Genomic DNA, 56,325 nt, shown 5'->3' with positions numbered 1-56,325 from the left:
GTGCGATGAGCATCGTCATCGCCCCCGTGGCGCTGGCCGGTCTGGCCGCCGGCATGCTGCTGGTGACGCTGGCGGGCCTGCTGCTGGCCTGGCTGGTGGCCCTGCCGCGGCGCCACGTGCCGCCGCGCCGGGTCCTGGCCGGGCTGGCGGCGCTGCTGGCCGTGCTGCAACTGGCCTCCGTGGTGTTCGGCCTGCGGGGCGATTGATCGGTGCCCACGGCTTGGAGAGCGCGGGCGCTGCGGGCAGGATGCAGGCCAGGGCCCGGCGAGGCCCCCACAGCCAGTCCAATTCGGGAATTGCCATGAGCCGCACGGTCTTCGTTCTGAACGGTCCCAACCTCAACCTGCTGGGCAAGCGCCAGCCCGAGATCTATGGCCACGAAACCCTGGCCGATGTGGAAGCCGATTGCCGGGCGACCGCGGCCGGGCTGGGATTCGACATTCGCTTCCACCAGAGCAACCGCGAATACGAGATCATCGACTGGGTGCATGAGGCGCGGGAGGTCGGCGCGGCGATCGTCATCAACCCCGCCGCCTTCACGCACACTTCAGTCGCCATCCTGGATGCGCTGAAGACGTTCGAGGGGCCGATCATCGAGATCCACATCAGCAACGTGCATGCGCGGGAAGCCTTCCGGCACCATTCCTACGTCTCCGCCGTTGCCTCCGGCGTCATCGCCGGCTTCGGCACTCAGGGCTACACGCTGGCGCTGCAGCGCGTCGCGAAGCTGCTGCAGGCCGGCTGACGCAACGGCGCCAGCGCTGCGCCGACGGATAGGGGCGGCTTCGGCCGCCCTTTGACTTTGGGGCACCGGCTGCGGCAGACTGTGCGCCTGACGCATGAACATGCGCACTGCGTACAAAGGACGAACCGCATGGCCGGAAGCACCGACATCGACGCCGAGGTCCTGGTCTGCGGCGGCGGCATGGCCGGCACCGTGGCCGCCATCGCCGCCGCGCGGGCAGGCGCCGATACCTTGCTGGTCGAGCGCTGGGGCTTCCTGGGCGGCAGCGCCACGGCGGCGGCGGTCGGCCAGTTCGTTGGCTGGGAGACCGAGGCCGGGCGCCAGGTGATCCAGGGCACGGCGGAGGAAGTGGTGCGGCGGCTGGAACGGCATGGCGCTTCCGGCGGCCATACCCGCTTCACCATGTCCACCGGCCACGCCATGGACCAGGTTTCCTACGACCCGGAAGCGCTGAAGCTGGTGCTGGACGAGATGGCGGCCGAAGCCGGCGTGCGCGTGCTGTTCCACGCCACCATCGCCGACGTGCGCGCCAGCGGCCAGCGTATCGAGGCAGTGTCCGTGCAGACCAAGGCCGGCGTGCTGACCATCCATCCCCGCGTGGTCATCGATGCATCCGGCGACCTGGACGTGCTGGAGCGGGCTGGCGCCACCTTCCTGCCGCTGGCGGCGGACGAGGCGCCGCAGCCAGCCACCATGATGTTCCGCTTCGGCCCGATCGACTTCCCCCGCTTCGATGCGCTGAGCACCGCCGAGCGGCAGGAGCTGGCCCGGCAGGGCGTGGAGAGCGGCGCCCTGGCCCGTGCCGCCCTGCACCAGAGCCGCATCCCCGGCACCCATGACGGCTGGTTCAACATCAGCCGCGTCAGCCTGGATGCCACCGACCCTTTCGCCCTCAGCGCCGGGGAGATGGAGGGGCGCCGCCAGGCCTTTTCCGCCGCCACCTTCCTGCGCGCCCATGTGCCGGGTTGCGAGGATGGGCGGCTGGTCACGCTGGCCGCGCAGCTCGGCATCCGTGAATCGCGCCGCGTGCAGGGCGACTACCTGCTGACGGCGGATGATCTGCGGGCGCAGCGCCGCTTTCCCGACGCCATCGCCGTCGCCGCCTACCCGATGGACATCCACCCCGCGAAGGGTGCCGGGCTGAGCTTCGAGACGCTGGGCGGGGATCGCGCCTACGAGATCCCGTTCCGCTGCCTGATCCCGAAAGGGTTCGACAACGTTCTGGTGGCCGGGCGCGGCATCTCCGCCACCCATGGCGCCCATGCCTCCGTGCGGGTGATGCCGACCACCATGGCCATCGGGCAGGCCGCCGGCACCGCCGCGGCGATGGTGGTGGCCGGCAATGCCGGCACCCGCGCCGTCTCGCCCGGCCTGCTGCGGGAGAGGCTGCGCGCGGCCGATGCCTTCCTGACCGCCTGATACCGACGCCTACGCAACGACGAAGCGACAACAACAGGAAACGACCATCATGACGAGTCCCGCACCCGGCCGCCGCGCCGTCCTGGCCACCGCCCTGGCCCTGCCGTGGATCAGCCATGCCCGCGCCGCCGAGGCGTGGCCGAACCGTCCGCTGCGCGTCATCGTCCCCTTCGCCGCCGGTGGCCCAGCCGATGGGCTGGCGCGCATGCTGGCGGAACGGGTGCTGGGCCCGAAGCTGGGCCAGCCCGTGGTGGTCGAGAACCGGGGCGGCGCCGGCGGCGTCATCGGCACCGCCGCGGCGGCGCAGGCCAGCGATGGCCACACCCTGCTGTTCGGCAGCATCAGCATGACCATCGTGCCGCATTTGCAGGCGCAGCCGGTCGGCTACGATGTGCTGAAGGACTTCACGCCGCTGGCGCAGATCGCCTCCACGCCGTTCCTGCTGGTCGTGCCTGCGGCCTCGCCGTTCAAGGACGTCGCCGGGCTGCTGGCGGCGGCGAAGGCGAAGCCGCGCACTGTGACCTCCGCCAATAGCGGCTACGGCACGCTGTCCCACATGACGACCGAGTTGCTGAACCGCCAGGCGGGCGTGGAGATCGAGCCGGTGGTGTATCGGGGGGAGGGCGTGCTGATGCCGGACCTGCTGGGCGGGCAGGTGCAGATGGGCTTCCTGACGCTGTCCTCCATGCTGCCGCATCTGCGCGCCGGCACGGTGCGCGCGCTGGCGGTGGCCGGGGCGCAGCGCTTGCCGGAACTGCCCGAGGTGCCGACGCTGACCGAGGCCGGCGTGCCGGGCATCGAGGTCGATGGCTGGCAGGCGATGTTCGCCCCGCGCACTGTGCCGGCCGAGGGCGCCGCCCGCGTCGCCGCCATCCTGGCCGAGGCGATGGCGCAGCCGGCGACGCGCGAGCAGATCACCACCTTCGGCGCCGTGCCGGCGAGCCGCTCCAACGCCGATTTCGCCGCCATGGTGCCGGCGGAATTCCAGCGCTGGGGCGCCCTGGTGAAGGAGCGTAATATCCACGTCGAATGACCGGAGCGCCCCGCATGGATGACGAGACCGGCGCCAGCCCGCGCAGCCGCACCTTCGTGACGGCCTTCGCCCGTGGCCTGGACGTCATCCAGGCCTTCGGCGAGGGCGCGCGGCGGCTGACGCTGTCCGACGTCGCCGCCCGGGCGGGGGTGGACCGCGCGGTGGCACGGCGGCTGTTGCTGACCTTGGTGGAACAGGGCTTCGCCAGCACGGATGGCAAGTATTTCGAACTGACAGGGCAGGTGCTGCGCCTGGGCTTTTCCTACCTGGCGGCGGCGGGGCTGGACCGCCGCGTGCAGCCGGCGCTGGAAGCGCTCTCTCACCGCATCGGGGAAAGCACGTCCCTGACCGTGCTGGATTACCCGCATATTGTGAACGTCGCGCGGGCGGAGGCACCGGACCGGCATGTCCGCTACGCGCTGAAGACCGCCACCCGCATGCCGGCCACCGCCACGGCTTCCGGCCGCGTGCTGCTGGCGGGGCTGGAGGATGCGCGGGCGGAAGCCCTGCTGGCCAGTGCGCCGATCCCCGGCTTTACCCCGCATACGCTGCGGGCGGTGCCGGAACTGCTGGATGCCATCCGCGCCTGCCGCGCCGAGGGCTATGCGGTGGTGGACGGGGAATTGGAGGAAGGCTTTGCCTCCGCCGCCGTGCCGTTGCGGGACCGTGGCGGCCGGCTGGTGGCGGCGCTGGCCACCAGCAGCCATGCCGGCCGCATGACGGCGGCGCGGATGCGGCAGGAGGTCGTGCCGCTGATGCGCGCGGCGGCGCGCGAGATGGGCAGCCTGTTGCTGTGAGGCCGGGCAGGCGCCACGCGTGATGCATCGTCCCTTCAGGATAAACCCATGCCGCCCGGCACGCGTTCTGCGCCGGTAGGCTGGCGGGGAGGGGAATGATGCAACATTCAGGCGGCGACCACGCGCCCGGCTATGCCGATATCCTGCTGGGCATCACCACCTTCAACCGCCCCGGTATCGTCGCCGCCACCTCACGCTCCCTGGCCCGCGCGCGGGGCGTGGAGGAAGCGGGTATCCTCGTGCTCGACGACGCCAGCACCGAATATGGGGCGGAGGACCTGCGCCGCTGGTACCCGCCGCATGCCGGGATCCAGCGGCGGGAATACAATTCCGGCCGCGCCGACTATGCCGCCTTCAACCTGATGCGCCAGTTCATCGAAGGCACCGACAAGCGCCTGCTGCTGGTGCTGGATTCCGACCTGCTGGTGGCACCGGATGTCCTGGACCGGGCGCTGGAGGCCTTCCCGCGCTGCCAGGGTCTGCTCTCCCTGTTCAACACGCCATCCCACCCCGGCACCCTGCGGCCGGACGGGCTGCTGCTGAAGCCGCATGTCGGCTTCGCCGGCACGATGTGGTCGCGGGAGGCGGTGGCGGATGTGCTGGCGCATGTCACGCCCTCCCGCCGTTTCGACTGGGAGATCTGCGAGCGCTTCGTGGCGGAGGGGCGGGCCATCGTCTGCCTGCCGGACTCCGCCGTGCAGCATCTGGGGCTGTCGGATGGGCAGAACTCCTCCATCCTGCGCTCGGATTACGGCCTCTCCTTCACCGATGCGTCCTGGCAGAACACCTCCCCCTTGCTGGAGGCCATTCTGTTCGGGATGCGGGAGGAACTGAAGGCGCAGCGCCTGGCCATGCGCGCCGCCAAGGTGGAACACGACCACGTGGTGGCCGAGCTGCGCGCCGAGATCGCCGGGCTGCACCGCCTGCTGGAAGCGGTAGCCGGCGGCAGGCTGCCACCACCGGCGAGGCTGGTGGGGCGGCTGGTGCGGGCCCTGCGGCGCTAGAGCGTGCCGCGTTCGCACGCCCTGCTCTGATCGCGCGATTCAGGCGTTTCGGTCATCCCACGTCATGCCCTTGGCCCACCAGCGCCGACATGGCTGGCGGATGACGTTTTGGCTGTGACATTCGGCCGGCGTTGGAAGCGGCGGCGATGCCGGCTACAGCCACCGGGCACGCCAATGCGGCCGCGCGCATCCCGGCCGTGCCAGAGAAGCCCGCCCGATGGACAGCCAGCAGCGCCATATCCTCGACCTCTCCCGCCGTGGGCTGCTGCGCGGCGCGCTGGGCATGGCGGCGCTGGCCGCCACCCAGGGCACGGCACCGCGGGCGCTGGGCGCGCCGGCCCTGGCGGGGAACCCGTTCACCCTCGGCGTGGCCTCCGGCGATCCGTGGCCGGATGGCGTGGTGCTGTGGACGCGGCTGGCGCCGGAGCCCCTGGCCGGCGGCGGCATGCCACGCCTTGCACTGCCGGTGGCGTGGGACATCGCGCACGACCCGGAGTTCCGCGCCATCGCCGCGACGGGCGAGGCACTGGCGCGGCCGGAACTGGCGCATGCGGTGCACGCCGAGGTCTCCGGCCTGCAGCCGGGGCGCATTTACTGGTACCGCTTCCGCTACGGCGCGTGGCTCTCCCGCACCGGGCGCACCCGCACGGCACCGGCGGCGGATGCCGCGCCGGCGCGGCTGCGCTTCGTCAATGCCGGCTGCCAGAACTACCAGCAGGGCTACTTCACCGCCTGGAAGCACGTGGCCGAGGAGGAGGAGCTCGACTTCGTCTTCCACTATGGCGACTACATCTACGAATCCGGCCGCAACGCCAGCGCCATCCGCTTCCATGAGGGGCCGGAGCCGGTGTCGCTGGACGAGTACCGGGCCCGCTACGCCCTGTACAAGCTGGACCCTGATCTGGCGGCGGCACAGGCGGCACACCCGTTCCTGCCCTCCTTCGACGACCACGAGGTGCAGAACAACTGGGCCGGCCCGTTCAGCCAGGATGACGGCAGTCGCCCGAACCGCCCCGCCGTGCCGCCGGAGGTCTTCGCCCTGCGCAAGCAGGCCGCCTTCCAGGCCTGGTACGAGCACATGCCGCTGCGCCGCGCCCAGTTGCCGCACGGGCCGGAGATCGAGGCCTACCGGGCGCTGCGCTACGGCCGGCTGCTGGATATCGCGGTGCTGGACACACGCAGCTTCCGCACCGACCAGCCCTGTGGCGACGGGGTGAAGCCCGTCTGCGCCGCGCAGCAGGACCCGGCGGCGCAGATGATCGGCCCGGCGCAGGAGGCCTGGCTGGCACGCGGCCTGGGCCGCAGCCAGGCCAGCTGGCGCCTGCTGGCGCAACAGGTGCCGATGTTGCGGGTGGATGCGGGCACGGACGCCACCCAGCGCCTGCACATGGACAAGTGGGATGGCTACCCCGCCGCCCGCCGCCGCGTGTTCGGGGCGTTGCAGGCGCCGCGCAACCTCGTCGTCGTCTCGGGTGACGTGCATGTGGCGTTGGCCGGCACGCTGAAGCTGGATTACGACCGGGAGGACAGTCCTGCCATTGGTACCGAGTTCACCGCCACCTCCATCAGTTCCGGTGGCGATGGGTCCGAGGCAAAGCGCGGCACGCCGGCGGAGATGGCGCGCAACCCGCATCTGGCATTCTTCAATGCCCGGCGCGGCTACACGCTGCATGAGGTGAACAGCACCACCTTCTCCGCCACCTACCGGGCCGTCTCCCACGTCACCACCCCCGGCGCGGCGCGGGAGGACCGGGCGCGCTTCGTCGTCGAGGCCGGGCGGCCAGGGCCGGTGCGGGCCTGAAGGGTTCCCGCCCCGCGCTGCGTGGGTTACTGAGGAAGCGAGGAAAACGGCAGGATCGCTGTCCAGAACCGTCCGCCGCCGCGCGATGCGGCGGCCGTGCGCTGGGCCTTTGTCTGGTTGCGCGATCCGCGTCCCTGATCCGGGCGATCGCGCTCTCACCACCGCCTGTGCCGGAGGTCCCCGATGAGCCATGCCCAATGCCTGCCCGCCGAGGCGCCGGCCACGCCCGATACGTCCCGCGCCTCCCTCCGCATCGGCATCCTGGCGGCGCTGATGACGGTGGCGATGTGGACGACCTGGACCGTCGGTTCCCGCTTCGCCATGCAGGGGGCGCAGCCGCTCAGCCCGGCCCTGCTGGCGGTCATCCGCTTCGGCACCTCGGCACTGCTGCTGGCCCCATGGTGGTGGCGCTGTGGCCTCATCCCGCGCGGCGTGCCGAAGCTGGCGCTGCTCGGGCTGATGTTCGGCGGGCTGCCCTACCAGTTCCTGGTGCTGTGGGGCCTGCGCTACGCCCCGGCATCGGAAGCCGGGCCGCTGCTGGCCGGTACGCTGCCGTTGTTCATCGGCCTGCTCTCCCTGCTGGTTCAGGGCGAGAAGCTGAGTGGTGTGCGTATCGCCGGCATCGTGTTGATCACCCTCGGTGCCCTGGCCATCACCGGCACCGGGTTGCTGCGGTTCGCGGACGGGCACTGGCGCGGCCATCTGCTGGTGCTGGCGGCGGCCTTCTCCTGGTCCATCTACACGGTCGCGTTCCGGCGCAGCGGGTTGAGCGGGGTGCAGGCGGCGGCGTTCGTCGGGCTGTGGTCGGTGCTGCTGCTGGCGCCCTTCGCCCTGCTGCCGGCGCTGGAGGGCATGGCGCAGATGCCGGCCGGCGTGTTGCTGAAGCACGTGCTGATCCAGGGCATCATGGCCGGCGTCGTGGCGCTGATCACCTTCACCACCGCTGTGCGCTACCTCGGCCCCTCCCGCACCTCCGCCATCACGGCGCTGACGCCTGTGGCGGTGACGCTGGTGGCCATGCTGCTGCTGGGCGAGGCCCCGGGCCTGCCGGAACTGGCCGGCTGCCTGCTGATCACCTCCGGCGTTGTGTTGGCCAGCGGCGTGCTGCGCCGCCGGGCCCGCCTGGCCTGAGAGCGACCGCCATCGGCCCCTGGCGCGCCGCGCCCGGGCTTGATAGCCTCCGCCTGGCGCAACCGGCATGCAGGAGGGCTGGACATGACATCCTACGACCAGCACCACCCGCGCGGACCCTGCCTTGCCCCGTGGCACGATGCCGCGGGGCGGGCCTGATGCCGGGCATGGCCCCGGATTTCCACAGACCGCTCTGAACGGCGCCTGTGCCCGCCTGGCGTTTCGCCGGCCGGGCATTCCTGCGGCCTGCCGCGCCGGCGGGCCGTGACGAGAGCGTGATCGCCTGAGGTGGAAGCACTCAAAGGCGTGAATCGCGCGGTCAAACAAAGATCTGGCGCGTGATACGGCCATGGCGGCAAGGCCCGCCCGCCATCACGCTGTGTGAGAGATATCCATGGGCTCCCTCAATCTGCGCGGCGTCGGCATCCTGACGCCCGAGTCGCTGTTCCAGGACCTGACCCTGACCTTGCAGGATGGCGACCGGCTGGGGCTGGTCGCCGGCAACGGCGCCGGCAAGTCCACCCTGCTGCGCTGCCTGGCCGGGCAGGCCGAGCCGGGCGCCGGCGAGATCACCCGCTCCCGCGGCCTTCGCGTCGGGCTGGTGGAGCAGGACATGCCACCCAACCTGCTGGACCTGCCTTTGTACGAGGCCATCCGCCGCGCTATCCCCGCCGCCGAGCGGGATGGGCAGGCCTGGCGTGTCGATGTGGTGCTGGATGAGTTCGCGGCGCCGCTGGCGTTGCATGAGCGGCCGGTGCGCCAGCTCAGCGGCGGTTGGCAGCGGCTCGCGCTGATCGCCCGCGCCTGGGTGGCGGAGCCGGACGCGCTGCTGCTGGACGAGCCGACCAACCACCTGGACCTGGAAAAGATCGAGTTGCTGGAAGGCTGGATCAACGACCCGGCACGGCAGATGCCGATCGTCATCGCCAGCCACGACCGCCGCTTCCTCGACCGCTGCACCAACCGCACGCTGTTTCTGCGCCCGGGTGTCAGCGCCTACTACGCCCACCCCTATACCCGCGCCCGGCACCTGCTGGCGGAGGATGACGCCGCCCGCCAGACGCAGCTGGAACGCGATGGCAAGGAAGCCACCCGCCTGCGCCGCAGCGCCGGCGAGCTGAAGAATATCGGCATCAACCGAAGCAGCGACGCCGCGCAGAAAAAGGCGGCGCAGATGGCCCGGCGTGCCGAGGCGCTGGAGGACCGCCTGCAACCCGTGCACAGCGAGCGCGCGGGCGAGATCCGCCTGGCCAATCGCGGCACCCATGCGAAGGTGATGCTGACGCTGGAGGATATCACCGTCACCGCGCCGGATGGCACGAAGCTGTTCCGCACCGGCAAGCTCTCCATCGCGCAGGGGGAGCGGGTCGTGCTGCTGGGCGCCAACGGCGCCGGCAAGTCCCGCCTCGTCGGGCTGCTGCGGCAGGCGATGGAGGGGGCGGACATCCCCGGCATCCGCGCCAGTGCCACGGCGGTGATGGGCTACATGGACCAGCAGATGTCGCAATTGCCGCAGAAGGCAACGCCGCACGCCTTCATTGCCGGACGGTTCGACCTGGGGGACCAGAAGGTGCGGTCCCTGCTGGCCTCGGCCGGCATTGCCATGGACCGGCAGGGGCGGGCCATCGCGCAGCTCTCGCCCGGGCAGAAAGCGCGGCTGGGCCTGCTGGCGCTGCGGCTGGCCGAGCCGAATTTCTACCTGCTGGATGAGCCGACCAACCATATCGACATCGCCGGCCAGGAACGGCTGGAGGAGGAGATCATTGCCCAGGGCGCGACCTGCGTGCTGGTCTCGCACGACCGCGCCTTCGTGCAGGCGGTGGCGACGCGACGGCTGGTGGTGCGCGGCGGCATGTTGCGAGAGGAAGGCTGAAGGCGAGGGGAGGTGGCAGCCTCCCCAATTCAGCATGGAGAATCGTTCTGGAGTTTCTTGTGCGGTAAAAATTAGTGCATTAAGAAAAGGCGCATCGAATAGATGAGAATGGATGCCCTTTCCGATGCAGCGACGCAGCTTCCTGGCCGCATTCGGCGCGGCCGCCGCCCTGCCGTTGGCCCGCCCCGCCCTGGCGGCTGACAGCAAGGTCTTGCGCTTCGTCCCGCAATCCAACCTCAGCTCGATCGACCCGATCTGGACCACCGCCAATGTCAGCCGCAACCACGGCTACATGGTTTACGACACGCTGTACGGCGCCGACCGCGCCTACGCGCCGCACCCACAGCTCGCCGCCGGCCACAGCGTGGAGGAGGACGGCAAGCGCTGGATCATCACGCTGCGGGAGGGCATCCGCTTCCATGATGGGGAGCCGATCCGGGCACGGGACGCGGTGGCCAGCATCCGCCGCTGGGGCCTGCGCAACGCCTTCGGCCAGAAGCTGCTGGCGGCGACGGAGGAACTCTCGGCGCTGGATGACCGGCGGCTGCAGTTCCGGCTGAAGAAGCCGTTCCCGCTGCTGATCCACGCCCTGTCCTTCGCCGGCCAGCCCGCCTTCATCATGCCGGAACGGGTCGCGCAGACCGATGCGTTCAAGCAGATCGAGGACGCCACCGGCTCCGGCCCCTATCGCTTCCTGAAGGACGAGTACAACAACGGCTCGCTCGCCGCCTATGCGCGCTTCGATGGCTACAATCCGGTGCAGGCCGGTACGCCGAGCCTGACGGCGGGGCCGAAGATCGCGCATTTCGAGCGGATCGAGTGGCGAATCATCAGCGATGGCGGCACCGCCTCCGCCGCCCTGCAGGCCGGCGAGATCGACTGGTTCGAGATGCCGGAGTACGAGTTGCTGGAGTTGTTCCAGCGCGACCGCAACCTCTCGGTCGAGGTGCTGGATACCGGCGGCAATAACGGCCTGCTGCGGCTGAACCACCTGCACGCGCCGTTCGACAACAAGGCGGTGCGCCAGGCGCTGCGCTACGCCATCTCCCAGTCCGATTTCATGACCGCCAATGCGGGGCCGGAGCGGGCCAACTGGCGCGACGATACCGGCGTGTTCACCCCCGGCTCCCCCTACGCCAGCGATGTCGGACTGGAATCGCTGCGGGAGCCGCGCAGCCTGGACAAGGCCCGCGGCCTGTTGAAGGAGGCCGGCTATACCGACCAGTTGACCCGCATCCTGGGCCCGACGGACATTCCCGCCGCTTCCGCCTGGAGCCAGGTGGCGGCGGACCTGTTCCGCCGGCTGGGCCTCAACCTGGATTACGCGACCTCCGACTGGGGCACGGTGCTGCAGCGCCGGGCTAGCCAGGAGCCGGTGGAGAAGGGCGGCTGGTCCGCCATCACCACTGGCTTCTCCAGCTTCGACTTCGCCAGCCCGGCCTCCCACCCGCTGGTGCGCGGCAATGGCCGGCAGGGTTGGTTCGGCTGGGCCGACATCCCGCAGCTGGAGACGTTGCGGGACAGCTGGTTCGATGCGCCGGACGAAGCACAGCGCAAGGCCATTGCCGGCGAGATCCAGCGCACCGTGATCGACGAGGTCGCCTATATCCCGACCGGCACCTACTACTTCCGCACCGCCCTGCGGAAGAGCCTGACCGGGCGGGTGGAGGGGCTGCCGATCTTCTGGAATCTGCGCCGGGCCTGAGGCCGGGCGGCGTGCGGGGGGCTGCCTTGCACGCAGCCGGTAGCCCTTTCGCCCGGCCTCGGTCTATCGTGCAGGGGTACTATACGCTCCAACGAGGAAACTGAGTGTCATGACGGTGAACGGGTGGCAGCCCGGAAGCTGGCGCGAAATGCCGATCAGGCAGGTGCCAGACTATCCGGACGCGGCAAAGCTGAAGGCGATGGAGGCGAAGCTCGCCGGCTTTCCGCCTTTGGTTTTTGCAGGCGAGGCCCGGCGCCTCCGGAAGGCCCTGGCGGATGCCGGGCAAGGCTGCGCCTTCATCCTGCAGGGCGGCGATTGTGCCGAGGGTTTCCCCGACTTCAACGCCAACACCATCCGTGACACCTTCCGGGTGCTGCTGCAGATGGCGGTGGTGCTGACCTTCGGCGGCGGGTTGCCGGTGGTGAAGCTGGGCCGCATGGCCGGGCAGTTCGCCAAGCCTCGCTCCTCGGATACCGAGACGGTCGAAGGGGTCACGCTGCCCTCCTATCGTGGTGACATCATCAACGGGCCGGACTTCACCGCCGAGGCACGGTTGCCGGACCCGGCGCGGATGGAATTCGCCTACATGCAGTCGGCGGGCACGCTGAACCTGCTGCGCGCCTTCGCGACGGGCGGCTATGCCGACCTGCACGAAGTGCACCGCTGGAACCTGGATTTCGTCTCCCGCTCCCCCCTGGTGGACCGGTACCGGGACCTGGCCAGCCGCATTGACGAGACGCTGCGCTTCATGGGCGCCTGCGGCATGTCCGAAGCCCCGCAGGTGCGAGAGACCGACTTCTACACCAGCCACGAATCCCTGCTGCTGCCCTACGAGGAAGCGCTGACCCGCGTGGATTCCACCACGGGCGACTGGTACGCGTGCTCCGCCCACTTCCTGTGGATCGGGGACCGGACCCGCCAGCCGGATGGCGCGCATGTGGAGTTCCTGCGCGGCGTGAAGAACCCGCTGGGCCTGAAGGTCGGCCCCACCACCGATGCGTCGGAACTGGTGAAGCTGACCGAGATCCTGAACCCCGCCAACGAGCCTGGCCGCCTGACCCTGATCTCCCGCATGGGGGCCCAGAAGGTGGTCGAGAAGCTGCCGCCGCTGCTGCGCGCCATCCGCGACGCGGGGCGCGAGGTGGTGTGGATCTGCGACCCGATGCACGGCAACACCCACACCGCCGGCGGCTACAAGACCCGTTCCTTCGACGCCATCCTCTCCGAGGTGCGCGGCTTCTTCGATGCGCATCAGGCGGCGGGCACCTGGCCCGGCGGCGTGCATGTGGAGATGACGGGGCGCGACGTGACCGAGTGCATTGGCGGCGCGCATAAGCTGACCGAGGCCGACCTCGCCGCCAACTACGTCACCCAGTGCGACCCCCGCCTGAATGCGGAGCAGGCGCTGGAGCTGGCGTTCCTGGTGGCGGAGGAGCTGAAGGCCCGCCGCCCCGAAGGCGCCCACGCGCCGCTGATCGCCGCCCAGTGACGGTGGGGACCAGGCCGGAGCCATCGGATGCGGCCATCGCCGGCCGCACCGATGTCTACTTCAACCGGACCAAGCAGATCGTCGCCCGGTTCGGGGATGCGCAGGTCACTTACGCGGTGTTCCTGCGCCGCCCCGTCGTCTCCGCCCCCCGCCTGGCCATCGACTGGCTGCAGGCGGTGGCGGCGGAGCGTGGCACCGAGATCCGCATCGAGCTGATGCACAAGGAAGGCGAGTGGGTGGGGGCGGGCGATCCGATCCTCTACATCAGCGGCTCCTTCGTGCAGCTGGCGGATCTGGAGACGTTGTACCTGCAGAAGCTGGGCGCGCCCTGCGTGGCGGCCCACAACGCCTACCAGATGGCGTTGGAGCTGCCGGAGGTCGCCTTCCTGGCCATGGAGGCCCGCCACTGCGCCGGGGCCGAGATGCAGGAGATGATGGCCTATGCCGCCGCCGTTGGCTCCGCCGCCGCGAAGCGGGAGGGCGCGAAGGGCTTCATCGGCAACGCCAATGATTCCACCGCGCACTGGTTCGGCAAGGACCACGGCTACGGCACCATGCCGCATGCGCTGATCGGCTACGCCGGCAGCACCGTGCGGGCGGCGGAGATGTTCCACGAGACCTTCCCGGCCGAGACGCTGACGGTGCTGGTGGATTATTTCGGCCGCGAGGTGACGGACGGGCTGGAGGTCTGCCGCCGCTTTGCCGAGCTGGCGGCGGCGGGGCGGCTCTCCGTCCGGCTGGACACCCATGGCGGCCGCTTCCTGGAAGGGCTGGACCCGGCGGAATCCTACGCGGTGCTGGAACGCCATGCGCCCGGCACCATCCGCCGCTACCGCTCCGAGACGGAGCTGCGGCACCTGGTCGGCACCGGCGTCTCCGCCGCCGCCATCTGGCGGATGCGGGAAGCGCTGGACGAGGCGGGCTTCCCGAAGGTGGGCATCGTTGCGTCTTCCGGCTTCGGTGTCTCGAAGTGCCGGGTGATGCATGAGGCAAAGGCGCCGATCGACGTGGTCGGCACCGGCAGCTTCATCCCCAATACCTGGAGCGAGACCTACGCCACGGCCGACATCGTCGAATATGATGGCCAGCCGCGGGTGAAGCTGGGGCGCGAGTTCCTGCTGCGGAAGAACGGCGCCCGCAAGCGCGGCAACTGACTGCGCGAAAGCTGGAAAAGGCTGGGGAAGAAATTCCCCAGCCTTTTTTGTGTCTGCTGGCTGGACGTGGCGCTTGAGGAGCACCGCCGTGATCCGGCGCGAACGGGCGGCGCCGCAGCCGCCCCGTCAGTCCAGGCGCACCAGCCAGCCTTCGCCCCCGGCGCAGGCGGCGGGGTGGGCCTCGGCCACCCAGGGGTCATGGGCCGGGATCACCATCTCCGGCGCATCGGCCAGGGCGAGGCAGGCATCGAACCCCGCCAGCGCGTCGCCCACATGGTAGAGGGCGGGGAAGGGGACCCGGCGTTCCAGATGCGCGCGGGTGGCCACCACGTCGCCAGCCAGCACCATCCAGCCACGCCGCGTCCGCAGCCGGGCGAATTGCAGGCCATCGGTGTGGCCGCCGGCATGGTGCAGGGTCAGCCCGGGGGCCAGCGCGACCTCGCCATCATGCAGGCGCATCCGGCCCGCATGCAGCAACGCCACATGCGCCGCGATCTCCGCCACCTGGTACCCGGCGCGCAGCACCGCGTGCTGCATGGCGGGGCCGGTGACGTAGGCCATCTCCCGCGCCTGCATGTGGAAGGTGGCGGCGGGGAACAGGTCCGGCTGTCCGGCATGGTCCCAGTGCAGGTGCGTCTGGATGACGTGCCGCACCGTGCCGGGGTCGATCCCAAGCAATTGCAGCGCAAGCGGCAGGCCCTGCACGAACGTCTTGCCGTAGCGGGCGCAGGCGGCTTCGTCGGCGCCCGTATCGAAGGCGACCCAGCCGAGCGGCCCGCGCAGCAGGAAAGCCTGGTAGGCGAAGGGCGTCAGCGCATCCCCTCCGGCGCCGCCCAGGAAGGTCTGGCTGGCGCGGCGGTTCAGATCCTCCGCGTAGCGGATGGCATAGGCTTCCCACAGCTCGCTCACGGCCGCATGCCCATCAGGGACAGGCCACCATCGACGGTGATGGTGCTGCCGGTGACATAGGCGGAGAGGTCGCTGGCCAGGAACAGGATGGCGCCGGCCACGTCCTCCGGCGTGCCGGTGCGGGCGGCGGGGATCAACGCCAGCTTCTGCACCCGCCAGTTCGGGTCCGCCCGCGCCGCGCGGTTGAAATCGGTCTCGATGGTGCCGGGGGCGACGAGGTTGACGGTGATGCCATCCACCGCCAGTTCCAGCGCCATCTGCCGTGCCAGCTGCATCAGCCCGCCCTTGGCGCTGCCATAGGCGACCAGCCCAGGATTGGGCATCCACTGGTTGACCGAGGATGTGTAGATGATGCGCCCGCCCTGGCCGGCCGCGCGCATCAGCCCTGCGGCCTCCCGCCCCAGCGCGAAGCCGGCGGCGAGGTTGATGGCATGGACGCGGGCGAATTCCTCGTCGGTGGTCTCGGCCAGCGGCTTGCGCAGCAGCAGGCCGGCATTGCCCACCAGGATGTCCAGCCCTCCTAGCGCTTCCGCCGCGCGGTGCGGCAGGGCGGCAGCGGCGGCGGCATCCGCGAGGTCGGCCTGCAGCACGACGCCGCCCAGTTCCTCCGCCAGGGCCGTGGCGGCCTCGGCTTCCGCCAGGTGGTGCACGGCCACCCGGGCGCCGGCTTGCGCCAGCATCCGGGCCGCTGCGCGGCCTATCCCTTCCGTGCCGGCGCCGGTGACGAGCACGCGGCGGCCGGACAGGTCGATCGGGACGGTCATCAGTTGCGGCGCCGGATCTCGATGGCCAGCGTCTCCTCATCCGCGCGCGGGGTGAAGCTCACGCGGTCCCCACGGCCGGCCCAGAGGGATTCGAAGGTGAGGATGGGGATCACCAGGTTCTGCGCCATGGTCTGCTCCATCGCCTGCTCCAGGATCTTGCGGCGCGCATCATTGTCCAGCGTGCGGCGGCCCTGCTGGATCAGCGTGTCGATGGCAGGGACGGAGATGCCGGAATAGTTGATGGCGCCGAGGCCCATCTCGCGGTTCGGCGTATGGATCTGGCTGGTAAGGAAGTAGCTGCTCTCACCCGTCAGGCTGCCCCAGCCGGCGGCGTGCATCGGCCATTCGCGCCGCATGCGGGCGGGGAAGAAGGTGGCGCGGGGCATCACGTTCAGGTCGATCTTGATGCCGACGCGCTGCAGCTGCTGCGCCACGGCCTCGCAGATCTTGCTGTCGTTGACGAAGCGGTCGCTGGGGCAGGAAAGGCTGGTCTGGAAGCCCTGCGGATATCCCGCCTCGGTCAGCAGCGCGCGGGCGCGCTCCAGGTCGAACCGCGCGGCGGGGATGTTCTCGGAATGGCCGAAGAAGCCGGCAGGGATGGCCTGGTTGGCCACGCGGGCATGGCCCTCCATCAACCGGTCCACGATGGTCTGCCGGTTGAGCGCGAGGGAGACCGCCTGGCGCACCCGCGCATCCTGCCACGGGTTGGTGGTCAGCGGCTGGCCCTGGGCGTTGCGGAGATTGGGCATGCTGTCCTTACCCAGTTCCGGGAACAGCATGTAGACGTAGGAGGAGACGCCGCCGAACACCTTGTAGCGCTGGCCGGCGCCCTCACGCTCCAGCCGCGCCACGTCCTGCAGGGGCACGGCGTTGATGAAGTCCACGTCGCCCGCCAGCAGCGCGCCGACGCGGGCGCCGTCGCTGGGGATGGGGCGGAAGCTGACGCGCGCCCAGTCCGGCTTGGTGCCGTAATAGGTGTCGGAGCGGTCTAGCACCAGCGGCTGGCCCGGCTGCCAGGAGACGAAGCGGTACGGCCCGGTGCCGATGGCGGCGCTGCCGTTGTTGAAGGCGCTGTTCGCCTGCGGCCCCTTGGCGCCGGAGATGATGAAGATGCTGGTCAGGTTCACCGGCAGCAGCGGCACCGGCCCGTCGGTCAGGAAGCGGACCGTCAGCGGGTCCACTACCTGCACTTCCTTGATGCCTTGGATGTAGGTGGAATAGCTGTTCGGGTTGTTCGGGATGGACGGCACGCGGGCGATGCTGAAACGCACGTCCTCAGCCGTCAGCGGGCTGCCGTCATGGAAGGTGACGCCGGGGCGCAGCTTGAACTCCCAGGTCGTCTCGTCCACTGCGCGCCAGGATTCCGCCAGGCCGGGCTGCACCTGCAATTGCGGGTCCCGCAGCACCAGCGTGTCGTAGATGTTCCGCAGCGCCGAGGTGTTGGTGCCCAGCAGGTTGAACTGCGGGTCCAGCGTACTGGGCTCGCCCTGGATGCCGACGGTCAGGTTCTGGGCGGCGGCGGGCAGCACGGGCGCTGCCAGCAAGGCGGCAAGGGCCGCTGGCACCACCTGACGAATACCAATGGGCATGACAGCGAATCCTGGATGTTGCGATGCGGGGAGCGCATTCCCGGGCCTTAACCCGACCGCTGTCAAGCCGGGTGCGGAACAGCCTGTCTTGGAGGCGCCGCGCAGCCATGGCAGGTTGCCGGCCATGCGGATCCACATACAAAACCCCGAAGCCGAATCGATCTTCCCCCTGACGCCGGAGCAATGGGCTGCCGCCCTGGCCCGGAACCCGGACATGGCCGGGTTGCAGCCCAGCTTCGCGCATGACGATGCCGGCTTCGCCGCCGCGATCGGCGAGGCCGAGCTGCTGATCACCTGGACCAAGGTGGTGCATGCGCGCTTCAGCCAGGGTGGGCTGAAGGCGCTGGCGCCGAAGTTGCGGACCATCTTCTGCACCTCGGCCGGGCTGGACCGGCTGGCCCCCTTCGCCTGGCTGCCGGACGACGTGGCGCTGCTGAACAACCGCGGCACCCACGCCGCCAAAGCCGGCGAGTTCGGCCTGATGGCGCTGCTGATGCTGGCCAACCACATCCCCTTCTTCGCCCAGGCGCAGCAGCGCGGCGAATGGGCGCCGCGCTTCGGCTCCGTACTGGCGGGGCGCAAGCTGGTCGTGGTCGGGCTGGGCTCGCTCGGCGGCGCGGTGGCGGAGCGTGCGGCGCAGTTCGGCATGGTCGTCACCGGCGTGCGCAACACCGCCCGGCCGCACCCGGCCTGCCGGCAGGTGGTGGCGCAGGATGCGCTGGACACGGTGCTGCCGGAGGCCGAGTTCCTGGTGCTGGCCTGCCCGCTGACGCCCGAGACCACCGGGTTGCTGGACCGCCGGCGCCTGGGCCTGCTGCCCAAGGGCGCCAAGCTGGTCAACATCGCCCGCGGCGCGGTGTGGGACCAGGATGCGGTGTGCGACGCGCTGGAATCCGGCCACCTGGATGGCGCCGTGACCGATGTGATGGTGCCGGAGCCGATGCCGCCTGGCCACCGCCTGTGGTCCACCCCGGGCATGTTCGTCACGCCGCACATGTCGGCCGACGACCCGAACACCTACAACGACAACAGCCTGGACATCCTGTTCCAGAACCTGCGCCTGGCCCGCCAGGGCCAGGAGATGCCCAACCGCGTCATCCCCAAGCGGGGCTACTGACGGCGGCGGGACGGCCCGCCCCGGCATTCCGGGGCGGGCGCCGCATCACTTCGTGGCGTTTGCCTTGGCGATGGGCGGCACGAATTGCTGCTCGGTATCCCAGGGGAACAGGATCCAGGTATCCTGGCTCACCTCGGTGACGAAGGTATCCACCAGCGGCTTGCCGGCGGGCTTGGCGTAGACGGTGGCGTAGTGCGCCTTGGGCAGCAGGGCCCGCACCACCTTCAGCGTCGTGCCGGTATCGACCAGGTCGTCCAGCACCAGCCAGCCCTCGCCATCGCCGGCGGCGACGGGGGACTTGGCCACGACCGGCTCGCCCTTCACTTCCTCGTCGTAGGTGACGATCGAGACGCTCTCGATCAGCCGGCAATCCAGTTCCCGCGCCACGATGGCGGCGGGGATCAGCCCGCCGCGCGTGATGGCGACGATGCCTTGCCAGGGGCCTCTGTCCACCAGCCGCCAGGCCAGCGCCTTGCCGTCACGGTGAAGCTGGTCCCAGGAGACCGTGTAGTAGCGCGGAGCCATTCAGAACATCCTGCCGCCATTCGGGACGGCGATATCGGGGCGGAGAAGGACCACCGCGCCATCTTCGTCCGGCAGGCCCAGGGTCAGGACCTCGCTCTCGAACCCGGCGATGCGGCGCGGCGGGAAGTTGACGACGCCCAGCACCTGCCGGCCGATCAGCTTTTCCGCCGCGTAATGCACGGTGATCTGCGCGGAGGAACGCTTCACCCCGATTCCCGGCCCGAAGTCGATATCCAGCCGGTAGGCGGGTTTCTTCGCGCCCTCCAGCGGCTGGGCGTCGACGATGGTGCCGACACGAATGTCGAGACGATCGAGATCCTCGATGGTGGCTGTGCCTGTCATTCCTTTCGGATAGCGCGTTCATCGCCGGGAAGGGAAGAGGACAAAGGGCCGGGCGCAAAGCGGGGCGGGGCGGATGGACGCGGCGGCCATGTCGTGTCAGCGTTCCGCGAGCAAAGTTTTCCCGCCGCTATCGAGAGTTGAACATGCGCGATTTCCATGCCCCCGGCCGCAGCCCCGTCCTTGCCACGCGGGGGATGGCCGCGACCTCGATGCCGGCGGCGACGCTGGCGGCCGTCGATATCCTGCGGGCCGGCGGCAATGCGCTGGACGCCGCCATCGCCGCCTGCGCCGTGCTGGCGGTGGTGGAGCCGCAATCGACCGGCATCGGCGGTGACTGCTTCTGCCTCTACGCCCCCGCCGGCCAGGGCAAGGTGGTGGCCATGAACGGCTCCGGCCGCGCGCCCGCCGGCGCGACGCCGGAGAAGCTGCGCGCGGACGGGCTGACGGCGATGGACCCGACCTCCGCCCACTCCGTCACCGTCCCAGGCGCCGTATCGGCCTGGGCCAAGCTGAACGCTGCCTATGGCCGCATGCCGTTGGACCGCATCCTGGCCCCGGCCATCCGTCTGGCCGAGGAAGGCCACCCGGTACACCCGCGTGTGCATTCGGATTGGGAAGCCGCCACGCCCAAGCTGAAGAAGAACGCCGCCGCCAGCCGGAATTTCCTGAAGGACGGCAAGGCCCCGGCGGTGGGCGACGTGTTCTACCAGAAGACGCTGGGCAAGACGCTGCGCGCCATCGGCGAGAACGGCGCCCGTGCTTTCTATGAGGGCGAGATCGCGGCCGACATGGTGGCCACGCTGCGCGCCGCCGGCGGCACGCATACTGAGGCGGATTTCGCCAACGGCCTGGACGTGGCCGAGTTCGTCGAGCCGATCCACGCCAACTGGAAGGGGCTGGACGTCTACCAGTGCCCGCCCAACGGGTCCGGCCTGTTGGTGCTGTCCATGCTGGGCGTGCTGGGGCAGTGCGAGACGCCGGAAGGTGGCCCGCTCTCCGCCACCCGCCTGCACCGGCACGTCGAAACCGCGCGCCTGGCCTACCGGGACCGGGACGCCTTCCTGGCCGATCCCTCCCAGGTCGAGGTGCCGGTGGCGAAGCTGACCTCGGCCGAGTACACCACCAAGCTGCGCGCGCTGATCGACGACGAGAAGGCGATGCGGGAGCTGCCGCCCGCCGGCCTGGCCGAGTACCTGCCGGTGCACCGGGACACGGTGTATCTCTGCGTGGTGGATGAGGACGGCAACGCCTGCTCCTTCATCAACTCGCTGTTCGAGAGCTTCGGCTCCGGCATCCTGGCCGAGCAGAGCGGCGTGATGCTGCAGAACCGCGGCTACGGCTTCCGCCTGCAGGACGGCCACCCCAACTGCATCGCCCCCAACAAGCGGCCGATGCATACCATCATCCCCGGCATGGTCATGGAGAACGGCCGTGCGCTGATGCCCTACGGCGTCATGGGCGGCCACTTCCAGCCGATGGGCCAGACGCTGTTCCTGAGCAATCACTTCGAATACGGGCTGGACGTTCAGGCGGCGCTCGATCTGCCGCGCCTGTTCCCCTACGCCGGCAAGGTGCAGATCGAGCGCGGCATCCCGTCCTCGGTCGTCGACCAGCTCTCCCGCCTTGGCCACACGCCGGAGCTGATCGACAAGCCGCATGGCGGCGGCCAGGCCATCCTGATCGACCATGAGCGGGGCGTGCTGATCGGTGGGTCCGACCCGCGCAAGGATGGCTGTGCCCTCGGTTACTGATCTCGTGACTTTCAAGGATATCGCTGCATGACCGAGCCCTGCGACCTTACCGCCGTCCAGGCGCGCCAGCTGATCGGGACCAAGAAGCTTTCGCCCGTCGAGCTGGTGGAATCCTGCCTCCGGCGCGTGGGCGAGGTGAACCACGCCGTCAACGCCATGGTGGCGGTGGACGAGCAAGGCGCCCGCAAGGCCGCGAAGGAAGCCGAGGCGGCGGTGATGCGCGGCGACACGCTGGGCGTGCTGCATGGCCTGCCCATCGGCATCAAGGACCTGGATTCCACCGCCGGGCTCGTCACCACCTTCGGTAGCCCGCTGTACAAAGACAACATCCCGGAGAAGGACGACAACCACGTCGCCGATCTGCGGGACGCGGGCGGCATCATCTTCGGCAAGACCAACACGCCGGAATTCGGTGCCGGCGCCAACACCCGCAACGCCATCTACGGTGCCACCGGCAATCCGTTCGACCCGACGAAATCCGCTGCCGGCTCCTCCGGCGGCTCAGGCGTCGTGCTGGCCACGAACATGGTGCCGCTGGCGACGGGCTCCGATACCGGCGGCTCGCTGCGCAACCCGGCGGCGTTCAACGGCATCGTCGGCTTCCGCCCCAGCCCGGGGCTGGTGCCGAACAGCCGCCGCCGCCTCGGCTGGTCCGGCCTGTCCGTGTTGGGCCCGATGGCGCGCAACGTAGGCGATCTGGCGCTGATGCTCTCTGCCATGGCGGGGGACGAGGGGGTGGACCCGCTGTCCTACACCCTGCCGGACATGGACGTGCGGCGCGGCATGGCGTGGCACGAGGCGATCGACCTCTCCTGCCTCAACGTCGCCGCCACGCCGGATTTCGGCTTCGCGCCGACCGAGAACCATATCCGCGAGGTCTTCGCCTCCCGCATCGCCGCGCTCAGCCCGCTCTTCGCCACGGTGGAGGACAAGAGCCCGGACTGCACCGGCTCGGACGAGGCGTTCGAGGTGCTGCGCGCCGTCAGCTTCCTCGCCGGCTTCAGCGACCGGCTGAAGAAGGATCCCAACAGCGTCGGCCCCAACGTGCGCGCGGATGTGGAGCGGGGCTGGAACTACTCGGCCGCCGACGTGGCGCGCGCCAGCGTGTTGCAGACGGATATCTACCAGCGCTGGCAGGCCTTCTTCGCCAGCGGCACGGACATCATCCTGGCGCCCGCCATCACCCTCTCGCCCCGCCCGTGGAGTGAGCTGGCGCCGTCCGAGATCGACGGCAAGCCGACGCGCACCTACTTCCACTGGCTGGCCAACGCCTATGCGGTGACGCTGCCGGGCCACCCGGCGCTGAGCCTGCCGCTGGGCGTGGACAAGGCGGGCATGCCCTTCGGCCTGCAGATCGTCGGCCCACGCGGCGGGGATGCGCTGGTGGTGGCCGTCGCCGCCGCCATCGAGGCCGCGGTGGCCGGCGATGCCACGCTGGCGCGCCCGGTGCCGGACCTGGCGAAGCTGCGGGCGGCACCGCCGATCAGCGGCATGCCCGGCTTCCTCAGTTTCGACTGAGCGACGCGGCGGAACAGGCCGGGGACGATACGTCCCCGGCCTTTTTCACGCCCCGATGGCGCCGTCCGCCCGGATCGGCTGCCACATCGACACCTCCCTCGGCCCGGCCAGCAACTCCGGCAACGCCGCGTGCCATTCGGTGCGGTAGGGGCGGTGCAGTTGTACGGCCAGCACGTCCTCATGGTCGGCCCAGGTCTCGTACAGCATGAAGCGGAACGGGTCCTCAGGGTCCCGGTGCAGCACGGCGTGAATGAAGGTGGCCTCCAGGCGCATCGCATTCAGCACGCCGTTCAGCAACGCCTGGAAGCGCTCCAGCTGCGCGGGCAGAACCTGGAAGCCGATGGTGTAGACGACGCTCATCTCTGGATCTCCCTTGCCTGGGTCAGCGCGGCGCGGGTGGCCTCGTCCGCTGGGTAGAAGCATTCCAGCGCCAATTCGGAGAGGGTGACATCCACTGGCGTGCCAAATACCGTGGTGGTGGAGAGGAAGGACAGCACCGTGGCCTGCCCCGGCAGCCGTAGCCGCAGCCTCACCGCGATGGCATCGGTGGCGGGCAGCTGAGGCGGCGCGGCCGGGCGGGGATAGGCCGCCAGCTCGGCCAACAGCGCCACCAGCACCGGGTCGCCCGAATGGTCAATCTGCCCCTGCAGCCGCTCCAGCAGATGCGCGCGCCATTCCGCCAGGTTGTCGATGCGATGCGCCAGCCCATCCGGGTGCAGGCTGAGGCGCAGCACGTTCACTGGCGGCGCCAGCAGGCTGGCGGCGACGCCGTGCAGCAGTGGCGACACGGCGGCATTGGCGGCCAGCAGCGTCCAGTGCCGATCCACCGCCAGGGCGGGGAAGGGCTCATGCCCTGTCAGGATGGCGTCCACGGCGCTGCGGGCGGCTTGCATCTCGGCCGCCTGCAACGGGCGCTCTGCATAGCGGGGCGCGAAGCCGCCGGCGACCAGCAGGCGGTTCTGCTGCCGCAGCGGCATGCCCAGATGCTGCGCCAGCCGCAGCAGCATGTCCCGGCTGGCGGCGGCGCGGCCGGTCTCCACGTAGCTCAGGTGCCGGGTGGAGATCTCGGCATCCAGCGCCAGGTCCAACTGGCTGCGCTTGCGCCGCAGCCGCCACTCGCGCAGCAGGCCGCCGGCCGTGGGCTGTGGTGGGGTCATCGACATGCCGCGCATCCTAGCAAGACGGCGCGCCGCCGCCATGACCTGCGAGGTTATCGCGGCGTTGCCGGCGCCAGACCTATCGCTGCGGCACCGGAGGATGGCTCCGGCAACCGAGGAGCGCCGCCATGCAAGACCGCAACACCCTGGCCGAGGCTTATCTGGCCGCCTGGAACGAGCCCGACATCGCCAGCCGCCGCCGGCTGATGGAGCGCAACTGGGCCGAACAGGCGCGCTATGCCGACCCCATGATGCAGGCGGAAGGCCGGGACGGCATCGCCGGGATGATCGAAGCGGCGCGGGCCAGCTTCCCCGGCCACGGCTTCAGCCTGCGTGGCGTGCCCGACGGGCACGGTGCCTTTCTGCGCTTCGGCTGGGTGCTGGCGCCGGAGGGTGGTGCCCCTGTGGCCCGAGGCTCCGACGTGCTGCGGCTTGATGAGGAAGGCCGCATCGCCGAGGTGATCGGCTTTCTGGACGCCGCCTAAGGCGCCCAGCAAGCCGCCGCGCCGGTTACTCGGCGCGGATGTTCCCCTTGCGGACCACCTCGGTCCAACGGGCGATTTCCTTCCGCTGGAATTCGGCGAACTCCGCCGGCGTGCTGGCGACGACGCTGAAGCCGTTGGCGTTCATCTGCTTCACCGTCTCCGGATGCCGCAAGGAGGCGACGACGGCGGCGTGCACCTTCTCCACCAGGGCCGGCGCCATCTTCGGCGGCGCCGCTACTGCCTGCCAGGAGGAGACGACGAAATCGGCCAGGCCGGATTCCACCGCGGTCGGTACATCCGGCAGCAACGCGTGCCGCTCGGTGGCCGTGACGGCGATGGCCTTCACCTGCTTGTCGCGGATGAAGGGCGTGATGAAGCCCAGGTTCTGGGACGACATCTGCACATTGCCGGCGATCAGGTCGGTCGTGGCCGGGCCGCCGCCGGAATAGGGCACGTGCGCCGGTTCGGTGCCCGTCAACTGCTTGAACAGTTCCATCGTCAGGTGGTCGGAGGAGCCGACGCCGCTGCTGGAATAGGAGGCGCGGGCGCCATCCTTCTTCAGCCAGGCGATCAGTTCCTGCAGATTGTTGGCCGGCACCTTCGGGTTGATCACCAGCACGTTGGGCGTGGTGACGGACTGGGTGAGGTTGGTGAAATCGGCGACCGGGTCGTAGCCCAGATTGGGCCGCAGCGCCTTGTTGATGGCGAAGGTGCTGATCGGCGCCGCCATCAGCAGGTAGCCATCCGGCGCGGCGCGGGCCAGCAGGCGGGCACCGATCTCGCCGGTAGCACCGGGGCGGTTCTCCACCACCACGGGCTTGCCCAGGGCTTCGGACATCCGCAGCGCCATAGCGCGGCCGATGATGTCGGAGGAACCGCCGGGCGCGAAGGGCACCATCATGGTGGTGGGGCGGTTGGGCCAATCCTCCGCCCGGGCCGCGCGGCCCAGAAGAAGCGCGGGCGCGGCAAGGGCGCCCACCTGCAGCAGATGACGACGATTCATGGTTGTGTTTCCCTGGACGCCCGGCTCCCGGCCGCCGCGTGTGTGGCGGCCGGGGTCCTGTGGTTGTTGTTCGCTGGTGGCAGCGCGGGGTCTTAGCGCCCCTTTTCCTTCCGCCACGCCGCGAAGGTCTCGAGGTTGCTCTCATCCGTCGGCGGATAGAGGCCGAGGATGCTCTGGCCGCCTTGCACCTTCTCCGTCACGAAATCCTCGAACGCGGTCATCTCGACCGCCTCCGTCGCGATCTCGTCGGCCAGGTGCGCGGGGATGACGATGACGCCATCCGAGTCACCGACAATGACGTCGCCCGGGAACACCGGCGCGTCGCCGCAGCCGATCGGCACGTTGATGTCGATCGCCTGGTGCAGCGTCAGGTTGGTCGGCGCGGAGGGGCGGCTGTGATAGGCCGGCATGTCGAGATGGCCGATCTCGGCGGAATCACGGAAGCCGCCATCGGTGACGACGCCGGCCGCACCGCGCACCATCAGCCGCGTGATGAGGATGCCGCCGGCGGAGGCCGCGCGGGCATCCTTGCGGCTGTCCATCACCATCACGGCGCCGGGTGGGCATTCCTCGACGGCCTTGCGCTGCGGGTGGCCACGGTCGCGGAACACGGTCAGCTGGTTCAGGTCCTCGCGCGCCGGCATGTAGCGCAGCGTGAAGGCCTCGCCGACCATGCTCTCGGTGCGCGGCTTGTCGCCCACCGGGCGGACGCCCTGGATCATCTGGTTGCGGAAGCCGCGCTTGTACAGCGCGGTGGCCAGCGTCGCCGTGCTGACGTTCTTCAGCTTGGCGCGGGTATCGGGGTTCATGCTCATCGCTGGCCTCAGAAGATCACGGGTTCATCGACCGGGCGGCCGAATTCGGTTTTCAGGAAGTCGAAGTCGCAACCCTCGTTGGCCTGCTGGATGTGCTTGGTGAACATCCAGCCATAGCCACGCTCGTAGCGCACCGGCGGCGCCTGCCACTCGGCCCTGCGCCTGGCGAGCTCTTCCTCGCTGACCACCATGTTGATGGTGCGGGCATCGACATCGACCTCGACGATATCGCCGGTCTTCAGCAGTGCCAGCGGGCCACCGATATAGGCTTCCGGCGAGACGTGCAGCACGCAGGCGCCGTAGGAGGTGCCGGACATGCGGGCATCGGACATGCGCAGCATGTCGCGGTAGCCTTCCTTCAGCAGCTTCTTCGGCATCGGCAGCATGCCCCACTCGGGCATGCCCGGGCCGCCCTGCGGGCCGGCATTGCGCAGCACCAGAACGCTGTCCGGCGTGAAGGGGTAGCTCTCGTCGTCCACCGCCTTCTTCATGGAGGGGTAGTCGTCGAACACCACGGCGGGGCCTGAATGCTTCAGGAACTTCTGGTCCATCGCCGCCGGCTTGATGACGCAGCCATCCGGCGCCAGGTTGCCCTTCAGCACGGCCAGCGAGCCCTCGCCATAGATCGGGTTGCTGGTGGGGCGGATGACGTCGTCGTTGTAGATCTTGGCGCCTTCGATGTTCTCGCCGATCGTGCGGCCGGACACGGTGAGGCAGGTGAGATCAAGATGTTCCTTGATGTTGCCCATCAGGCCCTTGATGCCGCCGGCGTAGAAGAAGTCCTCCATCAGGTAGGTGTTGCCCGAGGGGCGCACGTTGCCGATGACGGGGACCTTGCGGGAATACGTCTCGAAATCCTCCAGCCCGATCTCCTGCCCGGCGCGGCGCGCCATGGCGATCAGGTGGATGATGGCGTTGGTGGAGCAGCCCATGGCCATGGCGACGGCGATGGCGTTGCCGAAGGCGGCCTTGGACTGGATCTTCTGCGGCGTCAGGTCTTCCCACACCATGTCCACGATGCGGCGGCCGGATTCGGACGCCAGGCGGATATGCCCCGCATCGGCGGCGGGGACGGAGGAACCGCCCGGCAGCACCATGCCTACCGCTTCCGCGATGGCGGTCATGGTGGAGGCGGTGCCCATGGTCATGCAGGTGCCGTAGCTGCGGGCGATGCCACCCTCGACGCCCAGCCAGTCCTGGTCGGTGATCTTGCCGGCGCGCAGCTCATCCCAGTACTTCCAGGAATCCGAGCCGGAGCCGAGCACCTTGCCGCCCCAGTTGCCGCGCAGCATCGGGCCGGCGGGCAGGAAGATGGCGGGGATGTTCATGCTGGTGGCGCCCAGCAGCAGCGCCGGCGTCGTCTTGTCGCAGCCGCCCATCAGCACCGCGCCGTCGATCGGGTGGCTGCGCAACAGCTCCTCCGTCTCCATCGCAAGCATGTTGCGGTAGAGCATGGTGGTCGGCTTGACGAAGCTCTCGCTGACCGAGATGGCCGGCAGCTCCACCGGGAAGCCGCCCGCCATCAGGATGCCGCGCTTCACGTCGTCCACGCGCTGCTTGAAGTGGCTGTGGCAGGGCTGCAGATCGGACCAGGTGTTGACGATGGCGATGATCGGCCGCCCGGTCCATTCCTCGGGCGAGTAGCCCATCTGCATGGCGCGTGAGCGGTGGCCGAAGCTGCGCAGATCCGCCGGGCCGAACCAGCGGCGGGAGCGCAGATCCTCGATCTTCTTGATCTTGGGCAGGGGAGATTCAGTCATGACGGCAGGGGCTTCCGCTCAGACGGGGTCGATGGGGGGACGGCCGGAACAGACGGCCGCGATGTTGTCCAGCGCGCGGAAGCCCATGGCATCGCGCGTTTCGATGGTGGCACTGGCCATGTGCGGGGCCAGGAAGACGTTCTTCAGCTCGGCGAAGCGCGTGTCGAAATCAGGCTCCTTGCGGAACACGTCGAGGCCGGCGGCGAAGAGATGGCCGTTGGTCAGCGCCTCCAGCAGCGCGTCCTCGTCTACGACGGAGCCGCGTGCCGTGTTCACGAACACCGCGCCCTTGGGCAGCAGGGCGAAGGTCTCGCGCGTCATGACGGTGCCGCTGGCGGCGCCGCCCGGCAGGTGCAGGGAGAGGAACTGGCTGTGCGGCAGCATGGACTTCAGGTCGGCGAAGTACTCGGCACCCTTCTCCAGCTCCGGGCTCAGCCGGCTGCGGTTGTGGTAGATGACGCGCATGCCGAAGCCGCGCGCGCGGTCCGCCATGGCGCGGCCGATGCGGCCCATGCCGACGATGCCCAGCGTCTTGCCGCTGGGGCGGACGCCCAGCATGTCCGGCAGACCCAGCTTCTGGCGCCAGCCGGCGCGCATCAGCGCATCGTATTCATAGGCGCGGCGGGCGGCGCCCAGCAGCAGCATGAAGGCCAGGTCGGCGGTGCAGTCGGTCAGCACGTCCGGCGTGTTGGTCACCAGGATGCCGCGCGCCTTGGCGGCGGCCGCATCCATGTGGTCGTAGCCGACGCTGCTGTTGGCGATCAGCTTCACGTGGTCCGGCATTCCGGCCAGCGCCGCGGCATCGAGGCGGGAAGTACCGCCGATCAGCAGCGCGTCAGCCTTGTGCTCACGCGCGGCCGCGATGGTCTCGGCGGCGTCCATGTCATGGTCGGTCATTAGCGCGTCGAATTCGCTGCGGGCACGCGCATCGGCGGCCGGGGTCAGCCGGCGGGCGACGACGATACGGGGGCGGGACGCGCTCATGCCGTGCGAACCGGCTGGGCGGCGAGGGGGTGCGTCAGGGCAAGCGACATGGCCGGCCTCCTCCTGGGGGTTGGGCTCTCGCCAAGTGGCGCGGCCTCTTTCCCCATGCTTATCCTTAAGCGAGTTGTCCGACAAGCATCCGATATTTCGGATTTCGCTTTTGCCTGCTAGACTGCGCGGGCATGAACGCCAATGCCGACCTGACCCCGGATGCGGATGACGGACTGACGCCCTTCGGCCGCAGGCCCTCGGCGGGGGATTTCGCCTTCGCGCGGCTGCGCCAGGCCATCATCGCGCTTGCCCTCCCGCCGGGTTCCGTTCTCTCTCGCCTGCAACTGGCGGAGCGCCTGGGCCTCAGCCAGACCCCGGTGCGGGAGGCATTGACCCGCCTGCAGGACGAAGGGCTGGTGATGGTGGTGCCCAGCGCCTCCACCCGCGTCGCGCATATCGACCTGGACCACGCCCGGCAGGCCCAGTTCCTGCGCCTGTCGCTGGAAGTGGAGATGGTGCGCCGGCTGGCCGGTATGCCGACGCCTGGCCTGCCGCCCCGCATCGCCGCGCATCTGGAGGAGCAGCGGGGGCTGATCGGCCAGGACGGTTTCGCCCAGGCCGACGACGCCTTCCACGCCACGCTGTATGAGGCGGCCGGCATCGGCGGGCTCTGGCCGCTGGTCCGCAGCCGCAGCGGCCACCTGGACCGGCTGCGCCGCCTGAACCTGCCCAGCCCCGGCAAGATGGAGGCCGTGGTGGCCGAGCATGCCCGCATCGCCGCCGCCATCGCGGCGGGCGACGTGGCGGCGGCCGAGCAGGCGCTGCGCCAGCATTTCTCCGGCACCTTCTCCCGCATCCCGCAGGTGCGGGAGCAATACCCGGATTATTTCGCCGAGGCCTGAGGCCCGTAGCGTGACTTGCTCCGAGGCTGCCAAAAGGCGCGCGCCGGATACCGGCCCGGTCGCCTCCTAGCCTTCCTGTTCCATGCGCTGCCGCCGCGCCAGTTCCGCCGCCGAGGGCTCCGGCAGTTCGAACGTCCCGGTCGCCACGTCGCCCGCCCGCGTATAGATGCCCATCATGACGCCGGTGGTGGAGACGGCATGGCTGGCCAGCGTCAGCGCCCCCGGGTGGCTGCCGGGGCCGAACAGCCGCTTGCCGGCGCCCAGGATGACCGGGAAGGTCAGCAGCCGGAACTCGTCCACCAGGTCATGTTCCAGCAGCGCCCGCAGCAATACGGTGCTGCCCTGGGTCAGCAGCATCGGCCCGTCGCCCTGCTTCAACCGGGTGACCTCCGCCACCACGTCGCCCCGCAGCGCCACGGAGTTCACCCAGTCCAGTGGCCCGCTACCGTTCGTGGCGACGTACTTGGTCACGCGGTTGAACAAGGGCCCGGTCGGGTCGTCCTCACCCACGTAGGGCCAGTGGGCGGCGAAGATTTCGTAGGTCTTGCGGCCCAGCAGCAGGTCGAAGGGCTGGGAGAAGATGGCACCCATGAAGGCGCCCATGGCCTCGTCCCAATAGGGCACGGTCCAGCCGCCATGGGCGAAGCCGCCTGTCGGGTCCTCCGGCGGTCCGCCCGGCGCCTGCATGACGCCATCCAGGCTGACGAACGCACCCGCGACGATTTTCCGCATCCTGAGGCTCCTCCCGTCTCCGCGCCCTGGCTCGCGGGCGTCTTTGGAGGGTTCAGGCTAGAACGGATTGGCTGGCGGGAGAGACGGAAAAGGCCGGGGAATGTCCCCGGCCTTCTCGCGACAACCTGTCTGGGCAGGCCCCGACCCTTACTCGACGAAGCCGAGCGCCAGGCCGAACGTCTCCGGCGCCGCCACCAGCAGGCGGTTGCCCTCGGCCTTGAACGGCACCTTGCCCTCTTCCAGCGCCGCCCTGGCCTTGGCCAGGGAGCTGGTCCGCAGCACCAGCCCGACCATCTTCTCGGCGCCATCGGCCGGCAGGGCGGGAAGGGCATCGCCCAGGTGCTGGCGGGCGGCGTCCGGCTTCAGGATCAGCAGGCGGCCCTGGCCGGCATTCAGCGCCACGCCGCCGGGCAAGCTTTCGAACGCCGCGTCGCCATAGAGGCGGCGGTAGGGGGCCGCGGACTTCTCCGGGTCGCCGGAGACGACGACGAACTCGGCGATGGAGGTCACGCCGTTCGGCTGGTCCTGCCACTCCTTCCGCCACACCAGTTCCGGCGTGAAGTGGTGGCAGAAGAAGACGCGGCCATTGAAGGCGATGGAATCGTCCAGGTGCGTCACGCGGAAGGCGGCATCGCGCTGGCCTTCAGGCACGTCCACCGGACGGCTGAACTCGCGGGACGGCTGGGCCGGCACGCCGCGCTCGATGAGGGCGTCCCGGAAGCCGGCATCGGGGCCCGGCTTGAACACCAGCCCGCCCAGGCCCACCGGCATCTGCCACAGCCCGGCCGCCTTGGCGGCATTGGCGGGCTCGTAGCCCAGCAGCTCCATGTAGTCCGTGCCGAAGATGGCCAGGTTGTTGCTGCTGCCCATGGTGTGGTGGCCACGCTCGGTCAGCTGGAAGCCCAGCTTGGCGTAGGTCTCGGCGGCGGCGTCCAACTGGTCTTCCACATAGATGACGACGTGGTCGAAGCGGGGGGCGGGAATGGCGCTCACGCGGGTGTCTCCTGCGGGTTCACCGGGTTGAGCCGGCCATCGGCCAGACGCAGCACCCGGTCATGGAAAGCGGCCACCGCGGGGCGGTGGGCGATCGAGAGGATGGCGGTTCCAGGCAACTCCGCCCGGAGCAGGGTGTAAAGCTGCCGCTCGGCCTCGGTATCCAGGCTGGCGGTGGCTTCGTCCAGGAACAGCCATTTCGGCTTCACCAGTAGCGCGCGGGCCACGGCCAGCCGCTGCTGCTCGCCGCCCGAGAGGCTGCGCTCCCAGCTGCCTTCCTCGTCCAGCCGCGTGGCCAGGGCGCCGAGGCCGGCCTTCTCCAGCGCGCCGCTGATCTCGGCGTCGCTGTATTGCGCCGGGTCGTGCGGGTAGCAGACGGCGCGCCGCAAACTGCCCAATGGCATGTAGGGCCGCTGCGGCAGGAACAGCGCCTCGCCCTCCGGCCGCGAGATACGACCGGAGCCGAAGGGCCAGATGCCGGCCAGGGCGCGGAACAGGGTGGACTTGCCGCTGCCGGAGGCGCCGGTGACCAGCACGGCCTCCCCGGGTTCCACGCGTAGGGCGGCATCCTCGGTCAGCACGCGTCCCTGGGGCAGCACAAGCCGCAGCCCTTCGGCCGTCAGCGCGCCGCCGCTGCCGGTGGTGACGGACGGGCCCTCCTGCGCCGCCGCGTGCGCGGCTTCCACCGCGTGATGGAAGCCCGTTAGGCGTTCCACCGTGGCGCGCCAGGCGGCGATGGCATCGTAGTTGCTGACGATCCAGGACATCGAGGCCTGCACGGAGCCGAAGGCGGTGCTGGTCTGCACCAGGGCGCCCAGCGGGATGCGGCCGGCGAAATAGGCCGGGGCGGCCACGATGAAGGGGAAGATGCTGGCCACCTGGCCGAAGCCGGCGGTGAAGAAGGTCAACTGCTTGGTGGCGCGCATGATGGCCCACCAATTGTCCATCACCGCGCCGAAGCGGGAGCGGAGGCCGGTTTCCTCCTGCGGCTCGCCACCATGCAGGGCGATGCCTTCCACGTTCTCCCGCACCCGCACCAGGGAGAAGCGGAAATCCGCCTCCACCCGCTGCTGGTTGAAGTTCAGCTTGATCAGCTTGCGGCCGATCAGATGCGCCAGCCAGGTGCCGACCACCGAGTAGATCAGCGCGATCCAGACCAGGTAGCCGGGGATGGTGATGCCGAAGACCTGCATGGCGCCGGAGAGGCCCCACAGCACCACGATGAAGGACACCAGCGTGACGACCGCGTTCATCAGCCCCAGGCCGAGGTTCAGCGTGCTGTCCACGTACAGCCTGGTGTCGTCGGCGATGCGCTGGTCCGGGTTGTCGGCGCCGGCCTGCACCAGGGACATGCGGTAATAGGCATGCCGGCCCAGCCAGTCATGCAGCATGTGGTTGACCAGCCAGCGCCGCCAGCGGATCTGCAACGCCTGGTTCAGGTAGAGCTGGTACACCGCGACCACGATGAACAACGCGGCGACGATGGAGAAGCCGGGCAGGTAGTTGCCTTCCTCCGACCGGTGGCCCAGCAGCAGCAGGCTGGTGAAGGCCGCGGCATCCTTGGTCTGCATGGCGTCGTAGAACGCCGCCTGCCAGTAGGTCAGCAGCACGTTCATGCCGACCAGGGAGAGGTTGAGGATGATGATGACGGCGAGTAGACCGCGCGCCTTCCACTTCTCCTCGCTGCTCCAATAGGGTCGGGCCAGGGCCCAGGCATCGCGCAGGAAGGGCAGGAAGCCGCGCATGCGATCACGCTTTCCGGGTTGAAGGACGCTGTGTGATGGAAGGGGTTCCCAGCCATGCCGGTTGGCCGGGCCGCCAGGGGCAGGCGGCACGGTTCGGGCAGAGAGCCGGGTGGAGGGAGGCGCCGGCGATGGAAGGCACCCGCCTCATCGGTGGCTCATTCCGTCTCGCGGATACGCAGGCGGATGACGCCGCGCACCTCTTCGGCCGGCACGGGCTTGCCCTTGCGCAGGATGTCGATGCGGCCTTCCTCCTGCAACGCCATCGCCACCTTGCGCACGCGCGTCATCAGGCCGCGCCAGGGGGCTTCCTCGCCAGGGTTGGCGGCGACGGGGGCCAGGGCGCGGGCCACTTCGCTGGGGCAGATGGACTTGCCGGTGCCGGCTTCGGTGGCACGGCGGAGGATCTCGGCCGAAAGGTCGCTGTTGCTGGGGGCGGTCATGCAGGTCCGGTTCGCGCTGGAGCGTGGTCGCCTGCGGTGGGATCACCGCAGGCCTGAATCACGCCATCAAGTAAGGGCCTGGGGCGGGGTCTGTGAATGCCTATGAACAGGTCACGCTCCAGGCGGGCAGGAGGGGGCACGGGGTCCCCCGGTAGCGCGTGCCGCGCGTCCACACGGCACGCTTTGGTCTGCTTCAGGCAATACGATGCAGGGTGCCGGCGCCTGCGCCGGACATACCACGCACCCGCCCTATACCCGCTTCTGCGCGGCAAGGCGGCTGAAGCTGATCAGCGCCGAGGTGCCGGCGATGATGGCCGCCGCACCCAGCGCCCAGATTGCCCCGTTCTGGCTGCCGATGACAGGGCCAAGCGCCAACCCGGCCAGGGCGGCGCCGATGGTTTGCCCTAGCAGCCGGGCGGTGGAGAGCATGCCGCTGGCACCGCCGCTGCGCTCGCGCGGGGCGGCGGCGAGCAGCACGCGGTTGTTCGGGCTCTGGAACAGGCCGAAGCCCAGGCCGCACAGCCCGACGCGCCAGCCGATATCGACCGGGTGCGGTGCATCCGGCAGCAGCACCAGCAGGAAAAGCCCCACCGCCATGACCAGCAGCCCGATGCCGCCCAAGAGGCCGGGCGAGATACGGTCCGACATTCGGCCGGCCACCGGGGCGACGAGGATGATGATCAGCGGCCAGGGCGTGATGACCAGCCCGGTCTGCACCGCCGTCAGCCCGAAGCTGTGCTGGAACAGGAAGGGCATGGAGACGAAAGCCAGCATCTGCGCGGTGAAGGAGCCGATGGAGACGGCGATGGACAACGCGAAGATGGGGATGCCCAGCAGGTCCACCGGCAGCAGCGGCGCCGGCCGGCCTGCCTGCCGCCGCACCAGCGCCGTGCCGAAGCCGATGAAGGCCAGTGCGAACAGGCCGACGATCCACCAGGACTGGCCGCGCGTCGCCTGTTCCACCCCCACCGTCAGCGTACCGAAGGTGGCGGCGCTGAGCAGCGCGCTGGCGGTATCGAAGCGGCGGCCGCTGCGGTGGGTGCGCGGCAGGAAGCGCGTCAGCACCAGCGCCAGCAGCCCGAGCGGCAGGTTCACCGCGAAGATCCACGGCCAGTGCGCGATGCTGAGGATGGAGGCGCCCACCGTGGGCCCGGCGACGGAGGCGGAGGCGACGATCAGCGCGTTGACGCCGACGCCCTTGCCCAGCTCCTTCTGCGGATAGATGTAGCGCAGCAGGGCCGTGTTCACGCTCATCAACCCGGCGGCCCCGAAGCCCTGGATGGTCCGGGCGACGATCAGCGCTTCCAGCGAATTGGCCAGCGCACAGGCCACGGACGCCGCCGTGAACACCACCAGCCCGACGCGGTAGACGCGCTCATGCCCCACCTTTTCCCCGAGCGAGGAGAAGGGGAGCAGGGAGAGGATGGTGGCGATCTGGTAGGCATTGACGACGAGGATGACATCCGCCGGCGGCACATCCAGGTCCCGCGCAATGACGGGCAGGGCGACATTGGCGATGGAACTGTCCATCACCGCCAGGGCGATGGAGACCGCGATGGCGGCCATCGCCCAATAGCGTTGCGGTGGCGGCAGGCCATCCGTCTGGTCTTGCATTGGCGATCCCTTGGCCGGGCGAAACAGCGGCTACGGCCGGAACCGCCCGACTCCTGCCGCCCGCGCCCGGAAACCGGGCATCGCCAGGACCTTGCCCCCTGTCACCGCCCGATGCCAAGGCCGCCCAGCCTTGCGCCGGATGCATTGCTCCGCCCGGGGCTCAGGCGAAGGCGCGTTCCACCCGTGGCCCGGGGGCATGGAAGGCGATCTCGCGGATGATCTTGCGGCGGACGGCGCTTTCGAAGGCGGTGAAACCCTCCGCCACCATCAGGAAGCTGCCGGGGCCGCCGATGACCTCGTCCTGGTAGTATTCGTCCAGCGGCCGCTGAATGCCGATGAGCTGCGGCGGCGTCGGCGTGCGGTCCAGCACGGCCAGGCCATTCAGGATGACGCCCTTGGCCAGCGCCTCCGCCCGCGCCGTCGCCAGCGGGCGGCCGGAGTTGTTCACCCCGTCGCCGGAGATGTCGACCACCTGCCGCGTACCCTCGAATCCCTGGCCGAACAGGGTGGACGCGTAGTCGATGGCGCCGGAGATGGAGGTGTAGAGGAAGGTCTCGCGCGGCGCGGCATCCAGCACCTCGGCGAAGCCGGCGGCGGCGGCGCGGCTGTCGATGCGTGTCCAGGGCACCAGCAGCTTCTGCATGTCCCAGTCCGACCAGGTGAAGAAGGACACGGCGATGGCGCCGATGGCTCCGCGCGCGATGCCATCCGCCAGGCGCGGGTCGCGGAACGCATTGGCGTAACCGCGGAACTGCATTTCCTGCTCTTCCTGGTCGACGGAGCGGCTGACATCGACGGCCAGCACCAGCTCGACATCGACGGGCTCCATGGCCCGGGCGGCACGGGGGGTGAGCAGGGCGGGCGTGGCCAGCAGGCCCGCGCCCCATTGAAGTAACTGTCTGCGTTGCATGGAACCCTCCAGAGTCGAGGGCCGCGTGGCTTGTCATCCCTGGAAGGACAGTAATCCAGACTTATTGTGCGATGCAACATCGCTGGCCGGCAGCGCATAAAAAAGGGGCGCCGTGAGGCGCCCCAGTCATCGGGCCAACCGGCTCCGATGGATCGATCTGCCGGGGGAAAGGACTGGCCTTTCCCCCGTAGTATCGGCCCGCGAGGATTAGCGCAGGACGATTTCGACGCGGCGGTTCTGCGGCTCGCGCACACCATCGGCCGTCGGGACCAGCGGGCGGCTCTCGCCGAACGCCTGGACGGAGATGTTGGAGCGGGCGACGCCCAGGCGGGCCAGCTCGGACGCAACGGCGTCCGCGCGGCGCTGGGACAGGCGCTGGTTGTACTGCGGCGAGCCCGAGCGGTCGGCGTGGCCGGCCACTTCGATGCGCGTCGTCTGCACGCGGCCAGCGTTCTGGGCGGCTTCGGCGATGATCTGGCGGGCGCGGTCCGTCAGGTCGGCGCGGTCGAAGTCGAAGAACACCAGGTAGGTGCGGGTCGGGGCCGGGGCGGCGGCGGGAGCCGGAGCCACGGGCACGACCGGCGCCGGCGCCGGCGGGGTGTACAGGGCGTAGCGGACACCGATCAGGGCGGAGTGGTTGTGCGCCTGGTCGATCTGGAAGTCGCCACGGCTCACGTTCGCACCGGCCGGGGTCGTCACGCGGCCGCCGAAGTCAGCCTGCAGGGTGCCCGTGTAACGGTACTCGGCGGTGATGGACAGGCCCGGCACCGAGGTGATCGGGAAGGCCAGACCGGCGATGCCCTGGTAGGCGAACTGGCCGACGGTGTCGTCGATGTTCACGCGGTTGCCGCCGGGGACGGAGCGGTTGCCCTTAACGTCCATGTCGGTCCAGAGGTAACCGACGCCACCACCGATGTACGGGACAACGGCGACCGGCATGGTCGGGAACCACTGCGGCAGCTGGAAGTCATAGAACACGTTCGCCATGACGCCGTACTGCGCCACTTCGCCGCTGAAGTTGCTGAAGGAGCTGGAGGTCGTGCTGCCGGCGCGACGACCCGGGAAGCCACCCATGTGGTTCAGGTCGTTGTAACGGTAGCTGCCCTCGACCTCAGCGCGGAAGCCGTTGCCGAAGCCATAGCCAACGGAGAGAACGCCGACGAAGCCTTCGTCGAAGTTCGCGTTGCCCTGGCGGCTGGCGCCGGTCGCGTCGAAGTAGGCGGCATTGCCGCCCTGCGCGGTCAGGTTGTTCTTGCCGTAGTGGTTCCAGCCAGCGCCGGCGCCCAGGTACACGCCCTGGATGGGCTGGGCGGCGGCCGTCGGCAGCCAGGAAGACTGAGCCATCGCCATACCGGGCAGGGCGACGACGGCGGTTGCTGCGAGCAGCAGATGACGGAACTTCATATTTTTTTTCCTCAGCAACCCAGTGTGCGGGCGAAGAAAGAACCCGGGTTGCATGCGCCAGTTGCTTTATTTCGATTGAATGAAGATCGGTGTGGCAAAAAGGCCACGATCATGAATAGAGCCGGTTAGTTTTCAGTAGGTTAACAGGCCCCACCCCTGGCTGGGTTCGATCACAGTCAACGCCACACAACGGGCTTAAGAGCATTTCCACCGCCCCGGCGCCACGCCGCCGCCGAAACGGTTCCGCTGACATCCGCGTGATCAGCGGAACCCGAGCTTCTGCCAGCCGGAAACCGGCCTCAGAAGCCACTTCCGGGCTGTGATAAATAAGTCTCCTCGGCCGGCGTATTGCTGCGGCGCAGGGTCTGGTTGCGGTGGGGGAACCGGCCGAAGCGGGAAATCACCTGCCGGTGACGCCACGCGTAATCGATGACGCCGCCCGGCGCGCGGCTCGGCGTATGGTCACGCAACCCTTCGAACAGCGCGACGGAGAGGTCCTGGTCGGCCAGCGCTTCGCCATGCTCGAAGGGCAGGTAGAAGAAACTGCGTGCCACCGGCCCGGTCGCCAGGTCATGCCGCCGCTGCAGCACGGCCTGCCGGGCCACCTTCCGCGCATGCTCATCGGACGCGAAGGCCTCGGGCGTGCCGCGGAACAGGTTGCGCGGGAACTGGTCCAGCACCAACACCAGGGCCAGCGCGCCCTCGGCGGTGTCCGCCCAGGAATCCAGCTCACCCTGCCGCGCCGGGAGCACCAGGGTTCCGAAGCGCTGGCGGATCTCGGCGTCGAAGGCATCATCGCGCTGGAACCAGGCGGGGCGGAAACTGTCCGGCCCATCCGCGAACCAGAAGTTCAGGATGTCGCGCGCGCCGCTCATGCGCGCGGCGCCCCGGTCACCGCGCGGGCCAGCAGGCGGATGGAGTGCACCGCCTCCCGCCCCGACAGGTCGCGGATCTGGTGGCGGCAGGAGGTGCCGTCGGCAACGATGGCATCCTCCGCCGCGGTGGCGCGGATGGCGGGCAGCAGGGATAGTTCGGCCATGGCGTGGCTCACCTCGATGTTGCGGGCGTCATAGCCGAAAGCGCCGGCCATGCCGCAGCAGGAGGACGCGATGGGCTTTACCTCCAGCCCCGGGATCTTCCGCAACGTCTGCACGGCGGGCGCGAAGGCGCCGAAGGATTTCTGGTGGCAGTGGCCATGGATATGCGCCTGCGCGGTGCCGATGTCCTGCAACGGCAGCGCCACCTTCTGCTTCGCCAGGAACTCGGTGGCCAGGTGGGCCCGTGCCGCCAGCCTTTCCGCCGCCTCGCCCGGTAGCAGGGAGATGAACTCGTCCCGCAACGTGGTCAGGCAGGAGGGTTCCAGGCCGATCACCGGCGCATCGCTGGCGGAGAGGGCTTCCAGCGTCCGGCGCGCCTCGGCCCGCGCGCGGTCCACCATACCGGCGGCCAGGTAGGTGCGGCCGCAGCACAGCGGCTTGCCGTCCGCCGCCACGGCCGGCCGCACGCGGAAGCCGGCGGCGCCCAGCACCGTCACCGCGTCCCGCAGATTCTCCGGCTCATAATAACGGTTGAAGGTGTCGGCGAAGAGCAGCACCTCCTGGCCCACGCCGTCCCGGTGTGCCTCGGCATCGCGGAAGGCATCGCCGCGGAAGCGGGGCAGGGGGCGGCGGGCGGAGATGCCGAGCAACTTCTCCCCCAGCGCGGCGAGACCGGGCAGGCTTTCCCGCAGATTGGCCAGCGCAGGCACCTTGGCGGCCCAGGGCGCCCAGCGCGGCAGGCCGGCGATGATGCGGTCCTTCAGCTTGATGCCATGGCGCTGCGCGCGGGCGTGCTGCGCCTCGATCTTCATCTTCGCCATGTCGACGCCGGTGGGGCACTCCCGCTTGCACGCCTTGCAGGACACGCAGAGGGACATCGCCTCCGCCACCTCGTCCCCCGCCAGCGCGTCCGGCCCCAGCTGGCCGGTCAGGGCCAGGCGCAGCGTGTTGGCGCGGCCGCGCGTCAGGTGCTGCTCGTCCCGCGTGGCGCGGAAGGAGGGGCACATCACGTCGGCATCGAATTTCCGGCAGGTGCCATTGTTGTTGCACATCTCCACCGCGCCGAGGAAACCACCCTGCGGGCCGGGCCAGGCGGACCAGTCCAGCGCCGGCTTCACGCCAGGGTCCGCCGCATATCCCGGCGGATAGCGGAACAGCGTCCGGTCATCCATGCGCGGCGCCCGCACCACGCGGCCGGGGTTCAGCAGTCCGGTGGGGTCGAAGGCGTCCTTCACCGCCTCGAACGCCCGGACGATGCGGGCGCCGAACATGCTCTCATGGAATTCGGAGCGGACGATGCCGTCGCCATGCTCGCCCGAATGGCTGCCCTTGTATTCGCGCACCAGGGCAAAGCATTCCTCGGCGATGACGCGCATCTTCGCCACGTCCTCGCCCTGCTTCATGTTCAGCACCGGGCGGACATGCAGGCAGCCGACGCTGGCATGGGCGTACCAGGTGCCCTTGGTGCCGTGCCGCTCGAACACCTCGTTCAGCCGCTCGGTGTAGTCGGCGAGGTCGGGCAGGTCGACGGCGGTATCCTCGATGAAGGAGACCGGCTTCCCGTCCCCCTTCATCGACATCATGATGTTCAGCCCGGCCTCGCGCACCGAGGCGACCTGGGCCTGGAAGGCGCTGTCCGTCACCCGCACCACCGCGTCCGGGTAGCCGAGGTCGCCCATCATCTCCTCAAGCCGGTCGAGGTCCCGCAGCAGCGCCGTGTCGTCATGCCCGTGGAACTCGACGATCAGCAGGCTGTCCGGCTCCCCGCGCACGATGGCGTCGATGGTGGCGCGGTAGATGGGGATAGAGCGGCCGAGGTCGATCATGGTGCGGTCCACCAGTTCGACCGCCTCGGGGTTCAGCGTCACCAGGTGCTGGCTGGCGGCCATGGCGGCGCGGAAGGTGGGGAACTGGCAGATGCCCAGCACCTTGCGCGGCTTGATCGGCCATAGCTTCAGGTCGAGCGACTGGGAGAAGGCCAGCGTGCCCTCGCTGCCCACCAGCAGCCGCGCCAGGTTGCCGCGTCCTTCCGCCCGCGCGGCGGGGGTCAATGCCTCGATATTATAGCCGCCGACGCGGCGGAGCTGGCGAGGGAAGCGCGCGGCGATCTCCTCCGCCTCCCGCGCCCCGATGCCGCGCAGGGACTGGATGAGGGCCGCCACCTCGGCCGGGATGTCGGCGCCCAGATTGTCCGCCACCTCGCCGAAGGTGAAGCGGGTGCCGCTGGGCAGCAGCGCGTCGATGGCCAGCACGTTGTCCGCCATCAGCCCGTAGCGGATGGACTTGCTGCCGCAGGAATTGTTGCCCGCCATGCCGCCGATGGTGCAGCGCGCCCAGGTGGAGGGGTCCACCGGGAAGAAGAGCTTGTCCTGCTTCAGCGCATCGTTCAGCGCGCCGAGGGCGATGCCCGGCTGCACCTTCGCCACCCCTGCCGCCGTATCCACCGACAGCACGTTGCGCAGGTGCTTGGTGCAGTCGATCACCAGGGCGCGGTTGACGGTCTGGCCGCACTGGCTGGTGCCGCCGCCGCGTGGCAGCACCGGCACGCCTTCCTCCCGGCACAGGGCCACCGCCGCTTCCACATCCTCCATCGTCCGCGGCACCAGCACGCCGATGGGTTCCACCTGATAGATGCTGGCATCGGTGGCGTAGCGGCCGCGATCAGCCGGGGCGAAGCGCACCTCACCCTGGGTGTTGCGCTTCAGCTTGGCGGCCAGGCCAGGGTCGCCCGGCCGGACCTTGGAGGTGGTGATGGCGTTCATGGAGCTTCCTTCTTGCCGGCCAGCCTAGCCGGGCGCCCTGCCGCTGTCCGATCTATAATACTCATCAATCCGACAAGCCGAACTCATTGGCGGATGCGATGGATGGCGGGTAGGGCTGTCGGCCAGGGAGAACGATCACCATGGCCTATTTCCAGTCCAAGCCCGTCGCCGGGCGGCATTTCCTGCAGATCCCCGGCCCGTCCAACGTGCCGGACAAGGTGCTGCGGGCGATGGACAATCCGACCATGGACCATCGTGGCCCGGATTTCGGCCTGTTCGGCAAGCAGTTGCTGGAGAAGGTGAAGCCGGTCTTCGGCACCAAGGGCCCGGTGATCATCTATCCGGCTTCCGGCACCGGTGCGTGGGAAGCGGCCCTGGTCAACACCCTCTCTCCTGGCGACACGGTGCTGATGTGCGAGACCGGCCAGTTCGCCAGCCTGTGGCGGGAGATGGCGGAGCGCCTGGGCGTGAAGCCCGTCTTCATCGAGACCGACTGGCGCCGCGGCGCCGATGTGGACGCGATCGGCGAGCGGCTGCGCGCCGACACCGCCCACACCATCAAGGCGGTGGCGGTGGTACATAACGAGACCAGCACCGGCGCCACCAGCCGGATCGATGAGGTGCGCGCGGCCATGGACGCCGCCAGGCACCCGGCGCTGCTGCTGGTGGACACCATCTCCTCCCTCGGCTCGGTCGAATACAAGCATGACGAGTGGCGGGTGGACGTGACGGTTTCCGGCTCCCAGAAGGGGCTGATGCTGCCGCCGGGCCTCTCCTTCAACGCGGTGTCGGAGAAGGCGCTGAAGGCCAGCGAGACGGCAAAGCTGCCGCGCAGCTTCTGGGACTGGAAGCCGATGCTGGCCAGCAATGCCACCGGCTACTTCCCCTACACCCCGGCCACCAACATGCTCTACGCGCTGGATACGGCGCTGGACCTGCTCTACGCCGAGGGGCTGGAGAATGTCTTCGCCCGCCATGAACGCCATGGCGAGGCCACCCGCCGCGCCGTGCGCGCCTGGGGGCTGGAGGTGCAGTGCGAGGACCCGCGCCACCTTTCCCCGGTGCTGACGGCCGTGCGCCTGCCCGAGGGCCACTCCGCCAACGCGCTGCGCGCCACCATCCTGGAGCGCTTCAACATGAGCCTGGGCAACGGCCTCGGCCGGTTGAACGACCGCGTGTTCCGCATCGGCCACCTGGGCGATATCGGCGACCTGCAGGTGCTGGGCACGTTGACGGGGGTCGAGATGGGCCTGCGCCTGGCCGGGGTACCCCACAAGGCCGGCGGCGTGCAGGCGGCAATGGATTACCTGGCCGGCAACGCCTGAACGCCTGCGCTTCGGGACCAGGGCGCGGCAGCGCAAGACTTGAACCGGACCGCCCTCCTGCCCCACCTGTGCGGGGAACAGGAGGGCCACCGCCCATGACCAGCGATATCGAGACCACCCGTACCGAGCTTGAGGCCGCCGCGTTCCGCCGGCTGGTGGAGCATTTGCGCGAGCGGTCGGACGTGCAGAATATCGACCTGATGAATCTGGCCGGCTTCTGCCGCAACTGCCTCAGCCGCTGGTACCGCGAGGCGGCGGAAGGCCAGGGCATCCCGCTGACCGACCCCGAGGCGCGGGAGATCGTCTACGGCATGCCCTATAAGGAGTGGCAGGCCAAGCACCAGATCGAGGCGACGCCGGAGCAGAAGGCGAAGCTGGCCGCCAGCAACCCGGGCCACTGAGCGCCGCCGGGCATGCCGGGCCCGGACATTCGAGCCCAGGCTTGCAAGGATCAGCCGCGTAACGAGGGAAGGGAGGGTTTGCCCCCCTCCCTCCGCCAAGCTATACCGCGCGCCCCGGCGCCCGCGATGGCGCCGGCCTCGTTCGCTGCACTGTCCGGAGACCCTTGATGAGCGATTTCGACGAACAGGACGCGAAGGCCAGCCGCGACCGCCAGGCCGCCGACCCCGAAAGCGAAGTAGGCGGCATTGCCGTCGACCGCCTGCGCTCGATCATCGAGCGGGTGGAGCGGCTGGAGGAAGAGCGCAAGGCGCTGGCCGACGACATCAAGGATATCTTCTCCGAGGCGAAGTCGGCAGGCTTCGAGGTGAAGGTGATCCGCCAGATCATCCGCATCCGCAAGCAGGAGCCGGCGGATGTGGAAGAGCAGGAAACCCTGCTGGACCTGTACCGCCGCGCCCTCGGCATGTGATGCGCGGGCCGTGCCGCGGAGTTCCGCGGCGCGGCCTGATCTTTTGCTGCCTTTCCAGGACGACGCTGAGGCCAACGCGCGCCGGAGCTTGACGCGCTCATAGTCGTTCACACACCATGCTCTGACTGTGTCTGGTCGCGTGATTCAGGCTTTCGGTGATTCCGCCCTAAGCCATCGCGGCCTTACCCGGATGCGGGCATCACCATCCGGCAGGTGGTTGCCAGCCTGATCCGGTCCCATTCGTTCCAGGCCTCGACGATCTGTCCACCGGACGCGCGGACCATCGACATGCCGGTGAACTTGACCGGCTCCCCCGTCGCGCTCACCCCGAAGCCGTCGCCGCTATGCGTCGCCTCGGCCGACCAGCGGCCCGCCGCCCAGTCGCCATTCTCCACCACGTCATGCACGGTGAAACGCAGGTCCGGGAAGCTCTGCAGCAGTTGGTGCTGGAACGCCAGGAACGCCTCCGCGCCCTGCGCGCCATCGCCGGCGACATCCAGGGCGTGGATGATGCCGTCCGGCGCTAGGTAGCGCGGGACCTTCTCGGCGTCTCGCTGGTTCCAGACCTCTTCGTACCACAGGCGTAGTATCTCACCCGGCGAGGGCATGGCGGCATCCTCCTGGCGTGTCGGGGGCTTCCCGAACGCCGTTCTACCGCCAAACAGTTCGTTATCGGAACAACAATCCCGGGCTCTGCCCAATGGCCGGATGCGCCATGACCGCGTCGGCCAACTCGTCGACCGGCGCGGCCGAATCCAGCCGCAGCACGGGGCAGGGCAGGTCCCGCAGCCAGGCTTCGTGCAGGCTGCGGCTGCGCTGCTTCGGCCCGGCGGTGTCGTAAGCGGCGGCCCAGGCCAGGAAGGCGGCGCTGTTGGCTGCCATGTCGCCACCGCGCGTGATGCGGGCACCGTAGCGCGCCGCCTCCCGCGCCCGCAGGCGCTCCATGCGGGACCCGGCCTCCAGGCTCAGATACACCACCAGGTTCAGGCTCGGCAGCAACTGGTCGCCCCACCCGACCATGGAGCCCGCCACCACCCAGCGATCCGCCGCACCGCCTTCCGGCAGGGCGGCCTGCAGCCAGGCCAGCCGGTCAGCGACGGGACGCAGCCGGGTGAAGGGCGGGTCCGTCCGCTCCCACAATGCGTCGTCGCTGTCCACGCAGGGGCAGCCCAGCCGCGTGGCCAGGGCGGCACCCAGCGTGCTGGTGCCGGTGCCGGAGGCACCCGTCAGATGCAGCCGCATCAGCCGTAGATCCGGTCGAGCGCCGCCGCATGCACCTGCAGCACCGCCTTGCGCTTGATCTTCATCGTCGGCGTCAGCAACCCGTCCTCCAGCGTGAAGGGCGGCAGCGTCAGCGTGTGGCGGATACGCTCGATGGAGGAGAGGCGGCCGTTCACCCGGGCCACCGCCTTCGCCACGTTTTCCTCCTGCCCCTCGGCCGCCACCACCAGGGCGGCGATGCCGGGGCGGCCATCGCCGGCCACCACCGCCTGGGTGATCTCCGGCTCGGCCATCAGCATCCCTTCCAGCTTGGCGGGGCTGACCATGTCGCCGCCCAGGGTCTTGATGATGTCCCGCTTGCGGTCGGTGATGCGCAGGTAGCCTTGCGTGATCTCGCCCACGTCGCCGGTATGCAGCCAGGGCGCGCCGCCATCCTGGCGGTCGATCAGCGCGCCGGCGGTGGCGTCCGGGTTGTTCCAGTAGCCGTCCATCACCAGCGGGCCGCGCACCAGCACCTCGCCATCCGCGGCGATCGTCGCCTCCACGCCTTCCAGCACGCGGCCGACCGTATGGCGGCGGTTGTCCCACGGCACGTTGACGCTGATGACCGGCCCGGCCTCGGTCTGCCCATAGCCCTGGATCAGCGGGATGCCGAGGGCGATGAAGAAGCCGGACAGCCCCGGGTCCAGCCGCGCCCCGCCGGAGACGAAGGCGCGCAGCTTGCCGCCGAAGCGGGCCCGCACCTTGTCCCGCACCAGGCGGTCCAGCACCGCGTCCTGCACCTGTTCCCACAGCCGCAGCGGCGGGCCGTCCTGCTTGCGCAGGCCAAGGCTGACCGCCTTGTCGAACAGCCGGCGCTTGAAGGGGGAGTCCTTCTCCAGCCCGGCCAGGATGCGGGCGCGCAGTACCTCGAACAGTCGGGGCACGGAGGTAACGACGGCGGGACTGACCTGCTGCAACTCGGCCGCCAGCTTCTCGGCGCCGCGGCTGTACACCACCTCGATGCCGAAGGACGGCAGCAGGAAGCCGCCGACCGTATGCTCATAGGCGTGGGAGAGCGGCAGGAAGGAGAGGTAGCAGGCATCCTGCGGCAGCTTCAGCGCGTGGATGAAGTCCGAGACGCCATGCCGGTTGGCCAGCATCGCCCGGTGCGGCAGCATCACGCCCTTCGGCGCGCCCCCGGTGCCGGAGGTATAGATCAGGCAGGCCAGGCGGCCGGGCGGGATGTGCTCCACCTCCGCCACCAGCATCGCCAGGTCCGGCGGCGTCGCCGCCAGCTCGGCCCAGGGCACGGTATCCTCGGCCTCCTCCATCGCCACCAGCAGGTCCAGCCCGCCCAGTCCGGCGGCCTCCGCCAGGGTGCGCGCCAGCTTGGCGGAGGAGACGATGGCCGCCCGCGCCCCGGAATCCTTCAGGATATGCGCGTGGTCCGCCTTGGTGTTGGTGGTGTAGGTGGGGACCGAGACGGCGCCGATGGCCATGATGGCGGTGTCGGCGATGAGGAATTCCGGGCGGTTCTCCGAGACCAGCAGCACCCGGTCACCCGGGCAGACGCCCTTCTGGCGCAGGCCGGCCGCGACGGAGGCAACGGCCATGGCGTATTCCGCCCAGCTCATCCGCTGCCAGCCGCCGCCGCGCCAGAAGCGCAGCATCGGCCGTTCCGGCCATTGGCGTGCCAGGCCGAGCATCATGCCCGGCAGGCTGTTCCACTTCTCGTCGGACGCCATGTTCCTCCCTCATCTCCGCACACTTCCCGGTGCCGGATGCTTGGTCTACCCGGAGATGGGCTTATATCGGGGGATAGAGAACCACAACCGCAAGGCGTCCCGTGCAGTTTCCTCCTCTCCGCCAGCCCGCCCGCGACACCGCTTCCCGCCCCCACGGCGCTGGGGGAGACGCAGCTCTGCCGGCCTGGGACCTGTCCGACCTCTATGATGGCGCCGCTGACCCGAAGCTGGAGGCCGACCTGCGGCAGGCCGATGCCGACGCGCGGGTGTTCCAAGACGCGCATGCCGGCAAGCTGGAGAAGCTCTCCGGCGACGCCCTGGCCGAAGCCATCGCTGCCTATGAGCGGATCGAGGAAGTGCTGGGGCGGGTGATGTCCTTCGCCCAGCTCGTCTTCTCCGGCGACGCGCAGGACGCGGCGAATGGCCGCTTCTACCAGACGATGCAGGAGCGGGTGACCACCATCTCCTCCCACCTGCTGTTCTTCACGCTGGAGCTGAACAAGCTGGAGGACCAGGTGCTGGAAGCCAAGCTCGGCAAAAGCAAGGCCCTGGCCCATTACCGCCCCTTCCTGCGCGACCTGCGCGTGTTCCGCCCGCACCAGCTCTCGGACGAGGCGGAGCGGCTGTTGCACGAGAAGGAGGTGACCGGCCGCAGCGCCTGGAACCGCCTGTTCGATGAGACGATCGCCGGCATGGAGGTGACGGTGGCGGGCGAGACGCTCAACGTCTCCGGCGCCCTGAACAAGCTGTCGGACCGCAATCGCGGAGTGCGGGAAGCCGCAGCCAAGGGCGTCTCGGCGGCGTTCGGCGAGAAGGCGCGCCTGTTCACGTTGATCACCAACACCCTGGCCAAGGACAAGGAGATCGTCGACGGCTGGCGGCAGTACCCGCGCCCCGGCAGCAGCCGCAACCGCGCCAACATGGTGGAGGATGAGGTGGTGGACGCGCTGGTCAGCGCCGTTGTCTCCAGCTTCCCGGCGCTGTCCCATCGCTACTACGCCATGAAGGCGAAGTGGCTGGGCCTGCCCAAGCTGCAGCATTGGGACCGCAACGCCCCGCTGCCGGACGAGGACGATAGCAACATCCCTTGGGATGCCGCGCGGGACCGCGTGCTGGCCGCCTATGCCTCCTTCGACCCGGAGCTGGGCCGGATTGGCCAGCGCTTCTTCGACAAGCCGTGGATCGACGCCGCTCTGCGCCCCGGCAAGGCGTCCGGCGCCTTCGCCCACCCGACGGTGCCCAGCGCCCACCCGTATCTGCTGCTGAACTACCACGGCAAGTCGCGCGACGTGATGACCCTGGCGCACGAGCTGGGCCATGGCGTGCATCAGGTTCTGGCCGCCGACCGGGGCTACCTGATGTCCGGCACGCCGCTGACCCTGGCTGAGACCGCCAGCGTGTTCGGCGAGATGCTGACCTTCCGCGCCGTGCTCGACGCGGAGAAGGACCCGAAGCGCCGCCGCGCCCTGCTGGCCGGCAAGGTGGAGGACATGCTGAACACGGTTGTGCGGCAGATCGCCTTCTACCGGTTCGAGACGCTGCTGCACGACGCCCGCCGCAAGGGCGAGCTGTCGCGCGAGGAGATCGGCGCGCTGTGGATGCAGGTGCAGGTGGAGAGCCTCGGCCCGGCCTTCGAGTTCACGCCGGATTACGAGATCTACTGGTCCTACATCCCGCACTTCATCCACTCGCCGTTCTATGTCTACGCCTATGCGTTCGGCGATTGCCTGGTGAATGCGCTGTACGGTGTGTTCCAGGAGGGTGGCGTGAAGGACTTCCAGGCCAAGTATCTCGACCTGCTGAAGGCCGGTGGCACGCTGCGGCACAAGGAGCTGCTGGCACCCTTCGGCCTGAACGCCGCCGACCCTGCCTTCTGGCACAAAGGATTGAATGTGATTTCCGGCTTCATCGATGAACTGGAGCGCGCCGATGGCTGAGGACCGCGAGGGCCGCAGCTTCTTCGGCGAGGTGCGGCGCATGGCCCGTACCTCCGGCGCCGTGGGCGGCATCGCCGCGCGTGTGGCGGGTGAGCGCTTCCTGGGCATCAAGACCGACAAGGCCGTGCATGCCAACGACCTGAAGGCGTTGCTGGGCGGCCTGAAGGGCCCGTTGATGAAGGTGGCGCAGTTTCTCTCCACCGTACCGAATGCGCTGCCGGCGGAATACGCGCAGGAACTGGCGGCCCTGCAGGCGAACGCGCCGCCAATGGGCTGGAATTTCGTCCGCCGCCGCATGGCGAGCGAGCTGGGCACGGACTGGCAATCCAAGTTCGCCAGCTTCGGCCAGGAAGCCGCCGCGGCCGCCAGCCTGGGGCAGGTGCACCGGGCCACGCTGCCGGATGGCACGCTGGTCGCCTGCAAGCTGCAATACCCGGACATGCAGAGCGTGGTGGAGGCCGACCTCCGCCAGCTGAAGATCGCCATGGGCATCTTCGCCCGCATGGACGACGCCATCCAGCACGATGACGTCTATCTGGAGCTGTGCGAGCGGCTGCGCGAGGAGCTGGACTACGAGCGTGAGGCCGCGCAGATGCGGCTGTACAACATCATGCTCGACGACGTGCCGGATGTGCGGACGCCGCGGCCGATCGAAGGCTATTGCAGCAAGCGGCTGCTGACCATGAACTGGCTGGAAGGCCGGCCGATCATGGACCGACTGGGCGAGGAACCGCCGCTGGAAGAGCGTAATGCCTATGCGCGCGCGCTGTTCCACGCCTGGTACGTGCCGTTCTACCGCTTCGGCGTCATTCACGGGGACCCGCATCTGGGCAACTACCAGGTGCGCCAGCCGGTGGGGGACGAGCCCGCCGGCATCAACCTGCTGGACTACGGTGCCATCCGCATCTTCCCGCCTCAGTTCCTGCGTGGCGTGATCATGCTGTACGAGGCGATGCGCGACCATGACGACGAGAAGGCGCACGAGGCCTACCGCACCTGGGGCTTCACCGACCTGACGAAGGAGAAGATGCAGGTGCTTGGCCTCTGGGCCCGCTTCCTGCACGAGCCGCTGCTCGACGACCGCGTGCGGCCGATCCAGGCGGATGGCGATGTCGATTTCGGCCGCAAGGTTGCGGCCGAGGTGCATGCCGGGCTGAAGCGTACCGGTGGCGTGAAGCCGCCACGCGAGTTCGTGCTAGTGGACCGCAGCGCCGTCGGCCTTGGCAGTGCCTTCATGCGGCTGGGGGCGGAGCTGAACTGGCACCGCATGTTCAACGAGCTGATCCAGGACTTCAACGAGCAGGAACTGGCCGCCCGCCAGCGCGCCGCGCTGGATGAAGCCCGGGTGCCGCCCACGCTCGGCTAAAGCGTGATGGCTTGAGGTGGATCACCGAAAGCCGGAATCGCGCGGCCAGACCAGGGCTTAGAGCGTGGTGCGTGAACGCATCATGCTCTGACGCGCCGTCCCCGTGGCGGCGGCGAGGGCCGCATCTCCGCCAGCCCTGCCGCCGGGTGCCACGCGCCTCCAGGTCTTTTGAGGCGATGGGGTTGAGGGAGCTTCCCCCGAGGGCGCCCTGGCCAGACGGACACGCGGAGGGACCGTGCCACAAGGCACCGGTCGCGCTGCTCAGGTATGCGGTTCGATGCAGCGGCGGCGGGAACGCGTCGGCGCCAGGACTGGAGGCGGCGCCGATGACCGGGAGGGCCAGCACGTCTCAACCGGCCCCGAGTTCCTCCGTCCGCCGCTTCTCCAGCTCCTCGCCATAACGGCGCAGCAGGTGGGCCTGGGTCAGCAGGCCGATGACGTTGCGGCTTTCCCAGCCGTCGATCACCGCCAGCGCCTCGGCCTCCGACGCGTCGAAGATGGCCATGGCCTCCTTCGCGTTCATCGCCGGCAGCAGCGGTGTCTTCTCGTGGTGCAGCAGCGGGGCGATGGTCTCCAGCTCATCCGACGTTTCGGCATGCGCCTCGGGCACCGAGACCAGGCCGGCGTAGCGCCCGGCTTCGTCCAGCACGACCACGCGGGTGGCGGCACCCAGCGGAAAGTCCCGCCGGAAGGAGGAGAGGCGGGTGTCCGACTTCACCGTCCGCGGCTCCCGCCGCATCAGGCGGCCTACGGTCAGGTCCCGCAGCCAGCCGATATCGCGGGCCGAGCGGATGGTCTCGCCACGCAGATGGAAGCGCCAGGTGGCGAAGGAATAGCCGAACAGCCGCCGCACCGTGACGCTGCTGGCGATGACGGCGATCAGCACGGCGCCGGTCAGGCTGAAGCTGCCGGTCATCTCCAGCGCCAGGAAGGTCATGGCCAGCGGCGCGCCGATGACGGCGGCGCCGAAGGCGCTGGTGCCGACGGTGATCAGGAAGGTCGGGTCCACCCCGGGCGGCATCGCATAGGCCAGGAAGGCGGCGAAGACCTGTCCCATCAGCGCCCCCAGCAGCAGGGAGGCGAAGAACAGGCCACCACGGAAGCCGGCACCGATGGAGATGGCGGAGGCCAGCGCCTTCAGCACCAGCAGCAGCGCCACGGCGCCCAGCGTGTTCTCCACCACGAACAACCGGTGCAGCGAGGCATGCCCGGCCGACAGTACCCCCGGCGTGATCAGCGCCAGCAGCCCCACCGCCAGCCCGCCCACCATGGGGCGGAAATTGGTCCAGGGAATGAAGCGGCGCAGCCCCTGCTCGGTCAGCGTCACGCCGCGCATCAGCGCAATGCCCGCCAGGCCGCAGAGCAGGCCGAGCACCAGCGCCAGGGAGTAGCCCATCAGGTCCGCCCCATCGGCGTTGCCGACGGCCAGCACCAGGTTGTCCCCACGTATAGCGCGGGAGACCGCCAGCGCCGCCACGGCGCTGATGACGACCGGCGCGAGCGAGGCGATGGAGTAGATGCCGATCACCAGCTCGAACGCATAGAAGGTGCCGGTGAGGGGTGCATCGAAGGCGGCGGCTATGGCGCCGGCCGCGCCGCAGCCCACCAGCACGCGCAAATCCCCCCGCCGCAACGCGAACAGGCGGCCGAGGCGGGAGGCGGCGCCGCCGGCGATCTGCGTATAGCCGGCCTCCAGCCCCACCGAGGCGCCGAAGCCGTTGGAGACGAGGTTCTGCGCCACCACCACCAGCCCGTCATTCATCGACAGCCGGCCGCCGTGCAGCGCATTGGCCTCGATGGGATCGACCGGCGCGCGGGGGCGGTAGCGGGCCAGCAGCTTGTTCAGCCCGCCCAGGACCAGGCCGCCCAGCGCCGGCAGCAACAGCAACGCCCAGGGAGAGGCACCCTGCAGGGACGACAGCCCGTGCTCCGCCCCTGGCCCGTAGAACAGCACGTGCATCACCCGGGCGATGCCGCCGATGGCCACGGCCAGCACGCCGCTGATGACGCCGATGATGGCGGCCAGCAGGATGACGCCCAGCTCCGTCTGCCGCACCCAGCCACGCAAGGCGGCGATGCCCCGGCGGGGATGCAGGTGGGGGTAGGAGAGGTGCAATCGCATCCGGTGCCGCTACAGCAGCCCTTCGCGCCGGAAGGAGAGGTGGCGGCCATTGCCGATGATCAGGTGGTCATGCACGGCAATGCCCAGCGTGGTGGCGGCCTGCTTGATCTCGCCCGTCATCTCGATGTCGGCGCCGCTCGGCGTCGGGTCGCCGCTGGGGTGGTTGTGCACCAGGATTAGGGCCGTGGCCTGCAGCTCCAGCGCGCGCTTCACCACTTCCCGGGGATAGACCGGCGTGTGGTTGACGGTGCCGCGTGCCTGCGCCTCGTCGGCGATCAGGCGGTTCCGTGAGTCCAGGAACAGAATGCGGAACTGCTCTGTCGCCTCCCGCGCCATGGCGGCCTGCAGGTAGGCCAGCAGACTGTCCCAGTTGTTCAGCAGTGGCTGGTCCCGCACTTCCTGCCGCATCAGCCGCAGGGCGGCGGCCTGCACGGTCTTCAGCGCGGCAACCCCGGCTTCGCCGAGGCCCTCGATCTGCCGCAACTCCTCCGGCCGGGCGGAGATGGCATTGCCGAAGCTGCCGAAGCGGGCCAGCAGCGCGCGGGCAATAGGCTTGGTGTCACGCCGGGGCAGGGCCAGGAACAGCTGCATCTCCAGCAACTCGTGGTCCAGCAGCGCCTCGGGGCCGGCGGTCAGCAGCTTGCCGCGCATGCGGGCCCGGTGGCCTTCGGCCGAGGTGGCGACGGGCTTCGGCGCCGGCGAGGCGAACTCGCTCTCCAGTGGCAGGGCGAGGCTGTCCACGCCCTCCGCCATGCCGCGCGTCTTGCGCATGCTGCCTCTCTTGGTCCCGGGTCGGCGCCAATGTGGGCGGAAGCCAGGGCACAAGTCCAGGGGGGGGCAGGGGCGTGGAGCGTCGCGGTGCACAGGGCGGCCCGCTGCGCCAGCGCCGGCTCCTGGCTATGCCGGGTGCCGGGGCAGCAGCACGGATTGCGGTGACGATGGCCCGCGCAGATTCCGGCGACGCGGGCCACTTCGGTGCGCGGAGCTACCGAACAGAAGGGCAGGCTAAGGTGGCCCGCCTTCTATGCGGCATGCACAGGCGCGGCCACTGAAAGCTACCAGCAGGCCGCCCGGGGGCGGCCCGAAGCCGTCAGGCGCCGTAGGGCGGCTTGTGCATGCCGGCGGGGGAGTAGGTGAAGACCTCGCAGCCGTCTTCCGTCACGCCGACCATGTGCTCGAACTGCGCGGAGAGGCTGCGGTCCCGCGTCACGGCGGTCCAGCCATCGTCCAGCACCTTCACCTCGGGGCGGCCGACATTCACCATCGGCTCGATGGTGAAGAACATGCCGGGCTTCAGCACGGTGCCTTCGCCAGGGCGGCCGTAATGCAGGACGTTGGGCGAGGCATGGAAGGTACGGCCGATGCCGTGGCCGCAGAAATCCCGCACCACGGAAAAGCGCTGCTTCTCTACATAGCTCTGGATGGCGTGGCCGATATCGCCCAGCCGGGCGCCGGGGCGCACGGCCTTGATGCCGCGCACCAGGCTCTCATAGGTCACGTCCATCAGCAGCTTGGCCTTGGTGCTGGCATTGCCGGCCACGTACATGCGGCTGGTATCGCCGAACCAGCCATCCAGGATGACGGTGACGTCGATGTTCAGGATGTCCCCATCCACCAGTGCCTTGCTGCCAGGAATCCCATGGCAGACGACATGGTTGATGGAGATGCAGGAGGCGTGCTGGTAGCCGCGATACCCCACGGTGGCCGAGGTGGCGCCGTTCTTCTCGATGTATTCGAGGATGATGGCATCCAGCGCGCCGGTGGTGACGCCCGGGCGCACATGCTCGGTGATCATGTCCAGCGTCGCGGCGGCGAGCTGGCCCGCGCGCCGCATGCCGACGAAATCTTCCGGCGCATGCAGGGTGATGCGGCGGGACTCAGAAGCCGTTTGTTCCATAGCGGGCAAAGATGCGCGGGCGGGGTTCTGGTTGCAAGACTTTGGAAGGGATGGCTGGGCTGCGCTGCCTGGGGCGTATCGGGCCATGCCGCGGTGGCCGGACCGGCTCAGACGCTGCCGGGCGGCTTGCCTCCTGGAAGCCGAAGCTTCAGTGGGGCCGGGTCGGGTCGCCCGTGCGGTGTTCCACCGTACCCAGGGCATCGGCCAGCCGGGTATCGGCGCTGCCCGGGCGGGCCGGCTTCGGCTGGCTGGGGGCAGGGGACCAGCCGGTCAGCATCAGCATCTCCAGCGTCACCGGCACGTCCCCGCCCTCGGGCGAGAGGCGGGAAAGTGCCAGCGGGAACAGGGCGCGCGGCGGCGTGCGGGTATCCCGGGCGAGGGCGGCATTGGTCTCGCCGGCGGCACGCAGGTCCTGCAACAGCGCCAGCGGGGTGCGGTAGCGCAGGTCCAACCGGTCCCGGTCCGCCACCGGCAAAGCGAAGCCGGCGCGTTGCAGCAGGGAGGCACCGTCCCGCAGTTCCGGGAAGGGGGAGACGCGGGGGCTGATGCCCTCGCGCAACTCCGCCTCGGCGGCGCCCAGGGCTTCGCGCAGTGTTTGCAGCGTGCCCAGGGCGGGTAGGCTGGCCAGGAACAGGCCGTCCGGCTTCAGTGCACGGCGCAGTTGCACCAGGGCGCCTGGCAGATCGTTCACCCAGTGCAAGGAGAGATTGGCGACGATCAGGTCAAAACTGTCCGGCGCGAAGGGCAGCCATTCCTCGTCCGCCGCCACCGGCAGCCCACCGCCCGTCGCCGCCATGCGGGGTGAGAGGTCGGCGGAGACCACCATCTCCACCCCACGCGCCGCCAGCATGGGCGCGACGACGCCGCGGCCGCCGAGGTCCAGCGCATGGGTGAAGCGGCGGGTGGTATCGTCCAGCCGGTCCAGCAACCGCTCTGCCGCCGCCTCCAGGATGGGGGAGACGGCGCCGATGCCCGCCGCCACCTTGTCGCGCCGCCGCCGTACCAGGGTCCGGTCGAAGACCTGCATCGCATCCGTCATGGAGGGGCTGATGCGCCCGCCACGGGGTCCGATGCAAGGGCTTCATGGGAATCACGAATACGTGATAATGGGTGGCATGGATCGACAGGCAGTGGTGCTCGGGTTGCGGCGGCTGGGGGGGGCGGTGCTGGATGCGCTACTGCCGCCGCGCTGCCTCGCCTGCTCCACCGTGGTGCCGACCCAGGGCACCTTGTGCGGCGATTGCTTCCGCGCGGTGGCGCTGATCGGCGCGCCGCTCTGCCACCGCTGCGGCGTGCCGTTCATCCATGCCGGGCAGGGGCAGCCGGTGTGCCTGGGCGGGCCGCTGCACTGCCCGAAATGCATCGCCCGCCCGCCGGAATACGGCCAGGCACGCGCCGCCTACCTGTACGACAAAGGCTCCCGACGCCTGTTGATGCCGTTGAAATATGGGGACAGGACCGAGCTGGCCGGGCCGATCGCGCGGCAGATGGCCCATGCGGGGCAGGAGTTGCTGGAAGGGGCGGAACTGCTGGTGCCGGTGCCGCTGCACCGCCGGCGCCTGCTCTCCCGCCGCTACAACCAGGCGGCGCTGCTGGCCTGGAAGCTCTCCCGCCTCAGCGGCGTCATCTGCGTGCCGGACCTGCTGCGCCGCCGCCGCGCCACCCAGCCTCTGGGCGGCTTCGGTGCCATCGAGCGGGCCGTGATGCTGGAGGACGCCTTCGCCCTGCCGGTCCGCAACGCGGCGCGGGTGCGCGGCCGGCGGGTCGTGCTGGTGGATGACGTGCTGACCTCGGGCGCCACGGTCACCGCCTGCGCCCGCCTGCTCTGGGCCGCCGGGGCGGCGGGGGTGGACGTGCTGGCCGCCGCCCGGGTGCCGGACCCGACCCTCGCGGACGGCGCGGAGCTGCCATCCTTTCGTAACGCTCTTGACCGCAGCGCGGCAGCCGACGATGTGTGAGCGCATGGCCAAGGTTGAAATCTACACCACCGCGCTCTGCCCCTATTGCTCCCGCGCCAAGCTGCTGCTGGGCCGCAAGGGTGTCGAGTACACCGAATACGACGCCCCGCACGGCACGACCGAGCGGGAGGACGCGATCCGCCGTTCCGGTGGCCGCACCACCGTGCCGCAGATCTTCATCGGCGATCAGCCGATCGGCGGCTGCGACGACCTGTTCGCGCTGGACCGGGGTGGCAAGCTGGACGCCCTGCTGCAGGCGGCCTGATGATCCACTACCAGCTCCGCTGCGACCAGGCCCACGAGTTCGACGGCTGGTACAGGGATAGTGCCGCCTTCGAGAAGCTGGTGGCCGCCGAGTTGGTGGAATGCCCGGTCTGCGGCAGCGCCAAGGTGAACCGTGCGCTGATGGCGCCGGCCATCACCAAGGCGCGGCCGGAGCGTGCACCCGCCGAGGCGGCGGGCCAGGCCGTGGCCACGGTGCCGGCCGGTGCCCCCGCCGGG

General features: G+C 69.6%; 52 protein-coding genes (1 of these 52 only partly in view). 25 read left to right on the top strand and 27 right to left on the bottom strand.

The window, feature by feature from the left end:
- From IBL26_RS06765 to IBL26_RS06710, 12 genes are all read left to right on the top strand, one after another.
- Positions 1-206 carry the 3' end of a hypothetical protein gene (locus IBL26_RS06765; RefSeq protein ID WP_187783711.1) on the top strand. Its footprint begins 568 nt before the window's first position, so 206 of the gene's 774 nt are visible here — the last part of the coding sequence; the start codon falls outside the window, past its left edge; its stop codon occupies positions 204-206.
- A gap of 95 nt (positions 207-301) precedes the next feature.
- Positions 302-745, top strand: a complete 444-nt coding sequence (aroQ, locus tag IBL26_RS06760) for a type II 3-dehydroquinate dehydratase (protein WP_187783710.1) — start codon at positions 302-304, stop codon at positions 743-745.
- 129 nt (positions 746-874) lie between these two features.
- Complete coding sequence (locus IBL26_RS06755) at positions 875-2,164, top strand: FAD-dependent oxidoreductase (protein ID WP_187783709.1); 1,290 nt, start codon at positions 875-877, stop codon at positions 2,162-2,164.
- 49 nt (positions 2,165-2,213) lie between these two features.
- Positions 2,214-3,197, top strand: a complete 984-nt coding sequence (locus IBL26_RS06750; RefSeq protein ID WP_187783708.1) for a Bug family tripartite tricarboxylate transporter substrate binding protein — start codon at positions 2,214-2,216, stop codon at positions 3,195-3,197.
- Positions 3,198-3,211: 14 nt separating this feature from the next.
- Positions 3,212-3,994, top strand: coding sequence for an IclR family transcriptional regulator domain-containing protein (locus IBL26_RS06745; protein ID WP_187783707.1), 783 nt, complete (start codon positions 3,212-3,214; stop codon positions 3,992-3,994).
- Positions 3,995-4,089: 95 nt separating this feature from the next.
- Positions 4,090-4,998: a glycosyltransferase family 2 protein gene (locus tag IBL26_RS06740; RefSeq protein WP_187783706.1), complete on the top strand. Its 909-nt coding sequence runs from the start codon at positions 4,090-4,092 to the stop codon at positions 4,996-4,998.
- Between the two features lie 217 nt (positions 4,999-5,215).
- Complete coding sequence (locus IBL26_RS06735; protein ID WP_187783705.1) at positions 5,216-6,799, top strand: alkaline phosphatase D family protein; 1,584 nt, start codon at positions 5,216-5,218, stop codon at positions 6,797-6,799.
- A 183-nt stretch (positions 6,800-6,982) separates the two neighbouring features.
- On the top strand, positions 6,983-7,930 hold the full coding sequence (locus IBL26_RS06730) for a DMT family transporter (protein ID WP_187783704.1): 948 nt from the start codon (positions 6,983-6,985) through the stop codon (positions 7,928-7,930).
- A 394-nt stretch (positions 7,931-8,324) separates the two neighbouring features.
- Positions 8,325-9,803: an ATP-binding cassette domain-containing protein gene (locus IBL26_RS06725; protein WP_187783703.1), complete on the top strand. Its 1,479-nt coding sequence runs from the start codon at positions 8,325-8,327 to the stop codon at positions 9,801-9,803.
- A gap of 124 nt (positions 9,804-9,927) precedes the next feature.
- Positions 9,928-11,508: an ABC transporter substrate-binding protein gene (locus tag IBL26_RS06720; protein WP_187783702.1), complete on the top strand. Its 1,581-nt coding sequence runs from the start codon at positions 9,928-9,930 to the stop codon at positions 11,506-11,508.
- A gap of 109 nt (positions 11,509-11,617) precedes the next feature.
- Positions 11,618-12,997, top strand: coding sequence for a class II 3-deoxy-7-phosphoheptulonate synthase (locus IBL26_RS06715; RefSeq protein ID WP_187783701.1), 1,380 nt, complete (start codon positions 11,618-11,620; stop codon positions 12,995-12,997).
- A complete protein-coding gene (locus tag IBL26_RS06710; protein WP_367615385.1) occupies positions 12,994-14,151 on the top strand; it encodes a nicotinate phosphoribosyltransferase in 1,158 nt (385 codons plus the stop codon). The genes IBL26_RS06715 and IBL26_RS06710 overlap by 4 nt, the downstream gene beginning before the upstream one ends.
- A 126-nt stretch (positions 14,152-14,277) precedes the next feature.
- Here the strand turns inward: IBL26_RS06710 and IBL26_RS06705 are convergent, their stop codons facing one another.
- Genes IBL26_RS06705 through IBL26_RS06695 form a run of 3 tightly spaced genes read right to left on the bottom strand, consistent with a single transcriptional unit; the run spans position 14,278 to position 17,413 of the window.
- Positions 14,278-15,060, bottom strand: coding sequence for an N-acyl homoserine lactonase family protein (locus IBL26_RS06705; RefSeq protein WP_187783700.1), 783 nt, complete (start codon positions 15,058-15,060; stop codon positions 14,278-14,280).
- Entirely contained in the window at positions 15,057-15,824 is a 768-nt protein-coding gene (locus IBL26_RS06700) for an SDR family NAD(P)-dependent oxidoreductase (protein WP_187783699.1), read from the bottom strand. The genes IBL26_RS06705 and IBL26_RS06700 overlap by 4 nt, the downstream gene beginning before the upstream one ends.
- Entirely contained in the window at positions 15,824-17,413 is a 1,590-nt protein-coding gene (locus IBL26_RS06695; RefSeq protein WP_187783698.1) for an ABC transporter substrate-binding protein, read from the bottom strand. Before IBL26_RS06695 ends, IBL26_RS06700 begins: the two co-directional genes overlap by 1 nt.
- Before the next feature lie 124 nt (positions 17,414-17,537).
- Between IBL26_RS06695 and IBL26_RS06690 the strand changes: the two genes are divergently transcribed.
- Positions 17,538-18,530, top strand: coding sequence for a D-2-hydroxyacid dehydrogenase (locus IBL26_RS06690; protein WP_187783697.1), 993 nt, complete (start codon positions 17,538-17,540; stop codon positions 18,528-18,530).
- 45 nt (positions 18,531-18,575) lie between these two features.
- On the opposite strand, the gene gpt is transcribed toward IBL26_RS06690, so the two are convergent.
- Together gpt and IBL26_RS06680 are read right to left on the bottom strand one after the other, a co-directional pair.
- Positions 18,576-19,055, bottom strand: coding sequence for a xanthine phosphoribosyltransferase (gene gpt / locus IBL26_RS06685; protein WP_187783696.1), 480 nt, complete (start codon positions 19,053-19,055; stop codon positions 18,576-18,578).
- Positions 19,056-19,397, bottom strand: a complete 342-nt coding sequence (locus IBL26_RS06680; protein ID WP_187783695.1) for a tRNA-binding protein — start codon at positions 19,395-19,397, stop codon at positions 19,056-19,058.
- Between the two features lie 143 nt (positions 19,398-19,540).
- Here IBL26_RS06680 and IBL26_RS06675 point away from each other — a divergent pair, with 143 nt between their 5' ends.
- Complete coding sequence (locus IBL26_RS06675; RefSeq protein ID WP_187783694.1) at positions 19,541-21,148, top strand: gamma-glutamyltransferase family protein; 1,608 nt, start codon at positions 19,541-19,543, stop codon at positions 21,146-21,148.
- A 27-nt stretch (positions 21,149-21,175) separates the two neighbouring features.
- Positions 21,176-22,666, top strand: coding sequence for an amidase (locus tag IBL26_RS06670; RefSeq protein ID WP_187783693.1), 1,491 nt, complete (start codon positions 21,176-21,178; stop codon positions 22,664-22,666).
- A gap of 45 nt (positions 22,667-22,711) precedes the next feature.
- On the opposite strand, the gene IBL26_RS06665 is transcribed toward IBL26_RS06670, so the two are convergent.
- A complete protein-coding gene (locus IBL26_RS06665) occupies positions 22,712-23,026 on the bottom strand; it encodes a putative quinol monooxygenase (protein WP_187783692.1) in 315 nt (104 codons plus the stop codon).
- Positions 23,023-23,829 (bottom strand): helix-turn-helix domain-containing protein, encoded by an 807-nt coding sequence (locus IBL26_RS06660; protein ID WP_241749097.1) that lies wholly within the window; start codon positions 23,827-23,829, stop codon positions 23,023-23,025. The genes IBL26_RS06665 and IBL26_RS06660 overlap by 4 nt, the downstream gene beginning before the upstream one ends.
- Positions 23,830-23,951: 122 nt before the next feature.
- Here IBL26_RS06660 and IBL26_RS06655 point away from each other — a divergent pair, with 122 nt between their 5' ends.
- Positions 23,952-24,308 (top strand): nuclear transport factor 2 family protein, encoded by a 357-nt coding sequence (locus IBL26_RS06655; protein WP_187783691.1) that lies wholly within the window; start codon positions 23,952-23,954, stop codon positions 24,306-24,308.
- Between the two features lie 25 nt (positions 24,309-24,333).
- Here the strand turns inward: IBL26_RS06655 and IBL26_RS06650 are convergent, their stop codons facing one another.
- The 4 genes from IBL26_RS06650 to IBL26_RS06635 all read right to left on the bottom strand — a co-directional run bounded on the left by IBL26_RS06650 (position 24,334) and on the right by IBL26_RS06635 (position 28,870).
- The gene (locus IBL26_RS06650) at positions 24,334-25,311 is read right to left on the bottom strand and encodes a Bug family tripartite tricarboxylate transporter substrate binding protein (RefSeq protein WP_187783690.1); all 978 of its coding nucleotides are present in this window, start codon (positions 25,309-25,311) and stop codon (positions 24,334-24,336) included.
- Between the two features lie 92 nt (positions 25,312-25,403).
- The gene (locus IBL26_RS06645) at positions 25,404-26,126 is read right to left on the bottom strand and encodes a ribonuclease activity regulator RraA (RefSeq protein ID WP_187783689.1); all 723 of its coding nucleotides are present in this window, start codon (positions 26,124-26,126) and stop codon (positions 25,404-25,406) included.
- An 8-nt stretch (positions 26,127-26,134) separates the two neighbouring features.
- Positions 26,135-27,886 carry an L-arabinonate dehydratase gene (gene araD / locus IBL26_RS06640; protein WP_187783688.1) on the bottom strand — a complete coding sequence of 584 codons (1,752 nt, stop codon included), beginning with the start codon at positions 27,884-27,886 and terminating at the stop codon, positions 26,135-26,137.
- An 18-nt stretch (positions 27,887-27,904) separates the two neighbouring features.
- Positions 27,905-28,870 carry a 2-hydroxyacid dehydrogenase gene (locus IBL26_RS06635; RefSeq protein ID WP_187783687.1) on the bottom strand — a complete coding sequence of 322 codons (966 nt, stop codon included), beginning with the start codon at positions 28,868-28,870 and terminating at the stop codon, positions 27,905-27,907.
- A 182-nt stretch (positions 28,871-29,052) separates the two neighbouring features.
- On the opposite strand from IBL26_RS06635, the gene IBL26_RS06630 reads away from it, so the two are divergent.
- A complete protein-coding gene (locus tag IBL26_RS06630; RefSeq protein WP_187783686.1) occupies positions 29,053-29,763 on the top strand; it encodes a GntR family transcriptional regulator in 711 nt (236 codons plus the stop codon).
- A 66-nt stretch (positions 29,764-29,829) separates the two neighbouring features.
- On the opposite strand, the gene IBL26_RS06625 is transcribed toward IBL26_RS06630, so the two are convergent.
- The 9 genes from IBL26_RS06625 to IBL26_RS06585 form a co-directional block, all read right to left on the bottom strand.
- Entirely contained in the window at positions 29,830-30,495 is a 666-nt protein-coding gene (locus IBL26_RS06625) for a dihydrofolate reductase family protein (RefSeq protein ID WP_187783685.1), read from the bottom strand.
- 147 nt (positions 30,496-30,642) lie between these two features.
- Positions 30,643-31,488 carry a VOC family protein gene (locus tag IBL26_RS06620; protein ID WP_206684162.1) on the bottom strand — a complete coding sequence of 282 codons (846 nt, stop codon included), beginning with the start codon at positions 31,486-31,488 and terminating at the stop codon, positions 30,643-30,645.
- Entirely contained in the window at positions 31,485-33,233 is a 1,749-nt protein-coding gene (locus tag IBL26_RS06615; protein WP_187783684.1) for an ABC transporter ATP-binding protein/permease, read from the bottom strand. The genes IBL26_RS06620 and IBL26_RS06615 overlap by 4 nt, the downstream gene beginning before the upstream one ends.
- A gap of 155 nt (positions 33,234-33,388) precedes the next feature.
- Entirely contained in the window at positions 33,389-33,673 is a 285-nt protein-coding gene (locus tag IBL26_RS06610) for a DUF3253 domain-containing protein (protein ID WP_187783683.1), read from the bottom strand.
- Between the two features lie 249 nt (positions 33,674-33,922).
- Positions 33,923-35,287 (bottom strand): MFS transporter, encoded by a 1,365-nt coding sequence (locus tag IBL26_RS06605; RefSeq protein WP_187783682.1) that lies wholly within the window; start codon positions 35,285-35,287, stop codon positions 33,923-33,925.
- Positions 35,288-35,447: 160 nt separating this feature from the next.
- On the bottom strand, positions 35,448-36,197 hold the full coding sequence (locus IBL26_RS06600) for a DUF1194 domain-containing protein (protein WP_187783681.1): 750 nt from the start codon (positions 36,195-36,197) through the stop codon (positions 35,448-35,450).
- Between the two features lie 207 nt (positions 36,198-36,404).
- Complete coding sequence (locus tag IBL26_RS06595; protein WP_187783680.1) at positions 36,405-37,601, bottom strand: OmpA family protein; 1,197 nt, start codon at positions 37,599-37,601, stop codon at positions 36,405-36,407.
- A gap of 299 nt (positions 37,602-37,900) precedes the next feature.
- Positions 37,901-38,476, bottom strand: a complete 576-nt coding sequence (locus tag IBL26_RS06590; RefSeq protein ID WP_187783679.1) for a DUF924 family protein — start codon at positions 38,474-38,476, stop codon at positions 37,901-37,903.
- Positions 38,473-41,400 (bottom strand): FAD-binding and (Fe-S)-binding domain-containing protein, encoded by a 2,928-nt coding sequence (locus IBL26_RS06585; RefSeq protein ID WP_187783678.1) that lies wholly within the window; start codon positions 41,398-41,400, stop codon positions 38,473-38,475. Before IBL26_RS06585 ends, IBL26_RS06590 begins: the two co-directional genes overlap by 4 nt.
- A gap of 140 nt (positions 41,401-41,540) precedes the next feature.
- Here IBL26_RS06585 and IBL26_RS06580 point away from each other — a divergent pair, with 140 nt between their 5' ends.
- The 3 genes from IBL26_RS06580 (at position 41,541) to IBL26_RS06570 (ending at position 43,596) form a co-directional block, all read left to right on the top strand.
- Positions 41,541-42,725, top strand: coding sequence for a pyridoxal-phosphate-dependent aminotransferase family protein (locus tag IBL26_RS06580; RefSeq protein WP_187783677.1), 1,185 nt, complete (start codon positions 41,541-41,543; stop codon positions 42,723-42,725).
- A 95-nt stretch (positions 42,726-42,820) separates the two neighbouring features.
- A complete protein-coding gene (locus IBL26_RS06575) occupies positions 42,821-43,126 on the top strand; it encodes a DUF1244 domain-containing protein (RefSeq protein WP_187783676.1) in 306 nt (101 codons plus the stop codon).
- Between the two features lie 167 nt (positions 43,127-43,293).
- On the top strand, positions 43,294-43,596 hold the full coding sequence (locus IBL26_RS06570; RefSeq protein ID WP_187783675.1) for a DUF2312 domain-containing protein: 303 nt from the start codon (positions 43,294-43,296) through the stop codon (positions 43,594-43,596).
- A gap of 182 nt (positions 43,597-43,778) precedes the next feature.
- On the opposite strand, the gene IBL26_RS06565 is transcribed toward IBL26_RS06570, so the two are convergent.
- From IBL26_RS06565 to IBL26_RS06555, 3 genes are all read right to left on the bottom strand, one after another.
- Positions 43,779-44,204, bottom strand: coding sequence for an ester cyclase (locus IBL26_RS06565; RefSeq protein WP_187783674.1), 426 nt, complete (start codon positions 44,202-44,204; stop codon positions 43,779-43,781).
- Positions 44,205-44,265: 61 nt separating this feature from the next.
- Positions 44,266-44,838 carry an AAA family ATPase gene (locus tag IBL26_RS06560; protein ID WP_187783673.1) on the bottom strand — a complete coding sequence of 191 codons (573 nt, stop codon included), beginning with the start codon at positions 44,836-44,838 and terminating at the stop codon, positions 44,266-44,268.
- Positions 44,838-46,544: an AMP-dependent synthetase/ligase gene (locus IBL26_RS06555; protein WP_187783672.1), complete on the bottom strand. Its 1,707-nt coding sequence runs from the start codon at positions 46,542-46,544 to the stop codon at positions 44,838-44,840. The genes IBL26_RS06560 and IBL26_RS06555 overlap by 1 nt, the downstream gene beginning before the upstream one ends.
- A gap of 101 nt (positions 46,545-46,645) precedes the next feature.
- Here IBL26_RS06555 and IBL26_RS06550 point away from each other — a divergent pair, with 101 nt between their 5' ends.
- Entirely contained in the window at positions 46,646-48,481 is a 1,836-nt protein-coding gene (locus IBL26_RS06550; protein ID WP_187783671.1) for a M3 family oligoendopeptidase, read from the top strand.
- Positions 48,474-49,847 carry an ABC1 kinase family protein gene (locus IBL26_RS06545; RefSeq protein ID WP_187783670.1) on the top strand — a complete coding sequence of 458 codons (1,374 nt, stop codon included), beginning with the start codon at positions 48,474-48,476 and terminating at the stop codon, positions 49,845-49,847. The genes IBL26_RS06550 and IBL26_RS06545 overlap by 8 nt, the downstream gene beginning before the upstream one ends.
- A gap of 349 nt (positions 49,848-50,196) precedes the next feature.
- Here IBL26_RS06545 and IBL26_RS06540 read toward each other — a convergent pair whose 3' ends face one another.
- From IBL26_RS06540 to IBL26_RS06525, 4 genes are all read right to left on the bottom strand, one after another.
- Positions 50,197-51,969 carry a chloride channel protein gene (locus IBL26_RS06540; RefSeq protein WP_187783669.1) on the bottom strand — a complete coding sequence of 591 codons (1,773 nt, stop codon included), beginning with the start codon at positions 51,967-51,969 and terminating at the stop codon, positions 50,197-50,199.
- 9 nt (positions 51,970-51,978) lie between these two features.
- Positions 51,979-52,740: a RadC family protein gene (radC, locus tag IBL26_RS06535; RefSeq protein ID WP_187783668.1), complete on the bottom strand. Its 762-nt coding sequence runs from the start codon at positions 52,738-52,740 to the stop codon at positions 51,979-51,981.
- A gap of 319 nt (positions 52,741-53,059) precedes the next feature.
- Positions 53,060-53,866, bottom strand: a complete 807-nt coding sequence (gene map / locus IBL26_RS06530; RefSeq protein WP_187783667.1) for a type I methionyl aminopeptidase — start codon at positions 53,864-53,866, stop codon at positions 53,060-53,062.
- 148 nt (positions 53,867-54,014) lie between these two features.
- The gene (locus IBL26_RS06525; RefSeq protein ID WP_187783666.1) at positions 54,015-54,905 is read right to left on the bottom strand and encodes a methyltransferase domain-containing protein; all 891 of its coding nucleotides are present in this window, start codon (positions 54,903-54,905) and stop codon (positions 54,015-54,017) included.
- A gap of 76 nt (positions 54,906-54,981) precedes the next feature.
- On the opposite strand from IBL26_RS06525, the gene IBL26_RS06520 reads away from it, so the two are divergent.
- From IBL26_RS06520 to IBL26_RS06510, 3 genes are all read left to right on the top strand, one after another.
- Entirely contained in the window at positions 54,982-55,824 is an 843-nt protein-coding gene (locus tag IBL26_RS06520) for a ComF family protein (protein ID WP_187783665.1), read from the top strand.
- 4 nt (positions 55,825-55,828) lie between these two features.
- Complete coding sequence (gene grxC / locus IBL26_RS06515) at positions 55,829-56,089, top strand: glutaredoxin 3 (protein WP_187783664.1); 261 nt, start codon at positions 55,829-55,831, stop codon at positions 56,087-56,089.
- On the top strand, positions 56,089-56,325 hold a 237-nt coding region (locus IBL26_RS06510), incomplete at its 3' end, for a DUF1178 family protein (protein ID WP_187783663.1). The genes grxC and IBL26_RS06510, both read left to right, overlap by 1 nt.

Origin of the sequence: Teichococcus aerophilus (assembly GCF_014490485.1) — a bacterium.
Lineage (GTDB): Bacteria > Pseudomonadota > Alphaproteobacteria > Acetobacterales > Acetobacteraceae > Pseudoroseomonas > Pseudoroseomonas aerophila.
Note: the sequence above shows the minus strand (reverse complement) of the source record. Positions and strands in the feature narration are given on the sequence as shown.

Bases quoted from the DNA above. Each gene is read 5' to 3' on its own strand.
- IBL26_RS06755 (WP_187783709.1), top strand. From the start codon at position 875: ATGGCCGGAAGCACCGACATCGACGCCGAGGTCCTGGTCTGCGGCGGC.
- gpt (WP_187783696.1), bottom strand. From the start codon at position 19,055: ATGGCTCCGCGCTACTACACGGTCTCCTGGGACCAGCTTCACCGTGAC.
- IBL26_RS06645 (WP_187783689.1), bottom strand. From the start codon at position 26,126: ATGAGCATGAACCCCGATACCCGCGCCAAGCTGAAGAACGTCAGCACG.
- IBL26_RS06560 (WP_187783673.1), bottom strand. From the start codon at position 44,838: ATGCGGCTGCATCTGACGGGTGCCTCCGGCACCGGCACCAGCACGCTG.
- IBL26_RS06680 (WP_187783695.1), bottom strand. From the start codon at position 19,397: ATGACAGGCACAGCCACCATCGAGGATCTCGATCGTCTCGACATTCGT.
- IBL26_RS06545 (WP_187783670.1), top strand. From the start codon at position 48,474: ATGGCTGAGGACCGCGAGGGCCGCAGCTTCTTCGGCGAGGTGCGGCGC.
- araD (WP_187783688.1), bottom strand. From the start codon at position 27,886: ATGACTGAATCTCCCCTGCCCAAGATCAAGAAGATCGAGGATCTGCGC.
- IBL26_RS06695 (WP_187783698.1), bottom strand. From the start codon at position 17,413: ATGCCCATTGGTATTCGTCAGGTGGTGCCAGCGGCCCTTGCCGCCTTG.
- IBL26_RS06580 (WP_187783677.1), top strand. From the start codon at position 41,541: ATGGCCTATTTCCAGTCCAAGCCCGTCGCCGGGCGGCATTTCCTGCAG.
- IBL26_RS06615 (WP_187783684.1), bottom strand. From the start codon at position 33,233: ATGCGCGGCTTCCTGCCCTTCCTGCGCGATGCCTGGGCCCTGGCCCGA.
- aroQ (WP_187783710.1), top strand. From the start codon at position 302: ATGAGCCGCACGGTCTTCGTTCTGAACGGTCCCAACCTCAACCTGCTG.
- IBL26_RS06690 (WP_187783697.1), top strand. From the start codon at position 17,538: ATGCGGATCCACATACAAAACCCCGAAGCCGAATCGATCTTCCCCCTG.
- IBL26_RS06605 (WP_187783682.1), bottom strand. From the start codon at position 35,287: ATGCAAGACCAGACGGATGGCCTGCCGCCACCGCAACGCTATTGGGCG.
- IBL26_RS06595 (WP_187783680.1), bottom strand. From the start codon at position 37,601: ATGAAGTTCCGTCATCTGCTGCTCGCAGCAACCGCCGTCGTCGCCCTG.
- radC (WP_187783668.1), bottom strand. From the start codon at position 52,740: ATGCGCAAGACGCGCGGCATGGCGGAGGGCGTGGACAGCCTCGCCCTG.
- IBL26_RS06725 (WP_187783703.1), top strand. From the start codon at position 8,325: ATGGGCTCCCTCAATCTGCGCGGCGTCGGCATCCTGACGCCCGAGTCG.
- IBL26_RS06565 (WP_187783674.1), bottom strand. From the start codon at position 44,204: ATGCCCTCGCCGGGTGAGATACTACGCCTGTGGTACGAAGAGGTCTGG.
- grxC (WP_187783664.1), top strand. From the start codon at position 55,829: ATGGCCAAGGTTGAAATCTACACCACCGCGCTCTGCCCCTATTGCTCC.
- IBL26_RS06575 (WP_187783676.1), top strand. From the start codon at position 42,821: ATGACCAGCGATATCGAGACCACCCGTACCGAGCTTGAGGCCGCCGCG.
- IBL26_RS06715 (WP_187783701.1), top strand. From the start codon at position 11,618: ATGACGGTGAACGGGTGGCAGCCCGGAAGCTGGCGCGAAATGCCGATC.
- IBL26_RS06665 (WP_187783692.1), bottom strand. From the start codon at position 23,026: ATGAGCGTCGTCTACACCATCGGCTTCCAGGTTCTGCCCGCGCAGCTG.
- IBL26_RS06625 (WP_187783685.1), bottom strand. From the start codon at position 30,495: ATGCGGAAAATCGTCGCGGGTGCGTTCGTCAGCCTGGATGGCGTCATG.
- map (WP_187783667.1), bottom strand. From the start codon at position 53,866: ATGGAACAAACGGCTTCTGAGTCCCGCCGCATCACCCTGCATGCGCCG.
- IBL26_RS06570 (WP_187783675.1), top strand. From the start codon at position 43,294: ATGAGCGATTTCGACGAACAGGACGCGAAGGCCAGCCGCGACCGCCAG.
- IBL26_RS06600 (WP_187783681.1), bottom strand. From the start codon at position 36,197: ATGCAACGCAGACAGTTACTTCAATGGGGCGCGGGCCTGCTGGCCACG.
- IBL26_RS06730 (WP_187783704.1), top strand. From the start codon at position 6,983: ATGAGCCATGCCCAATGCCTGCCCGCCGAGGCGCCGGCCACGCCCGAT.
- IBL26_RS06590 (WP_187783679.1), bottom strand. From the start codon at position 38,476: ATGAGCGGCGCGCGCGACATCCTGAACTTCTGGTTCGCGGATGGGCCG.
- IBL26_RS06635 (WP_187783687.1), bottom strand. From the start codon at position 28,870: ATGAGCGCGTCCCGCCCCCGTATCGTCGTCGCCCGCCGGCTGACCCCG.
- IBL26_RS06610 (WP_187783683.1), bottom strand. From the start codon at position 33,673: ATGACCGCCCCCAGCAACAGCGACCTTTCGGCCGAGATCCTCCGCCGT.
- IBL26_RS06655 (WP_187783691.1), top strand. From the start codon at position 23,952: ATGCAAGACCGCAACACCCTGGCCGAGGCTTATCTGGCCGCCTGGAAC.
- IBL26_RS06740 (WP_187783706.1), top strand. From the start codon at position 4,090: ATGATGCAACATTCAGGCGGCGACCACGCGCCCGGCTATGCCGATATC.
- IBL26_RS06650 (WP_187783690.1), bottom strand. From the start codon at position 25,311: ATGAATCGTCGTCATCTGCTGCAGGTGGGCGCCCTTGCCGCGCCCGCG.
- IBL26_RS06540 (WP_187783669.1), bottom strand. From the start codon at position 51,969: ATGCGATTGCACCTCTCCTACCCCCACCTGCATCCCCGCCGGGGCATC.
- IBL26_RS06735 (WP_187783705.1), top strand. From the start codon at position 5,216: ATGGACAGCCAGCAGCGCCATATCCTCGACCTCTCCCGCCGTGGGCTG.
- IBL26_RS06525 (WP_187783666.1), bottom strand. From the start codon at position 54,905: ATGACGGATGCGATGCAGGTCTTCGACCGGACCCTGGTACGGCGGCGG.
- IBL26_RS06660 (WP_241749097.1), bottom strand. From the start codon at position 23,829: ATGTCGATGACCCCACCACAGCCCACGGCCGGCGGCCTGCTGCGCGAG.
- IBL26_RS06670 (WP_187783693.1), top strand. From the start codon at position 21,176: ATGACCGAGCCCTGCGACCTTACCGCCGTCCAGGCGCGCCAGCTGATC.
- IBL26_RS06700 (WP_187783699.1), bottom strand. From the start codon at position 15,824: ATGACCGTCCCGATCGACCTGTCCGGCCGCCGCGTGCTCGTCACCGGC.
- IBL26_RS06720 (WP_187783702.1), top strand. From the start codon at position 9,928: ATGCAGCGACGCAGCTTCCTGGCCGCATTCGGCGCGGCCGCCGCCCTG.
- IBL26_RS06675 (WP_187783694.1), top strand. From the start codon at position 19,541: ATGCGCGATTTCCATGCCCCCGGCCGCAGCCCCGTCCTTGCCACGCGG.
- IBL26_RS06555 (WP_187783672.1), bottom strand. From the start codon at position 46,544: ATGGCGTCCGACGAGAAGTGGAACAGCCTGCCGGGCATGATGCTCGGC.
- IBL26_RS06520 (WP_187783665.1), top strand. From the start codon at position 54,982: ATGGATCGACAGGCAGTGGTGCTCGGGTTGCGGCGGCTGGGGGGGGCG.
- IBL26_RS06750 (WP_187783708.1), top strand. From the start codon at position 2,214: ATGACGAGTCCCGCACCCGGCCGCCGCGCCGTCCTGGCCACCGCCCTG.
- IBL26_RS06630 (WP_187783686.1), top strand. From the start codon at position 29,053: ATGAACGCCAATGCCGACCTGACCCCGGATGCGGATGACGGACTGACG.
- IBL26_RS06745 (WP_187783707.1), top strand. From the start codon at position 3,212: ATGGATGACGAGACCGGCGCCAGCCCGCGCAGCCGCACCTTCGTGACG.
- IBL26_RS06585 (WP_187783678.1), bottom strand. From the start codon at position 41,400: ATGAACGCCATCACCACCTCCAAGGTCCGGCCGGGCGACCCTGGCCTG.